Genomic DNA, 54430 nt, shown 5'->3' with positions numbered 1-54430 from the left:
GAGGTCTATCGCGATGACGCGGCCTACGAGGCGCACACCCGCACCGCGCATTTCCGCGACAGCCGACCGTTGGTCGAGCCGCTGATCCTCGAACAGGAAGTCTTCGAAAGCGACGCGCTGGCGCTCAATCCGCTGCGCTGAGAAGGCTCAGTCGCCGCGGGCGACGTCCAGCACGCGGATCAGGTCCGGGCGCGGGTAGTGCCAATGCACGTCGAGGTCCCACAGGCGCACCCCGTAGCGGCGCCCGGGCTCTGGCTTCTGGTAGGCCGGGCGTGGGTCCTGCGCCAGGCATTGCTCGATCAGCTCGGCTACCGGCTGCCGCAACCGCTGGCCGTGCTCATGGGCCTGGCGCCGCGCCTGCTCGCTCCACTCCACGGCGATGCCCGGCGGCGGCGCGTCGGCGATGCCGTTGCGAGCGTCGGCCACGGCGTCGGCGTAGGGTACGTAGGGCTTGATATCGAGTACCGGGGTGCCGTCGAGCAGGTCGATTCCGGAAAGCCACAGGCGCCCCGCTTCGAAGCCCTCCAGGCGCACCACCGACTGGCCGATGCCGTTCGGCCGATGGGTGGCGCGGGTGGCGAAGACTCCCAGCGAGCGGTTGCCGCCCAGGCGCGGCGGGCGCACCTTCAGTCGCGGCTTGTCTTCCAGGGCCTGGTGGAAGAGGAACAGCAGCCAGACATGGCTGACCTGCTCCAGGCCTTCCAGCGCTTCCACCTGGTCGAACGGCGGCAGCAGTTCCAGGGTCCCCCGCGCCGCCGGCGCGAGCAGCGGCTGGCGCGGGATGGCGAACTTCTCCATGAAGCAGGAGCGGATGTAGCCGATGGGAGAAACGCTGTGGGTCATGGCGGGACGAGGCGAGCGGTCGGGGGCGTCATGTTACCCGGATTGGCGGCGCTCAGAGATGAAAACCGCCGTCGATGGGGATCACGTTGCCGGTCATGTAGGCGCCGGCGGTGCCGGCCAGGCTGATCGCCAGCGCCGCCATCTCCTCCGGGCGACCCCAGCGGCCCATGGGAATCGACGCGCTGTCCGCCTCCAGTGCCTGCGGGTCATTGGCGATGTGACGGGTCATGCGGCTCGGGAAGCGTCCGGGAGCGATCACGTTGACATTGATGTGCTCGCCGACCAGTTCCTTCGCCAGCATCCGCGACAGTTGATGCAGCGCGGCCTTGCTCGGCCCGTAGGCATAGGCTTGTTCGCCCATGGCGCTGATGCCCGCCACCGAGCCGATGTTGATCACTCGCGCCGGATTTTCCGCGCTGGCCGAGCGGCGCAGCAGCGGCAGCAGTTGCTGGATGCAGGAAAACACCGAGGTGACATTGAGCTGCATGACCTTTTCCCAGCCGGACACCGGATAGCTTTCCAGCGCTGCGCCCCAACTGGTGCCGGCGTTGTTCACCAGGATATCCAGCCGCGCGCTGAGTTCGCCGAGCGCCTGCGCCAGGCGCCGGGCACCGGCTTCGCTGGAAAGGTCGGCAGGGATCGCCTGGCAATCGCCGTAGGCCGAGAGGTGTGTGGCGGTGTCGGCGCAGGCCTCTGCGTCACGTGCGCAGATGAAGACGCGGGCGCCGGCTTCGAGAAGACCCTGGGCGATCATCTGGCCGATGCCGCGGCTGCCGCCGGTGACCAGGGCGACGCGGCCGGCGAGGCTGAAATAGGGATGCATGGGAAACACTCCGGGCTGGGCAGGGGAGATCAGCCTACGATTCGCCTCGCTGCCGGCGCAGCATTATCCAGGTACGGAATGACGTGGCATCCGTGGCTCAGCGGCTACCGCGGCGATGCAACAGATACAGGTAGACGATCAGGTTGAGCAGCAGAACGATGGCGCCAAGGATCCACTGCACCGCCGGGGTCAGGCCGGCGGGATAGATCAGCGGCAACAGGTAGTGCTCGACGAAGCCGCCGCTGTAGCCGGCGTCCCCGGCGGCCCGGCGCAGACGATTCTCCAGCGGGGTCAGCGGACAGGGCAGGCCGAGAAACTCCACCGCGCAGCCCCAGGCTACCGCTGGCAGGTGCAGCCAGGCCAGGCGTGGCCAGCGCAACGGCAGCAGGCCGCCGAACAGGACGAACAGGATGAAGCCCAGGTGCAGCCAGACCAGGGCATCGGCGGCCAGGCGATAGCTCATTCGGCTCTCCCTCGTGGCGTTGGAGGGATAACGCCACCGCTACAGGGGCCGGCGGATAACCGCCTTGCGGTTACTCGCCCATGGTTTGGCCATCCATAAAGAAAAAGCCGGCGAATGCCGGCCATTTCAAGCGCTACGCGTGGGCTTCGGCGCTCAGGCCTGGGCCAGCTCCGCATCGTGTGCGATCAGGGCGACCAGCGCGTTCTGCTGACGGTGGGTCAGCTGGCGGAAACGCTGCAGCAGCTCGCGCTCGTGCAGGCTGAGTTCCGGGCTGTCCAGGCGAACACCGAGATTGTCTTGCAGCGCCCCTTCCTGGAGCAGGCTCTGCTCGAGTCGGGCGATGATCTCGGAGTTCATGCTGCGGTGATGGCTGCGAGCGACTTCTGCGATCTGCTCACGCATGCCCTCGGGCAGACGAACGACGAATTTGTCAGCGGTACGGCTGGAGTAGGTAGGAGTTGCCTGTTTCAGTGGGCGCATACATTGAACCTGTAGAGTCAGGGAAAAGCGGTGCCGAGGAAGCGTTCATTGTTCTCGGGCCTATGACCACGATTTCCGCTAGCCGTTCAGTCTGTTATTTCGGAAACAACAATTAGTTGACGTCAATTGTGCGTTGCGTGCCGGCGTTTTGCCAGTACCAGCTATCTGAAATGCGAGCGATTCAGCAAAAGCCTAGTTTTTTACTGGGGGTTGGATGATGGCCTTCTGACCACCGGTCGTTCAGGGATTGTCACTCGACTGTCATCGTCACTTCACCGGGCTGACACAGTCTCCTTCTATCTTGGTCTACACCAGATGGCGCCGCTGGCGTCTTCGTGCAACCGATTGGAGGGAGAACGATGAGCGCGGTGATCCGTGTCGACAGCCTGAACAAGACCTTTGCCCGCAAGCAGGCGCTTTTCAACCTGAGGCTGGAGATCCAGGCGGGCGAGATGGTGGCGTTGATCGGTGCATCCGGCTCCGGCAAATCCACGCTCCTGCGTCACGTCGCCGGGCTCGCCCGCTGCGACCGCGACAACGGCGGCAGCATCGACGTGCTGGGTCGCCGCCTGCAGGCGTCCGGCCGCCTGAGCGGCGAAGTGCGTCGCCTGCGCGCCGACATCGGCTACATCTTCCAGCAGTTCAACCTGGTCAACCGCCTCAGCGTGCTGGACAACGTCCTGCTCGGCTTCCTCGGTCGCATGCCGCGCTGGCGCGGTTCGCTGGGGCTGTTCAGCGCCGAGCAGAAGCGCCAGGCCCTGGAAGCGCTGGCGCGGGTCGGCCTGGCCGATTTCGCCGGGCAGCGCGCCTCGACCCTTTCCGGCGGCCAGCAGCAGCGCGTGGCCATCGCCCGCGCCCTGACCCAGAAGGCCGAGGTGATTCTCGCCGACGAACCGATCGCCTCGCTCGACCCGGAGTCGGCGCGCAAGGTGATGGACATCCTCGCCGACATCAACCGCCACGACGGCAAGACCGTGGTGGTGACCCTGCATCAGGTCGACTACGCGTTGCGCTATTGCCCGCGCGCGGTGGCCCTGAAGGGCGGCCGGATCCTCTTCGACGGCAGCAGCGAGCACCTTTCCGAAGGCTTCCTCAACGAACTCTACGGCGCCGAAGGGGACACCCCGCTGCTGTTTTCCGACCGTGCCCGGCGAGGGGCGGAGAGCCAGCCGGAACTGACCCTCGCGCGCGCCTGACGTCATTCGAACCGCATAAAAACCCGCCAAACCCTGCCCAGGAGTTCTCTCCATGTTGAAACGCTTCAGTCGTGTGCTCGCGGCTTCCGCCCTGCTCGCCGGCTCCCTTGCCGGGATGGCGCACGCCGACCAACCGGTGATCAATTTCGGGATCATCTCCACCGAGTCGTCGCAGAACCTCAAGAGCATCTGGGAACCCTTCCTCAAGGACATGAGCCAGCAGACCGGCTACCAGGTGAAGGCCTTCTTCGCCCCCGACTACGCCGGGATCATCCAGGGCATGCGTTTCGACAAGGTCGACATCGCCTGGTACGGCAACAAGGCCGCCATGGAAGCGGTGGATCGCGCCCACGGCGAGATCTTCGCCCAGACCGTCGCCGCCAGTGGCGCGCCGGGCTACTGGAGCCTGCTGATCGCCAACAAGGACAGCAAGATCGACAGCCTCGAGGACATGCTGGCGAACGCCAAGAGCCTGACCTTCGGCAACGGCGATCCGAACTCCACGTCCGGCTACCTGGTGCCCGGCTACTACGTGTTCGCCAAGAACAACGTCGACCCGGTCAAGGCCTTCAAGCGCACCCTCAATTCCAGCCATGAGGTCAACGCACTGGCGGTGGCCAACAAGCAGGTCGACGTCGCCACCTTCAATACCGAGGGCATGGAGCGCCTGGAATTGACCCAGCCGGAGAAGGCCAGGCAGCTCAAGGTGATCTGGAAGTCGCCGCTGATCCCGGGCGACCCGCTGGTGTGGCGCAACAACCTGAGCGACGAGCAGAAGAACAAGCTGCGCGACTTCTTCTTCAAGTACGGCGCCAACGCCGAGCAGAAGAAGGTCCTCGCCGACCTGCAATGGTCGAAGTTCCAGCCCTCCGACGACGACCAGTTGCTGCCGATCCGCCAGCTCGAGCTGTTCAAGCAGCGCACCGACGTGGCGAACAACGCCAACCTCGGCGCCGAGGAGAAGGCCGCCAAGCTGAAGGCCCTCGACGAGGAGCTGGCCAAGCTGGAGAAACGCATGGCCGAGCGCGAGCAGAAAACCGCCGCCAACGCCGGCTGATCCACCCCGGGCGCGGCCGGCGCCGCGCCCACCCGATTCGCCAATACCGCTGTCGAGATTCCCGATATGAGCACTCTGAGCACCACCGCCGCGGCGGCCGCCACCGGCAAGCCATCCTGGGGACGCCTGGTCGGCTGGGGCCTGTTCCTCGCCATCCTCGCCTGGTCCTGGAAGGGCGCGGAAATGAACCCGGCCGTGCTGTTCCGCGACGCCGGCAACATGGCGACCTTCGCCGCCGACTTCTTCCCGCCGGACTTCGGCAACTGGAAGCTCTACCTCAGCGAGATGCTGGTCACCGTGCAGATCGCCCTCTGGGGCACGGTGCTGGCCATCGTCTGCGCCATCCCGCTGTCGATCCTGGCCTCCGAGAACATCGTGCCCTGGTGGGTCTACCAGCCGGTGCGGCGGGTGATGGATGCCTGCCGTTCGATCAACGAGATGGTCTTCGCCATGCTCTTCGTGGTCGCCGTCGGCCTGGGCCCGTTCGCCGGCGTGCTGGCGCTGTTCATCAGCACCACCGGGGTGCTCGCCAAGCTCTTCGCCGAGGCGGTCGAGGCGATCGACCCCGGTCCGGTCGAAGGCGTCCGCGCCACCGGTGCCAGCGCCCTGCAGGAGGTCATCTTCGGGGTCATCCCGCAGGTCCTGCCGCTGTGGATCTCCTATTCGCTGTACCGCTTCGAGTCCAACGTGCGTTCCGCCACCGTGGTCGGGATGGTCGGCGCCGGCGGCATCGGCGTGATCCTCTGGGAGGCCATCCGCGGCTTCCAGTTCGGCCAGACCTGCGCCGTGCTGATCGTGATCATCGTGGTGGTGAGCCTGATCGACGTTCTGTCACAACGCCTGCGCAAGCTGTTCATCTGACGACGCGAGGAGGGCGCCTGGTGCGCCCTTTCCAAACCATGCACTTGTCTAGACAAAGCGAACCGCTGTACCGCGAACTGGCCGAACGGCTGCGCCAGGAACTGCTGGCCTACCGCCCCGGCGACTACCTGCCCGGCGAGATCCAGCTGGCCCAGCGCTTCGCGGTGAACCGCCATACCCTGCGCCGGGCGCTCGACGAACTGGTGCTCGAAGGCCGCGTGCTGCGGCGCCAGGGCAAGGGCACCCAGGTCCTGGAGGCGCCGACGATCTACCCGATGGGCGCCGCCAACGCCTACACCGAGTCGCTCTCGGCCCAGGGCCACCGGGTCGAGGCCCGGCTGCTGGAGGCGCGCCAGCGTCCGGCCGGCGCCGCCGAGGCCACCCACCTGGGGATCGGCGAGGGCGGGCGGGTGCTGGAACTGACCACCCTGCGTTACCTCGACGGCCAGCCAGTGAGCCTGATCCGCCATTGCTACGCCGTTTCCCGCAGCGAGCTGCTCGCCGACTACCAGGGCGGTTCGCTGCGTCGCTACCTGGCCGACAAAGGCCTGCCGCTGACCCGCACCTACAGCCTGATCGGTGCGCGCCTGCCCAATCGCGAGGAGGCGGCGCGCCTGCTGATGCCCCGCCATGCGCCGTTGCTCACCGTCCTCACCCTGTCCCGCGACCGTACCGGCCAACCGGTGGAACTGGCCCAGTCGATCAGCCGCGCCGATCGCTTCCAGTACCAGGTCGCCCCCTAGGAGAAGCCCATGACCGCCTTGCATTCCGATCCCACCATCGCCGCACGACAGCGCTGGATGGGCGTGCTCGCCCGCGCCCGTCGCGAGGAGCTGGACGCCCATGCGGACGCCCTGCGCGATGCCGACTATCACCTGCTGCGCGCCGCCGAGACCGGCATGACCCTGGTGCGCGGACGCATGGGCGGCACCGGCAGCCCGTTCAACCTCGGCGAGATGATCGTGACCCGCTGCGTGGTGCGGCTCGGTGACGGACGCACCGGCTACAGCTATGTCGCCGGGCGCGACAAGCGCCACGCCGAACTGGCCGCCCTGGCCGACGCGCACCTGCAGGGCGCCGACGCGGCGGCCTGGCAGGCGCGCCTGATCGAACCGCTGGCCCGCACCCAGGCCGAGCGCCGCGCCGCCCAGGAGGCGGAAATCGCCACTACCAAGGTGGAGTTCTTCACCCTGGTCCGAGGAGAAGATTGATGACCAGCGCTTCGCTTCCCAGCCCGGCGGATACCGCCGCGCTATTGCAACCGGCGTTCCAGGACCCGGTCCTGGATGCCCAGCGGAGTTTCCGCGCGGCGCTCAAGGCCCTCGCCGAACCGGGGCTGGTGCGCAACCTCGACCGCGCACCGGCGCTGGCCGCGTTGCAACCGGCCAGCTACGCGCTGTGCCTGAGCTTCCTCGACTCCGATACCCCGCTGTGGCTGGCGCCGGGTCTCGACAGCCCGACGTTGCGCGCCAACCTGGCCTTCCATTGCGGCTGCCCGATCGTCGCCGAGCGTGAGCAGGCGCTGTTCGCCTTGCTCGACGAAGGCGAGCTGGACGACCTGAGCGGCTTCGACAGCGGCAGCGACCGTTATCCGGACCAGTCCTGCACCCTGCTGATCCAGCTTGCCGGCCTCGATGGCGGCGCCTCGCTGGAGTGGCGCGGGCCGGGTATCGCCGAGGTGCGCCAGGTGGCGTTGCCGGTGAGCACCGGGTTCTGGGCGCAGCGTGCCGCACGCACCGAATTCCCCAGGGGCCTGGATGCCTTCTTCGCCGCTGGCGAGCGCATCCTCGGCCTGCCACGCAGTACCCGGGTCAGCGAACCCGTCGAGGAGGTGGCCTGATGTACGTAGCCGTCAAGGGTGGCGAGAAGGCCATCGACAACGCCCATCGCCTGCTGGCGCGCAAGCGCCGCGGCGATACCGCGCTGCCGGAGCTGTCGGTGGAGCAGATCCGCCAGCAGATGCCGCTGGCCGTGTCGCGGGTGATGACCGAGGGTTCGCTGTACGATGAGCAACTGGCGGCACTGGCGATCAAGCAGGCGGCCGGCGACCTGATGGAAGCGATCTTCCTTCTCCGCGCCTACCGCACCACGCTGCCGCGCTTCGCCGCCAGCCTGCCGCTGGACACCGCCGGGATGCGCCTGCAACGACGGATCTCGGCGACCTACAAGGACCTGCCGGGCGGGCAACTGCTCGGTCCGACCTTCGACTATACCCATCGCCTGCTCGACTTCAGCCTGCTCGCCGAGGGCGACTACCCCGGCCCCGAAGTGGAGCGGGGCGCGTCCCTGGAGCCTTGTCCGCGCGTGCTCGGCCTGCTCGACCGGGAAGGCCTGATGACGCCGGAGTACGAACTGCCCGGCGCGGTGCCGGATATCACCCGCGAGCCGCTCGACTTCCCCACCGGCCGCGCCCAGCGCCTGCAGGCCCTGGCCCGCGGCGACGAGGGCTTCCTTCTCGCCCTGGGCTATTCGACCCAGCGCGGCTACGGCCGCAACCATCCGTTCGCCGGGGAGATCCGCATCGGCGCCTGCGAGGTCTGGCTGGAGCCCGAGGAACTCGGCTTCGCGGTGCCGGTGGGCGAGATCGAGGTCACCGAGTGCGAGATGGTCAACCAGTTCGTCGGTTCCCGCGAGGAGCTGCCGCAATTCACCCGTGGCTACGGCCTGGCCTTCGGCTACGCCGAGCGCAAGGCGATGGGCATGGCCCTGGTCGACCGCGCCCTGCGCGCCGAGGAATACGGCGAGGAGGTGGTGTCGCCGGCGCAGCAGGAAGAGTTCGTCCTGATGCACTGCGACAACGTCGAGGCCGGTGGCTTCGTCTCGCACCTGAAGCTGCCGCACTACGTCGATTTCCAGTCCGAGCTGGAGCTGATTCGCAAGCTGCGTCGTCCCGGCGTCGCCGAATCCGCGCAACCCACTGTCCAGGAGAAGCGCGCATGAGCCTTTCCCCGCAAGCCAGCGCCGCGCCGGAGCAGGGCTACAACTTCGCCTACCTCGACGAGCAGACCAAGCGCATGATCCGCCGCGGCCTGCTCAAGGCGGTGGCGATCCCCGGCTACCAGGTGCCCTTCGGCGGCCGCGAGATGCCGCTGCCCTACGGCTGGGGCACCGGCGGCATGCAGGTGACCGCGGCCATCCTCGGTGCCGACGACGTGCTCAAGGTGATCGACCAGGGCGCCGACGACACCACCAACGCGGTATCCATCCGGCGTTTCTTCGCCCGCACCGCCGGGGTCGCCACCACCGAACGGACCCCGGAGGCGACGGTGATCCAGACCCGCCACCGGATACCGGAAACCGCCCTGAGCGGCGAGCAGATCATGGTCTACCAGGTGCCGATCCCCGAGCCGCTGCGCTTCATCGAGCCTTCCGAGGCGGAGACCCGGACCATGCATGCGCTCGACGACTACGGGGTGATGCACGTGAAGCTCTACGAGGACATCGCCACCTTCGGCCATATCGCCACCAGCTATGCCTACCCGGTTACGGTGGACGAGCGCTACGTGATGGATCCCTCGCCAATTCCCAAGTTCGACAACCCCAAGCTGGACATGAGCCCGGCGCTGATGCTGTTCGGCGCAGGTCGCGAGAAACGCCTGTACGCGGTGCCGCCGTTCACCCGGGTGGCGAGCCTGGACTTCGAGGACCACCCCTTCGAAGTCCAGCGCTGGGAAGAAAGCTGCGCCTTCTGCGGCAGCCACGAGTCCTACCTGGACGAACTGATCGTCGACGACCGTGGCGGCAAGCGCTTCGTCTGTTCCGACACCGATTACTGCACGCAGCGGCGTGCCTGCCAGGAAGAAGGGGAGGACGCGCAATGAACGCGGTCTGCGAATCCATCGATGCGAACCTCGACGCGCGCGACCGGCCGCTGCTCTCGGTGCGTGGCCTGACCCGCCTGTACGGGCCGGAAAAGGGCTGCCAGGAGGTCGACTTCGATCTCTACCCCGGCGAGGTGCTGGGCATCGTCGGTGAGTCCGGCTCGGGCAAGTCGACCCTGCTCTCGTTGCTCTCCGGGCGCTGTCCGCCGGACGCCGGCACGGTCGCCTACCGCGACGACGGCGACCGCTGGCTGGACCTCTACGCCGCCAGCGAAGCCGAGCGGCGCACCCTGCTGCGCACCGAGTGGGGCTTCGTCGAGCAGAACCCGCGCGACGGCCTGCGCATGGGCGTGTCCGCCGGCGCCAACATCGGCGAACGGTTGATGGCCCAGGGCGTGCGCCACTACGGTCGGCTGCGCCAGGCCGGGCTGGACTGGCTGGAACAGGTGGAGATCGATCCGCTGCGCATCGACGACCTGCCGCGAACCTTTTCCGGCGGCATGCAGCAGCGTCTGCAGATCGCCCGCAACCTGGTCTCGGCGCCACGCCTGGTGTTCATGGACGAACCCACCGGCGGCCTCGACGTGTCGGTGCAGGCGCGCCTGCTCGACCTGCTGCGCGGCCTGGTGCGCGAGCTGGACCTGGCGGTGGTGATCGTCACCCACGACCTGGCGGTGGCGCGCCTGCTCGCCGACCGCCTGATGGTCATGCGCCGTTCGCGGGTGGTGGAAGCCGGTCTCACCGACCAGATTCTCGACGACCCGCAGCATCCGTACACGCAATTGCTGGTGTCGTCGGTCCTGCAACCCTGAGCCGAAGCGTCGGCGCCGGTCCGCGCGACGGGCGCCCGGAGAAGTAGCGATGAACAACCTGATCGAGGTCCGCGACCTTAGCAAGACCTTCACCCTGCACCAGCAACAGGGCGTAGTGCTCAATGTGCTGCGCGGGCTCAACTTCAATGTCGCCGGCGGCGAATGCCTGGTGCTCCACGGACGCTCCGGCGCCGGCAAGAGCACCCTGCTGCGCACGCTCTACGGCAACTACCTGCCGGCCGGCGGCAGCATCCGCCTGCGCCACGCCGGCGACTGGCTGGAACTGGTCGGCGCCGAGCCTCGCGAGGTGCTCGCCGTGCGTCGCCAGACCCTCGGCTACGTCAGCCAGTTCCTGCGGGTGATCCCGCGGGTGGCGACCCTCGACGTGGTCATGGAGCCGGCCCTGGCCCGTGGCTGGAGCCGCGACAGCGCCGAACTGCGGGCGCGCAGCCTGCTGGCCCGGCTGAACATCCCGGAACGCCTCTGGCAACTGGCGCCGGGTACCTTTTCCGGCGGCGAGCAGCAACGCGTCAACATTGCCCGCGGCTTCATGGTCGAGTGGCCGATCCTGCTGCTCGACGAGCCGACCGCGTCCCTCGACGAAGCCAACCGCCAGGTAGTGCTGGAGCTGATCGGCGAAGCCAAGGCCGCTGGCGCCGCGTTGATCGGCATCTTCCACGACCGCGCCGCCCGCGAGGCGGTGGCCAGCCGCTACCTGGACATGAGCCAGGAGCTTTCCCGCCAGGAGCAAGCCCATGTCGTCTGAACGCGTTCTCAGCAATGCCCGGGTAGTCAGCGCCGAGCGGGTCTTCGTCGGCAGCGTGCTGCTGCGCGACGGCCTGATCGCCGCGGTCGACGAAGGCCGCAGCCACCTGGCCGGGGCCGAGGACCTGGGGGGCGACTACCTGCTGCCCGGTCTGGTCGAGCTGCACACCGACAACCTGGAGAAGCACATGACCCCGCGTCCCGGCGTCGACTGGCCATCGGCCTCGGCGGTGCTGGCGCACGACGCGCAGATCGTCGCCGCGGGAATCACCACGGTGTTCGACGCGCTGTCCATCGGCGACGTCAACCCCAAGGGCAAGCGCATGCAGCAGTTGCCGAAGATGCTCGAGGCCATCGGCGAGGCCGCCGCCAGCGGCGACGCGCGCGCCGACCATCGCCTGCACCTGCGTTGCGAGGTCAGCCATCCGCAGACGCTGGAGGTGTTCCGCGAACTGGTCGAGCATCCGCTGGTGCAACTGGTCTCGGTGATGGACCACGCCCCCGGCCAGCGCCAGTTCGCCAGGCTGGAGAAGTACCGCGAGTACTACCAGGGCAAGTACCACCTGAGCGATGCCGAGATGGACGCCTTCATCGTCGAGCAGGTAGCCAACTCCGAGCGCTACAGCGACGCCGCCCGTGCGGCCATCGTCGATGTCTGCCAGGGACGCGGCCTGTCGGTGGCCAGCCATGACGACGCGACCCTCGCGCATGTCCGCGAGTCGGCCGGCTACGGCATGGCCATCGCCGAGTTCCCGACCACCGTGGAGGCCGCCAGGGCCAGCCACGAGCACGGCCTGCAGGTGCTGATGGGCGCGCCCAACGTGGTCCGCGGCGGTTCCCACTCGGGCAACGTGGCGGCGGCGCAACTGGCGGGAATCGGCGTGCTGGATATCCTTTCCAGCGACTACTATCCGGCCAGCCTGCTGCATGCGGCCTTGCTGCTCGCCGGCGAGCACAGCGAGTATGATGCGATCCGCTACGACCTGCCGCGCGCGGTGGCGATGGTCAGCCGTACCCCGGCGCTGGCCGCCGGGCTGACCGATCGTGGCGAAATCCGCGTCGGCCTGCGCGCCGATCTGCTGCAGGCGCGGGCGCTCGGCAACAACCAGCCGGTGGTGCGTCAGGTCTGGCGCGGCGGGCAGAGAGTGTTCTGATGACAGGCAGACTGATTTATCTGATGGGGCCTTCCGGCTCGGGCAAGGACAGCCTGTTGCAGGCCGCGCGCGAGCCCCTGGCGCTGCGCGGCTGCCGTATCGTGCGGCGGGTGATCACGCGCTCCGCGGAAGCGGTGGGGGAGGACGCCCAGGCGGTGACTCCGGCGCAGTTCGACACCCTCGAGCGGGCCTCGGCGTTCGCCATGAGCTGGCGCGCCAACGGCCTTTGCTATGGCATTCCGGTGCAGATCGACGAGTGGCTGGCGCAGGGCTACGACGTGCTGGTGAACGGCTCGCGCGGCTACCTGGCGCAGGCCCGCCGGCGCTATCCGGATCTGCTCGCGGTCCTGCTCGGGGTGAAACCCGAGGTGCTGCGCCAGCGCCTGCTGGCGCGCGGCCGGGAAAGCCCCGAGGAAATCGAGGCGCGCCTGGCGCGTAACGCCGAGTTCGCCGCCGGCCTGGAGGGCCCGCTGTTCCAACTGGACAACTCCGGTGATCTCGACGACACGCTACGCACCCTCCTGGCCCGTCTCGGCAGCGACCGCGCATGCGCCTGACCCTGCTCGGCACCGGCGACGCCCGCCAGGTGCCGGTCTACGGTTGCGATTGCCCGGCCTGTCGCAACGCCCGCGCCGACGCCGGCCTGCGTCGCCGTCCCTGTAGCGCGCTGCTGGAGTGCGCCGGCCAGCGTTGGCTGATCGACAGCGGCCTGGTCGATCTCTGCGAGCGCTTCCCGCCCCATAGCCTCGATGGCATCCTCCAGACCCATTACCACGCCGACCACGCCCAGGGCCTGCTGCACCTGCGCTGGGGCCAGGGTCTGGTGATCCCGGTGCACGGCCCGGCCGACCCGGAGGGCCTCGCCGACCTCTACAAGCATCCGGGCATCCTCGATTTCAGCCAGCCCTTCGGCGCCTTCGAGCGGCGCCAGTGGGGCGCGCTGGCGGCGACCGCGTTGCCGCTGGTCCACTCGAAGCCAACCTTCGGCTACTTGCTGGAGGGGGCTTCCGAGGAGGGAACGATACGGCGCCTGGCCTACCTCACCGATACCGTCGGGCTGCCGGCGGACAGCGCCTCGCGATTGCTCGCGGCGCCGCTGGACCTGCTGGTGCTGGACTGCTCGATGCCGCCGCAGGAGCGGCCGCCGCGCAACCACAACGACCTCACGCGGGCATTGGAGTGCATCGACTCGCTGCGTCCCCGGCAGGCCGTGTTGACTCACGTCGGGCATACGCTGGACGCCTGGCTGCTGGACCACCCCGCTGCGTTGCCCGAAGGGGTGGAACTGGCGCGCGACGGCGTGTGCCTGCCGCTGTGAGTGACGCTGTAGCGCCCGGCAAAGCGCTGCGGGCGAAATCAGTCCAGGCTTGGATCGAAGCGGATTCGCCGACCTACCACCAGTGCAAACAGCAGCCATGCGCCGGAAATGCCCAGCAGACCCCAGGCGCACCAGGCGAGGAGGGTGGCCTCGGGCGGCAGGCTCAGCGCCAGGATCGCGCTGGCGATCACTACGAACAGAAGAATGACGGCGGATCGTGACATGGTTTCACTCCCGGAGCCCTCTCCGTCGGGCTCGCTGTTCCTTGTGCCGGCTCAGTGGCGCCGAGGTTCCGTGGCGCCCTTGTCGCTCAGCGGAAGCTTCGCTGGATATTCGTCTCCTCCGCGCTCTATCAGCCAGAGCAGCCCGTAGACGCCGACCGAAAGGGCCAGGGCGGTCAGCGGCAAAGCCAGGATCCACATGTTCTTTCTCCCTTTCCGCCCGCCAGCATCCCGGGGACCTGTGCGGCGGTGTAGCGTCGTTGGATGCCGGTCTCCCGGCGCTTGCTTCGTCAGAATGTCCAGGCCTGTTCGTCGGCCGCGGTCACCAGCGCCGTGCCGCGCTCGTCCTCGCCTACGGTGACGATGCGCGGGGATTCGTCGGGCGCCTGGATCACCAGTTGTTGCGCAGCGGGTGCCCACTGCGGCGTTGCGTTGCTGTCCAGCACTACCGGCCTTTCGCCGTTGCGTTCCTGCGTCCTGTCCTCGTCGCCCAGTGCGCTGTTCTGGAAGACTACGAGAGCCAGCAGGGAAAGAAGTCCGGTGCCGACCAGGTTGCGTGAGCTGCTCATGTTCACCTCCATTTCGTAGCTTTGCCAGGCAGATGGCCAAGGTTTGATCCTGAGGGTCTTGTAGCAGCGGTTGTGCCAACTTTTTTCTATAAAAAATCCTTTTAAATCAATGAATTATATATGTGCCTGAGACTCTCTCGCATGCACTTTGCACGGATGGGCATTTTACCGGTTGCAAAATGCATGATGATGTCAGCCCAGATGCAGCGCCAGGCTTACGCCGTGGCTGGTGAACCCTAGCGCGGCATAGAAGCGCTGCGCGGTTTCCCGGTCCTGGTGGCTGGAAAGCGCCAGTTTGTAGCAGCCCCAACTGCGCGCGCGCTCCACGGCCCGGCCGATCAGTTCGCGGCCTACGCCCTGGCCGCGGGCGTGGCGGTCGACCACCATGTCTTCGAGAATCGCCGAGCGGGCGAAATCGTGCGCCAGGTGTTCGATCAGATGCAGGGTGCAGGTGCCGAGCAGGCGCTCGCCGCGCTCGGCCACCAGGGTGACCCGGTCGCCGCGCGGTCGTTGCAGCTGGATGGCCAGCAACGCCGGGTCCGGGCGCGGATCGGCGCTACCGAGTTGCTGTAGCAGCAACGACAGGCGCGGCGCGTCGTGCTCGCTGGCGATCCGCACGTCGAAGCTGGCGAAGGGGGAGTCCGGTATCCGCGGCTGGCGCGGAGCGTCCGGCAGGTCCTGTGCGGCGGGAATGGCGACGGTCTGGTTCATGCTGCACCTCCAGGGTTGCGGAAAATTATGCGCAGCCGTGGTGGCAGTGGCATGACAAACGCTTTCTCTGCCGTTAACATGCCGCCCGGACGCGGCGCACCGCTCACCATGTCCGGCGTGTCCCGGTAGCTCAATTGGATAGAGCATCCCCCTCCTAAGGGGAAGGTTGGAGGTTCGACCCCTCTCCGGGACGCCAAATATATCGGGCACTTACCGCACATCGCTTCTCCCGGGCCAGTTCTTTGTCAGGGCATGGTGGGTGCAGTAAGCCTACAAAGAAAGCCTCGTCCTGAATCGCTCAGACGGGGCTTTTCCATGCCGGCCAGCTCAAATGTCTGTCGTCAGCGCCAGCAGGACAACCGGGTGGCCTGCGCCGCTCCCGGTAAGCTCGATCCTCGCTTTCCCTTCTCATCGCGACCTTCGCGCGCGTTCTTAATCCTCCGAATACCCTACCAAGCGCATCGCTGGATGCAGCTTCGAGATCTTTCACCTTCATCGAGAGCACGTCCTCATTGTGGTTTTCCGGGCAGTTCTAGCCTAGTGCCATTACGTCGAGGTTTGGGCTCGATGTGATGGTGTGCCTAAGGGCGGTGCCGGCAGATCGCATCCAGGCGAATGAGGTGCTGGAGATAGGCGGAATTTTCCGCCGATCAGGAGGGGCCAGAAACTTTCCGGACTCTGGCCGGAGGGGGAGTGCGGAATCATTGCAGATCCTGGCCAAGCCATGCCGGAAAATTTTCCGGTATATGGGGGGAAAGTCTCCGGCACATGCGACGGGCACGCTTTTGTACCGTATCGGGTGGGATCCCTCGGCGACTGGTCTGGCAAGGTAGGTTTTTCTCACTTTCCCCCATTAGTAGTGGTCGTGATCTGTGGTGCCTGACTGTCTCCTCAAAATTGTGGGCACGGTCGCGCGACCCTCTCCTGAAAATTCAGGAATTTCGTCCCCAGCTCAAAAGAACGTTTTGCGTCCTTTAGCCTGGGCGAGATACCGGGAGTTTTCCTGCATTGCAGGAGATCCGAACTGGCGATTTTCCGGTTTTGCCGGGGTGTCGTTTCATCGTCCTTGGGCATAGCGGGACGGTATCCTCATTGGCCGTCCTCCATTGGAGTTTTTGCCGCCGGCGGTGGCCGCAAGGCAGGCCGACTGCGCCACCTCGTCCGAGGTCGGTAGATTCCTGGCTTAATCACCTTGGCCGCGTGCTTGCTCCCGTCTGGCTCACGGACAGAAATTTGCGTAAACGCCGTCGGTTCTTAAGACTGGCTCACGGAATACAGTGAACATCTATACGAAACTCGACTGCCGGATATGATCGGCACTGGATTTGGGGCGAATAGTAAGCCGGGTAGATGATCGAGGGGCTTCATTGCGAACAGGGATGTGGCAGGAAATGGAGGTTCTTTGTAGGTGCTCATCAAATTCCGTTTGACCTTCTAACAGCGAAACGCGAGGGAGTGGGCTGGGTGAGTGAAGCACGTCCACGAATCACTCTGCCCCATGTTTTCCCGGTTTCGCGATGGCGGGCCGGTTTATTTTCCGGAGAAAGGATAATGAGGGTTAATATAGGTATAACAGCCCTGAAAATATCAATGCTTATGGCATTCCCATTACCCCCGCTATTGCTTGCTCAGGAAGCTAATGCTGAGGTCTTTTCATGGGGAGTCACATTTATCTATAGTTTGCACGAGAAGCCTTATAGCTCCCCGAGTGAAGGGTGTTCTGCGGCGCTGGCCTATTACCAGCATCAGGGGCAGAGCACTGGATACACTTATTCGCTCAATTACTTGCGACGTGTTTCTGATGAAGATTTTACCTGTTCTCTAAAGCGCTTTGACAAAGGCGAGCCTTTTGGTGAAGTTGGCGGCTCTATATTCAGAGCTGGTGATCTTTGCCCTTTAGGCGCTAAATATAATGCGGAAACAGGCAGTTGTGATTGTCGCCCCGGTTACGAAATGGATGACGCTGGCTGTAAGCTTCCAGATAAAAATGGCCCCGACAAAGGGGCTCCGCCGCCGGAGGGGTGCGCAGGAAACCCGGTCAACATCACCAATGGCAACAAATATCAGGTCGAGCATGACTTAATAACCCCGATTCCGCTTGCCCGACACTACAATGGCCTGGACGGATTATGGCGTCATTCGTTCTCTGCGCGCATAACACGCAAGGATGATAGCTACCTACTTTACCGCGAAGACGGAAAGGTTTCGGAGTTCACAGGAGCCGGGAGAGATCTAACTTCCCTCACGGATCTGGGAAAGCTTAGCCGACTAGCAGGAAGATTTTTCTATACCTCGGAGCTCAACGAAACTATAGAGTTTGACCCGTATGGAAAACTCGCCAGGCTCACGACCAAGGAGGGTCGAAAGTATCGTGTAGAGCGAGGCGCTAATCTTACGATTAGCGACGAGCATGGCAACAAACTCGTTCTCTCGGAGGGAGCCAACCATCAACTCCTTCGCGCTCAGACAGGGGGTATATCCATTGAGTATACATACGACAAGGAACAGCGACTCACTTCGGTAACACGAACAGATGGGCAATACAGCACGAAAACACAGTACCTCTATGACGACCCGAGGAACATAAAACTACTTACAGGCATCCTGGATAACAACAATCGCCGCTTCGCCACCTGGACCTACGACGACCAAGGCCGCGCCATCTCCAGCGAACACGCCAACGGCGCCGAAAAGGTCACCCTCGCCTACAACGATGACGGCTCCACCACCGTCACCAACGAATACGGCAAGCAGGCCACCTACCGCTTCCAGGTGATCCAGGGCATCAAGCGCATCGTCGCCATCGAAGGCGAGCCCTCTCCCAACTGCCCCAGCAGCAATTCCACCTTCACCTACGATGACCAGGGTCTACTCACCAGCAAACGCGACAACAACGGCAACCTGACCACCTACCAGTACAACGCCCGTGGCCTGGAGACCACGCGCACCGAGGCCGCCGGCACTGCGCAGGCGCGCACCATCACAACCGACTGGCACCCGACCCTGTTCCTCCCGGTGCAGGTCAGCGAGCCCGGCCGGATCACCCGCTACCAGTACGACGCCGAGGGACGCAAGACCGGCGAGACCGTCACCACCCGCTGACAAGGACGACCCCCATGCGCATCCCCCCATACTTCCCCCGCCTTGGCGCCCTCGGCCTGGCCTGCGCCCTGGCCCTGCCCGCGCAGGCGGCCGAGCGCGCCTGGAGCTACAGCTACAACGCCCTCGGCCTGATCGAGCGCGCCGACGGTCCGCGCACCGATGTGCAGGACGTCACCCTCTATGCCTACGACAGTCGCGGCAACCTGACCCAGGTGACCAACGCCCTCGGCCAGGTCACCCGCCTCGGCGACTATGACGAGCGCGGCAAGCCCGGCAGCATCACCGATGCCAACGGCGTCACCAGCAGCCTCGCCTACACCGGCGTCGACGGCTGGCTGGCCTCCGTCAGCACCGCCGGCAGCACCACCCGCTTCGACTACGACGCGGTCGGCCAGATCACCCGCGTCACCCGTGGCGACGGCAGTTGGCTGAGCTACGAATACGACGACGCACGGCGCCTGGTGGCGATCGGCAACAACCTCGGCGAACGCCTCGAATACGACGTCGACACCAAGGGCAATCGCACCGCCCAGCGCATCAAGGACGCCAGCGGCAGCCTGGTGCGCCAGCAGCAATGGGCCTACGACGAGCTTGGCCGGCTGCTCCGTGCGGTCGGCGCCGGCGGCCAGACACGCAGCTTCGCCTACGACCTCAACGACAATCCGGTCGGCGAAACCAACCCGCGCCAGTTCGCCCACAGCCAGGCCTTCGACGCCCTCGACCGGCTGGTCGGCCAGAGCGATCCCCTCGGCGGCAAGACCCAACTCGCCTACGACGCCCAGGACAACCTCACCGAGGTCAAGGACCCGCGCGGCGTCACCACCCGCTACGAATACGACGGCCTCGGCAACCTGACCCGACTGGTCAGCCCGGACAGCGGCACCACCACCTTCGAGCACGACGCCGCCGGCAACGTCATCCGCCGCACCGACGCTCGCGGTGCGGTCACCGAGTATCGCTACGACGCCCTCAATCGCCTGATCGAGCGCCACTCGCCGAGCGACCCGAGCCTCGACGTACAGTACCGCTACGACCTCACCGCCGACGGCAACAAGGGCATCGGCCGCCTGGGCGCCATCGAAGGTGCCCGCGACAGCCTGGTGTACCGCTACGACGAGCGCGGCAACCTGGTCGAGCAGGTACGCAGCATCCGCCTCGACCAGCAGACCCTGCTCGACCGCGTGACCTACCGCTACGACGCGGCCAACCAACTGCTGGAGATCGGCTACCCCTCCGGCCTCGCCATCGGCTACCCGCGCAACGCCGGCGGCCAGGTCGCCAGCGTGACCCTGGCAGTAGGCGACAAGGCGCCGAGCACCCTGGTCGGGCAGATCGCCTACCTGCCCTTCGGCCCGCTGCAGCGCCTGACCTGGGGCAACGGCATCGCCCTCAGCCGCGAGTATGACCAGGACTACCAACTGCTGCGGCAGAAGGTCGGCCCCTGGCAGAGCGACTACCAGCACGATGCCAATGGCAATATCCAGCAGCACCGCCACAGCCTCTGGGGCACCCTGGACTACCAGTACGACCCGCTGGACCGCCTGACCGAGGAACGCGGCGTCCAGGGCGGGCGCAGCTATGCCTACGACGCGGTCGGCAACCGCACCCAACGCAGCGACAACCCCGCCTCAGGCGGCACCGCCAGCAGCCAGGACTACCAGTACGCGCCCGACAGCAACCGATTGACCGCCATCGGCGCGCAAGCGGTGACCAGCGACGCCGCCGGCAACCTCACCCAGGACCGCGCCGCGCGCAAACTGGCCTACGACGCCCAGGGCCGCCTGCAAAGCGTCAGCCTCGACGGCCAGCAGGTCGCCGAATACCGCTACAACGCCCTCGGCCAACGCATCGTCAAGCTCACCCCCGAGAGCATCACCACCTACCTCTACGGTCCCGACGGCCAGTTGCTCGGCGAAGCCGAACACGACGGCAGCGGCCGGAAACTGCGAGCCCAGTACTACCTGTGGCTGGACAGCCTGCCGCTGGCCACCATCGACGCCGCCTACGACGCCCAGGGCAAGGTCGGCAACCCGACCCTGCTCTACCTCCATGGCGACCACCTCGACACCCCGCGCCTGGCCACCGATGCCAGCGGCCAGATCGCCTGGCAGTGGCAGTCCGACGCCTTCGGCCGCGGCGAAGCGCTGAGCCAGGGCAGCACCCAGGTCAACCTGCGCTTCCCCGGGCAGTACTACGATGCGGAGAGCGGGCTGCACTACAACTACTTCCGCGACTATGATCCGGAGACTGGGCGGTATGTGGAGAGTGATCCGATTGGACTAAGTGGGGGAGTGAACACATACGGATATGTACAGGGAGCCCCCCTCAACCGTATTGATCCTTTAGGTCTAGCAGCAATAGAGATTGATATTCCTAAATCAGCATACGATTGGATACCCGGAAATATTCGATTACCTGCGGGAAGACTGTTAGGGGGAGTATTGCTGGTGGCTAGTATTTCCGGAGCTACGCCACAAGCTGACAGCGATACAAAAGAGCAAAACTGCCCAAAAGACTGCCCGCCGTGCAAGACAATTAGCGGCAGGATCATTCCTGTTGGAACCTTGGGCTATAGACCATTAGACATTATTCCAGACGACGAAATGCAACACGGGGTTTATGGATCTCATCACAACATGTTTGTTGCCAATCAGAACCCCAACAATTGCCGATGCTTCTGGCAGAAGAAAAACTACGTATTAAAACCTGAGCAGCTACCGAAAAACGCAGTTCCAGTAGAGCCGTTTATAAACTGAGGTTACTCATGAGATATTCAAATGGAAAAAAAGTAGAGCTGGGAGACAAAATTGATCTTGGCGACGGAGATACAGCTATAATTGTCGGAATCATTGATGAGAATCTCTACTCAGAAGAATACCCCAAAAGTGATTGGGAATACTTAAAATCAGGACTATTGATGCTCACAAGAGACTCAACACTACTCCACTACCCAAAAATAGAAGACGAGATAAAACTAATAAGCAGAAAAGCCAAGTAAATTGAAGGTCTCCAACCATCTTTAAGACCAACTTAAACCTTGTCGCATTCCAGATGGTGTCTTTGATGCTAATTACGGCGAGCTTGCAAGCATGCTGGCAGGCTTAGTTAAGTCAAACCTCGATATCGAACTGGGGGAGCTGTGGCGCCGGTCCGGTCCCCTTTATGGTCCGTAGCTCAATTGGTTAGAGCATCCCCCTCCTAAGGGGAAGGTTGGAGGTTCGACCCCTCTCCGGGACGCCATTTCATGCTCTGCTCCAGCTTCCCTCGCCGCTTCGCCAGTCCGCTTGCCGTCACTTTCTCCGATAGCTTTTCTTGCCGCCCGGCGTCAGGCAGTACACCCCTCCGCGCGGGCCCGTGCAGAACGAGCCGCTGCCACAGGCACAGCCCTGCGTCGTGCCTTGCAGACGCTGTACGGCGGGTTGTCCGGTACGTCCGCCGGCGTTGCCGAAGTAGGCCGCGCAACTGCGCTTCGAGGCGCTGATGGAGCCGTCGTTGCAGAGGAAGATATCGCCGTCGCAACCGGCGATACCGCCTTTCTTTCCCGAGCAGGGGCTATTGGCGGCCAGCGCCGGAAGTGCGCAGACCGACAGGAGGAAGAGGGCGATCGAGGCGAAGAGTCCGAATTTCATTGGCGAAGCTTCCGTGCGAATGATGGCTGCATGCTATCTCAGGCGCGCGCCGTGCGCTTTCGCGAGCGCGCCGATTACATGGCCTTACCCGAGCCTTGACAGCTCCTTCCGACGGGGCTTATAAGTGGCGCCATCAGGTCGTGCGCATCAGCGTCGATGTCGCGGGACCGAACCTAACGCATACGCACAGAGCAAATGGGCTCTCCCGGGGTTACCCGGGAGGGCCTTTTTTCGTCCCGAAAAAATAACAACAAGAGGTGATACCCATGCGTCACGGCGATATTTCCAGCAGCAACGACACCGTCGGAGTGGCGGTGGTCAACTACAAGATGCCGCGCCTGCACACCGCGGCGGAGGTCCTGGACAACGCCCGGAAGATCGCCGACATGATCGTTGGCATGAAGCAGGGCCTGCCCGGCATGGACCTGGTGGTGTTCCCCGAGTACAGCCTGCAGGGCATCATGTACGATCCGGCGGAGATGATGGAAACCGCGGTGGCGATCCCCGGCGAGGAAACCGAGATATTCTCCCGCGCCTGCCGCAAGGCCAACGTCTGGGGCGTATTCTCCCTCACCGGCGAACGGCACGAGGAGCATCCGCGCAAGGCGCCGTACAACACCCTGGTGCTGATCGACAACAACGGCGAGATCGTCCAGAAGTACCGCAAGATCATTCCCTGGTGCCCCATCGAGGGCTGGTATCCCGGTGGCCAGACCTACGTCAGCGAAGGGCCGAAGGGCATGAAGATCAGCCTGATCATCTGCGACGACGGCAACTACCCGGAAATCTGGCGCGACTGCGCGATGAAGGGCGCCGAGCTGATCGTGCGCTGCCAGGGCTACATGTATCCGGCCAAGGACCAGCAGGTGATGATGGCCAAGGCCATGGCCTGGGCCAACAACTGCTATGTGGCGGTGGCCAACGCCGCCGGCTTCGACGGCGTGTATTCCTACTTCGGCCACTCGGCGATCATCGGCTTCGACGGTCGTACCCTCGGTGAGTGCGGCGAGGAGGAAATGGGTATCCAGTACGCCCAGCTGTCGCTTTCGCAGATCCGCGATGCGCGCGCCAACGATCAGTCGCAGAACCACCTGTTCAAGATCCTCCACCGCGGCTACAGCGGCTTGCAGGCGTCCGGCGATGGCGACCGGGGCCTGGCGGAGTGTCCGTTCGAGTTCTACCGCACCTGGGTCACCGACGCCGAGAAGGCGCGCGAGAATGTCGAGCGACTGACCCGCTCGACTACCGGTGTGGCGCAATGTCCGGTCGGCCGGCTGCCCTCCGAGGGACTGGAGAAGGAGGCCTGACGGCACCGGCGTGCCGTCGTGCGGCACGCCGTCTCCGCCATTTCCCCCTGTGGCAGAAGGAGTTTCATCCATGCCTTTTCTGAGCGACATGCTCGACCAGTCCCGCCGGCAGCAGGACGAGGAACAGGCCCTGGCGCGGGAGAATCTTGCCGAGGCAAGTCTGCTCCAGGCCCACCTGAGTCACCGCAGCGCCCTGCACAGCCGTTTCCGTTTCGACCCGGCGGCGGTGATGGACTGCCTGCGCGCCGAGGTGCTCGGCCAGGAACCGGCGCTACAGGCCGTCGAGGACATGCTCAAGGTGGTTCGCGCGGACATCGCCGACCCGCGCCGTCCGCTGTTCAGCGCGCTGTTCCTCGGCCCCACCGGGGTCGGCAAGACCGAGATCGTGCGCGCCCTGGCCAGGGCCCTGCACGGCGACGCCGAGGGGTTCTGCCGGGTGGACATGAACACCCTGTCCCAGGAGCACTATGCCGCCGCCCTCACCGGTGCGCCGCCGGGCTACGTCGGGGCGAAGGAGGGCACCACCCTGTTGGAGCAGGACAAGCTGGACGGCAGTCCCGGGCGCCCCGGCATCGTTCTCTTCGACGAACTGGAAAAGGCCAGCCCGGAAGTGGTCCATGCGTTGCTCAACGTACTCGACAACGGCCTGCTGCGGGTCGCTTCCGGCGAACGCACCTACCATTTCCGCAATACCCTGGTGTTCATGACCAGCAATCTCTGCGCCCATGAGATCCAGCGCTACGACGAGCGTCGCCAGCGCCTGCCCTGGCGCCTGCTGCCGGTCGGCGGCGAGCGCCGGCGGCGGGACATCGACGGGATGGTCCGGGCCCGGCTGCTGAAGACTTTCTCGCCGGAGTTCGTCAATCGTCTCGATAGCGTGGTCACCTTCAACTGGATCGAACGCGACGTCGTCGCGCGCCTGGTCGAGCTGGAGGTGCAGCGGCTCAACCGGCGCCTGGAGAAGCATCGCTGCCGCCTGGAGGCGACCCCGGAGGTGCTGGCGAAGATCGCCCGCGCCGGCTTCGACCGGCAGTTCGGCGCCCGTGCGTTGCGCCGCAGCGTCCGTCATCATCTCGAGGTACCGCTGGCCGAGCATCTGCTCGACCACCACCAGCCGGGCGACGGGAACTGCACGACCTACCTGGCGAGCCTGGAGCACGAGCGGGTTCGCTTCGTGCGGCGCTGAGCGACAGTCACAGGAGAGGAAACGGATGGGATCGCACCAGGAGCGGCCGCTGATCGGCCTGCTGTTCTCCGAAACCGGCGTCACCGCCGATATCGAGCGCTCGCAGCGCTATGGCGCATTGCTTGCGGTCGAGCAACTGAACCGCGAGGGCGGCGTCGGCGGTCGCCCGATCGAAACGCTGTCCCAGGACCCCGGCGGCGACCCGGACCGCTATCGGCTGTGCGCCGAGGACTTCATTCGCAACCGGGGGGTACGGTTCCTCGTGGGTTGCTACATGTCGCACACGCGCAAGGCGGTGATGCCGGTGGTCGAGCGCGCCGACGCGCTGCTCTGCTACCCGACCCCCTACGAGGGCTTCGAGTATTCGCCGAACATCGTCTACGGCGGTCCGGCGCCGAACCAGAACAGTGCGCCGCTGGCGGCGTACCTGATTCGCCACTACGGCGAGCGGGTGGTGTTCATCGGCTCGGACTACATCTATCCGCGGGAAAGCAACCATGTGATGCGCCACCTGTACCGCCAGCACGGCGGCACGGTGCTCGAGGAAATCTACATTCCGCTGTATCCCTCCGACGACGACGTGCAGCGCGCCGTCGAGCGCATCTACCAGGCGCGCGCCGACGTGGTCTTCTCCACCGTGGTGGGCACCGGCACCGCCGAGCTGTATCGCGCCATCGCCCGTCGCTACGGCGATGGCAGGCGGCCGCCGATCGCCAGCCTGACCACCAGCGAGGCGGAGGTGGCGAAGATGGAGAGCGACGTGGCAGAGGGGCAGGTGGTGGTCGCGCCTTACTTCTCCAGCATCGATACGCCCGCCAGCCGAGCCTTCGTCCAGGCCTGCCATGGTTTCTTCCCGGAGAACGCGACCATCACTGCCTGGGCCGAGGCGGCCTACTGGCAGACCTTGTTGCTCGGCCGCGCCGCGCAGGCCGCAGGCAGCTGGCGGGTGGAAGACGTGCAGCGGCACCTGTACGACATCGACATCGACGCGCCCCAGGGGCCGGTCCGGGTGGAGCGCCAGAACAACCACAGCCGCCTGTCTTCACGCATCGCGGAAATCGATGCGCGCGGCGTGTTCCAGGTCCGCTGGCAGTCGCCCGAACCGATTCGCCCCGATCCTTATGTCGTCGTGCATAACCTCGACGACTGGTCCGCCAGCATGGGCGGGGGAGCGCTCCCATGAGCGCCAACTCGCTGCTCGGCAGCCTGCGCGAGTTGCAGGTGCTGGTACTCAACCCGCCGGGAGAGGTCAGCGACGCCCTGGTCTTGCAACTGATCCGCATCGGTTGTTCGGTGCGCCAGTGCTGGCCGCCGCCGGAAGCTTTCGACGTGCCGGTGGACGTGGTCTTCACCAGCATTTTCCAGAATCGCCACCACGACGAGATCGCTGCGCTGCTCGCCGCCGGAACTCCGCGCACTACCCTGGTGGCGCTGGTGGAGTACGAAAGCCCCGCGGTGCTCTCGCAGATCATCGAGCTGGAGTGCCACGGCGTGATCACCCAGCCGCTCGACGCCCACCGGGTGCTGCCTGTGCTGGTATCGGCGCGGCGCATCAGCGAGGAAATGGCGAAGCTGAAGCAGAAGACCGAGCAGCTTCAGGAACGCATCGCCGGCCAGGCCCGGATCAACCAGGCCAAGGCGTTGCTGATGCAGCGCCATGGCTGGGACGAGCGCGAGGCGCACCAGTACCTGTCGCGGGAAGCGATGAAGCGGCGCGAGCCGATCCTGAAGATCGCTCAGGAGTTGCTGGGAAACGAGCCGTCCGCCTGAGCGATCCGGGCCGACCAGAACAATAACAAGAGGGGTATCGTCATGATGCTGGGACTGGTTCTGCTGTACGTTGGCGCGGTGCTGTTTCTCAATGCCGTCTGGTTGCTGGGCAAGATCAGCGGTCGGGAGGTGGCGGTGATCAACTTCCTGGTCGGCGTGCTGAGCGCCTGCGTCGCGTTCTACCTGATCTTTTCCGCAGCAGCCGGGCAGGGCTCGCTGAAGGCCGGAGCGCTAACCCTGCTATTCGCTTTTACCTATCTGTGGGTGGCCGCCAACCAGTTCCTCGAGGTGGACGGCAAGGGCCTCGGCTGGTTCTGCCTGTTCGTCAGCCTCACCGCCTGCACCGTGGCGATCGAGTCGTTCGCCGGCGCCAGTGGTCCGTTCGGCCTGTGGAACGCGGTCAACTGGACAGTCTGGGCGTTGCTCTGGTTCTGTTTCTTCCTGCTGCTGGGGCTGTCCCGCAGCATCCAGAAGCCGGTGGCCTACCTGACCCTGGCCAGCGCCATATTCACCGCCTGGTTGCCCGGCCTGCTGCTGCTCGGGCAGGTGCTCAAGGTATAGCAGGAAGTCGGAAAGGGATGGCGGCTTGCCGCCATCCCGTCCCTTCCGAACTCCTAGCCGAGCGGCCAGTTGATCACCACGACGGCGTCGTTGTAGTCGTTGTCGGTGCCGTCTTCAGAGCCGACCAGGGCGAAGTTCAGCTCGTTGGTCAGGATTACCTGTGCCGAGACCAGATCCGAGGGGCGGCCGTTGACGCTGACCTGGACCTGTACCTTGCCACTGCTGCCGGAGTTGAGCACCTGGGTGCCGATGACGGCGTTATTGGTGCTTTGCCCGCTGAAGGTCGCGGCCGTCTCGTTGTTGACCAGCACGTTCACCGTCTGGGTTCCGGACGAGTTGGCGAAGGCGGTGACGCCGAACCGGGTGTTGGCGGGAAGGGTGAACACTCCTTGTGTTGCCATGGTGTATCTCCACTGAATACCTGGCCTGCCTTTTCAGGCAGCCGTCTGGCGCGCGGTATGGCGTGTCGGGAGAAATCCGCAGTCCTTGGCGGCAGGCGATGCGCAGGCAGGAAGGACGCATCGTTCAGCCAATCTACGCCGTCGACCGGGCGCGACCACTGCTAGAGTTCGCAGGAGGGCTACAGGGGTGTCCTGGCACTGGCGATGCATGGCCCGGTGCCGGACTGCGGCAGCGGCCTGCCGTGCCGGCTCGTTCGATTGTTACGCTTTCTGTAACGATCTATTGCCGATGCCGGCAGGCCAGGGGCGATTGTCTCGAAATATACTGCGTCACCTGGTCGCCGCAGCGGCGACGGCTACCCACTGGCCGTCGTCCGGGTCGCCGGTTCCATCCCGGCCGCGCCAACCCCCGCATTCAGGCCCCGCTGCGGCGACTGCATTCCCGCTGGATTCGAGGCTCGTACCCTATGACTCCCGATCAACGATTTGCCCGTTGGGTTCAAGTCGCTATCGCGGTATTCGTGTTGCTGTTCGTCTACTTCCTGGTCGCCGACCTGTGGATGCCGCTCACCCCGCAGGCCCAGTTGACCCGGCCGGTGGTGCGCGTCGCGCCGCGTGTCAGCGGTCAGGTCGCCGAGGTGCTGGTGTCCAACAACGGCCACGTGCAGCCCGGCGAAGTATTGTTCCGCCTCGATCCCGAGCCTTTCCGACTGGCCGTGCGCCAGGCCGAACTGGCACTGGAGGAAGCCGAGCGCACCAACCGCGAGCTGGATGCCGCCATCGCCTCGGCCAAGGCCGACCTCCTGGCCGCGCGCAGCAGCGCCGGCGAGCTGGACAGCGAGGCGCGCCGCACCGCCCAACTGGTGCAGCGCCACCATGTGTCGCAGCAGATGCACGAGCAGGTCAGCGCCCAGGCCCAGGCCGCCCGTGCCCGGGTCGCCGCGGCCCAGGCGCGGATCGGCGAGCTGACCGCGCGACGCGGCACGGCCGGCGAGGACAACCTGCGCCTGCGCCAGGCGCGCAATGCCCTGGCCCAGGCTCGTCTGCAACTGCAATACAGCAGCGTCCGGGCCGACCGCGCCGGGACCCTGAGCAACCTGCAACTGACCCCGGGCACCTACGTTCCGGCCGGAACGCCGGTGGCGGCGCTGGTGGACGACCGTATCGACATCGTCGCCGACTTCCGCGAGAAATCGCTGCGCTACGTGCGCCCTGGCGACCGTGCGGCGGTGGTGTTCGACGCGCGTCCCGGCGAAGTGTTCGGCGCGCGGGTGGCGGCCATCGACGCCGGGGTCAAGGAGGGCCAGCTGGACGCCAACGGCGACCTCGCCGCGCCGGTCACCTCCGACCGCTGGGTCCGCGACGCCCAGCGCCAGCGCCTGCACGTGGTGCTCGACGAACTTCCCGAAGGCCTGCTGCCCACCGGTGCCAAGGCCACCGTGCAGCTCTATCCCGGCGACGGCCTGAGCCATCTGCTCGGTCGCGCGCAGATCGTCGCCATCAGCCTGCTGCACTACGTCTACTGACGCCATGCCGGCCAAGCTCGCGATGTCCGCCAACGACCTGCGTCAGTGCCTGCGCATCGCCGGCGGCGGCACCCTGGGGTTCTTCGTCTGCAAGCTGATGAACTGGGACTACGGCTCGTTCTTCGGCGTCTACCCGATGCTGCTGCTCGGCCTGACGCCGGTGATCAACCTGCACATCGTCCGCCAGTTCCTCGCCAACTCGGTGGTGATCAGCGTCGAGGTACTGGTGCTGTACGGGTTGTTCGGCGACCGGCCGCTGCTGATGACGCCTATCGTCTTCGGCCTCTTCGTCTACCGCTTCGCCCTGATGGCGCGCGGCCCGCTGTTCTTCTTCGGCGCACTGAGTTCGGTGTTCCTCTCGATGCTGCTGCACTTTGCCAGCTATCCGGACGTCGATCTGTTCGACATGCTCGCCAGCAACATGGTCGCCACCTGGCTGACGGTGGCCATCGCCGTGCTGATGTTCTACCTGTTCCCCGACGTCGAACCGCGGTCGCCGCGCCAGGCGCCGGCCAAGGACGCCCCCAGCCGGCGCCACGAGACGCTGCTCGGGGCCACGGTGGCGACCTTGTCCTTCGTGGTCTTCCAGACCTTCGACCTGAAGGACTCGCTGTCGGCGCAGATCGCCTCGATCCTGGTGTTGTTTCCCATGCACTGGAAGGGCGTGCACTTCGCCGGGCGCATCCGCGCCCTCGGTACGCTGCTCGGCTGTGCGCTGGCGGTGGGCTTGCAGGTGCTGCTCTACGATCACTACGACATCCTGCCCTTCGTCGCCCTGTTGCTGTGGATCTCGGCGATGTTCTGCGCGCGCATCCACATGCTGGAGAACGGCGTACCGGGGATCGGTTTCGGCGCGCTGACCACCCTGGCGATCGTCCTCGGCCAGTACCTGACGCCAACCCACGACATCATGTACAGCGTGCTCTACCGATTTACCTCGGTGTGCTTCGCGGTGCTGATCACGTTGATGACGGTGCTGGTGATCCACCTGTTCCTCAACCGCTTCGCCGCCACCCGGCACTACAGCCACTGAGGCCTCAGGCGCGCCGGCCCGGCCAGTTGACCAGCGCGACGCCGAGCATCACCAGCAGCATGCCGCCGATCGCCGCCGGCGCCAGGCGCTCGTCGAACAGCAGCCAGGAGGCCAGCGCGGTCGCTGGCGGCACCAGGTAGAACAGGCTCGCCACCTTCGACGCGGCGCCATGCCGGATCAGCGTGTAGAGCAGGCCGACGGCGCCGAACGAGAGTCCCAGCACCAGCCAGCCGAGGGTCAGCACGAACGGCGTGCTCCACTGCACCTCGCGGCTTTCGAAAAGCAGGGCGGCGAGGCCGAGCAGGGCGCCGCTGGCCAGGTACTGGACGACGCCGCCGGTGCGCAGGTCCATGCCGCCGCAGAAGCGCTTCTGGTACAGCGTGCCGCAGGTGATCGCCGCCAGTGCCACCAGCACCGCGGCCCAGGCCAGGCCGTCGGCGCCACCGTGGATGCGGCCGAGTACCACCAGGGCTACGCCAGCCAGGCCGAGCGCCAGTCCCAGCCATTGCCGGCGGCTGACCTGCTCGCCGAGCCAGATGCCGGCCAGGGCCGCGGTAGCCAGCGGTTGCAGGCCGACCAACAGGGAGGTCAGGCCGGCCGACATGCCGTGCTCGATGGCGAGGAACACCCCGCCCAGGTACAGGCCATGGACCAGCAGGCCGGCGACCGCGACATGCCCGGCCAGCCGTGCCGAGCCCGGCCAGGGCGCACCGCTGAGCAGGGCGAAGGCGGCCAGCAGGGCGGCCGCGAGGAGCAGGCGGATGGCCAGGAAGGTGAAGGGCTCGGCGTACGGCAGGCCGAACTTGGCGCCGAGGAATCCAGTGCTCCAGAGCAGCACGAAGAGCAGCGGCATGCCGCTGCCGAGCCAGGCGGGTGTGCGCATGCAAGGTCCTCGTTGGGAGGTGGCGGGACGGTCGTGGCGCCCCGCGCGTGTCGGTGTCAGTCCAGCAGCGAGCGGCCTCGCTCCAGGTAGGCGCGCATTTCCGTCTCGGGCACCATGCCGCCGCCGGTGGCCCAGACCAGGTGGGTGGCATTGGCCAGGCGCGCCGAGGTCAGCCCCATGCGTTCGCGATAGCCCTGCGGCTCACGGGTGACCCGGGCGATGCCCGGCGCGCCGGCCAGGGCCGAGGGTTCCAGGCGGATGCCCTGGCTGCGCTCGAGCAAGGCGAGCAGGCGGAACAACTCGTCGTCGTCCACCGTGTAGTAGCCGTCGAGCAGGCGCTGCATGGCGCGGCCGACGAAGCCCGACGGACGCCCCACCGCCAGGCCATCGGCGGCGGTGCGGTTGTCGATGCCGAAGTCCTGCACCGAAACCTGCTCGTGGCGGCCGGTATAGACGCCGAGGAACATGCAGGGCGAATGGGTCGGCTCGGCGAACAGGCAGTGCACCGCGTCGCCGAACGCCAGCTTGAGGCCGAAGGCCACCCCGCCGGGACCGCCGCCGACCCCGCAGGGCAGATGGACGAACAGCGGGTGCTCGCTGTCGACGCGGATGCCGGCGGCGTCCAACTGGCCGCGCAGTCGCTCGGCGGCGACGGCGTAGCCGAGGAACAGGTCGCGGGAGTTTTCGTCGTCGACGAAATGGGTGTAGGGATCGCCGGCCGCTTCGCGGCGGCCCTGTTCCACCGCGACACTGTAGTCGGAGGCGTACTCCACCACCGTCACGCCGTGGGCGCGCAGCTTGTCCTTCTTCCACTGGCGGGCGTCGGCGGACATGTGCACGCTGGCCTGGAAGCCCAGCGCGGCGCCGATGATGCCGATGGAAAGGCCCAGGTTGCCGGTGGAGCCCACCGCTATCCGGTGGCGGGCGAAGAATGCCCGGCAATCCGCCTCGGCCAGCCGCGAGTAGTCGTCGTCGAGGCCGACCAGGCCGTGCTCCAGGGCCAGGCGCTCGGCATGGGCGAGCACTTCATAGATGCCGCCGCGGGCCTTGATCGAGCCGGAGATCGGCAGGTGGCTATCGCGTTTCAGCCAGAGCCGGCCGGGCAGTTCGGCGGCGTAATGCTGGCGCAGGGCATCGTGGAAGGTGGCGACCTCGACCAGGTCGGACTCGATGATGCCGCCGCTGGCGGCGGTTTCCGGAAACAGCCGGGCGATCAGCGGGGCGAAGCGCTGCAGGCGGGCGCTGGCGTCGGCCACGTCGGCGGCGCCGAGGCCGACGTCGGCCAGGGCTTCGGCGCTCGGCGCGATGGCCGGGTTGAACCACTCGCTCGGACGCAGGGCGATGAGGTCGGCCAGGCGCGGGAATTCGGCGAGCCAGTCGGCCTTGGGTGTTCCGAGAATCAACGGCAGTACTCCTGTGGCGGGTAGGGCGGCGAAGGCACAGAGGATATACGCCTGGCCGGCGTTTTTCCTCGTACCCGGCAGGCAAGGCAGAACGCCTCTGCGGCGAAAGGCTTTGCACACGCGAGAATGTGCCGCATGCTTGATATCTTGAACAAGCGATGCGTATTTTGTACGCGGCCGCCGCCCGGTGCGGCATCCGCGATACCAACAAGGATAAGAAGTCATGACTATCGAAGGCCAAGGCTCACTCGCCGAACGGCTGGCTGGAGTTGAAGAAATCGAATGCGTCACCCCCGACCTCAACGGGGTGCCGCGCGGCAAGGTGATGACCGGCGAGGGCTTCCTCAGCGGCCGGCGCCTGCAGCTCGCCCGTGGCGTGCTGCTGCAATGCATCATGGGCGGCTACCCGCCGGCGCGCTTCTATGGCAGCGACGATGGCGACCTGGCGCTGGTCGCCGAGCCGACCCAGGTCCATCGCCTGCCCTGGAGCAACACTCCGCGCGCCTTCGCCATCTGCGATGCGCAGGAACTGGATGGCACGCCGTCCGGGCTGTCCACCCGCGGCCTGCTCAAGCAGGTGGTGGCGCGCTACGCCGCCCACGGCTGGCAACCGGTGGTGGCCACCGAACTGGAGTTCTTCGTCTTCGCCCCGAACACCGATCCCAACGAGCCGTTCCAGGCCCCGCTGGGGCCGGATGGCCGGCGCGAGCTGGGCTATTCGGCCTTCAGCGTGTCTTCCAACAACGGCCTGCGGCCGTTCTTCGAGGACGTCTACCGCTGCATGGATGCGCTGGGCCTGGTGCGCGACACCTTCATGCACGAGATGGGCACCAGCCAGTTCGAGATCAACTTCCTGCATGGCGACCCGGTCCTGCTGGCCGACCAGACCTTCCTGTTCAAGCACCTGCTCAAGGAGGTCGCGCTCAAGCACGGCCTGATCGTGGTGTGCATGGCCAAGCCGCTGGCGAAGACGCCGGGCAGCTCGATGCACATCCACCAGAGCATCGTCGAACTGGACGGCGGGCGAAACATCTTCAGCGAAGCCGATGGCGAGCCTTCCGCCGCGTTCCGCCACTTCATCGGCGGCCAGCAGGCCTGCCTGGCGGACTTCACGCCCTTCTTCGCGCCGCATGTGAACTCCTTCCAGCGCCTCTGCCATCCCTACGCTTCGCCGAACAACGCCTGCTGGTCCCACGACAACCGCGCCGCCGGCCTGCGCATCCCGGCCAGCGGAGCCTCCGCGCGGCGCGTCGAGAATCGCCTGCCGGGCGCCGACGCCAACCCTTACCTGGCCATCGCTGCCAGCCTGGCCGCCGGTCTCTACGGCCTGGAGCACGAACTGGAGCCGAGCCCGGCGATCCAGGGTGAGTTCGAGGTACCGGAGGAGTTGACCCTGCCTTGCACCATGTACGACGCCCTGCGGCGCCTGAAAGGCAGCGCGCTGGCGCGCGAACTGTTCGGCAGCGAGTTCGTCGAAGGCTACGTGGCGACCAAGAGCATGGAGCTGACCAGCTTCTTCGACGAGATCAGCCCCTGGGAACGTCGCGTCCTGGCAGCCCAGGCTTGATCCACCGTGGTACTTTCCTAGCCCTGTGTCACCCCCTGCCGCCTCGCGGCGGCAGGGTCGTGGTGTCGGGTGCCGGCTTCGGCATCCCGCGTCCTGTCCCGGGGCCTCCCCGGGACTCCAACGCTGTGCGAGCCGGGCAGTCCGCGAGCGGCGCCGGCTCCCTTGTACGGGACCGGAGGTCCGATGCGGCGGATTTTCTTCTCTTTTCGCGCTCTCTATTTCGCTACCCTGCTGATGCTCACCGGCTCCGGCCTGCTCAGCACCTACCTGGCGCTGCGCCTGGCGGCGGACAAGGTAGACGGCCTGTGGGTCGGCGCGCTGATGGCCGCCAACTACTTCGGCCTGGTGCTGGGCGGCAAGGTCGGTCACCGGCTGATCGCCCGGGTCGGCCACATCCGCGCCTACGTCGCCTGCGCCGGGGTGGTCACCGCCGCGGTCCTCGGCCATGGCCTGCTGCCCTGGCTGCCGGCCTGGATCGCCTTGCGCATGGTGATGGGCCTGGGCCTGATGTGCCAGTACATGGTGATCGAGAGCTGGCTCAACGAGCAGGCCGATGCCAGCCAGCGCGGCGCGGTGTTCGGCGGCTACATGGCGGCTTCCTACCTGGGCCTGGTGCTCGGCCAGATGATCCTGGTGGCGCATCCGCAACTGGGGCCGGAGTTGCTGATGCTGGTGGCCTTCTGCTTCGCCCTGTGCCTGGTGCCGCTGGCCCTGACCCACAAGATCCACCCCGCAGCGCTGCGCCCGGCGCCGCTCGAACCACGTTTCTTCATCCGCCGGGTGCCGCAGTCGCTGACCACCGTATTGGTCTCGGGGCTGGTGGTCGGCTCCTTCTATGGCCTGGCGCCGCTGTATGCCAACCAGTTGGGGTTGCCCAACGAGCAGGTCGGCCTGTACATGGGCGCCTGCATCTTCGCCGGGCTGCTGGTGCAGTGGCCGCTCGGCTGGCTGTCCGACCGTCGCGACCGCGCCTGGCTGATCCGCGCCTGCGCCATCCTGCTGTGCCTGTTCGCCTTGCCGCTGGCATTGTTGCAACAGATGCCGCTGGCGTTGCTGCTGGCCCTGGGAATCGCCGCGAGCATGTTGCAGTTCACCCTCTATCCGCTGGCAGTGGCCTTTTCCAACGACCATGTGGAGACCGAGCGACGGGTTTCGCTGACCGCCATGCTGCTGGTGACCTTCGGCGTCGGCGCCTGCATCGGGCCGCTGGCGGCCGGCGCGCTGATGCGGCTGTTTGGCGCTAACATGCTATATGCGTTCGTCAGCGCCTGCGCGCTGATCCTGGTCTGGCGGGTCCATCCGGAGAAGGTCAGCGGCCTGCACCGGGTCGACGACGCGCCGCTGCACCACGTGCCGACCCCGGACAACATGACCAGCTCCCCGCTGGTCGCGGCGCTCGATCCGCGGGTAGACGAACAGGCGGTGCAGGAGCAGATGGTCGATGGCGAGCCCGACGCGCCGCAGGCCGACGGTGCGACGCAGAACTGAACTCCGCTCGCCGCGGGAGCCGATAGGCAGGAGAGGTTGCGATGAGTCCGACGCTTTCCCTTCACCTGATGGTGCGCAACCTGCCGCCCGGGCAGCGGCGGCCGAAGATCGCCCAGGCCATCGGCGAGGAGAGCGCGGGACGCTTGCAGCGGGTATTGCTGGAACGCGCCCTGCGCCTGCCCGATCGCGGTTTCAGCGCCCGCATCCTCTGGTTCGACGACGATCTGGACAGCGATCTGCAGGCGCTGGCGGTGGCATTGGGCTGGAGCCTGATGAGCCAGCCGGCCGGCGACCCCGGCGAGCGCATGCGGCGTATCGCGGCGCTGGGGTTGGCGGAAAGCGAGGCGGTACTGCTGATTCGCCACGACTGCCCGGTGCTGGACGGCGACTACCTGGAAGCGGCCTGCACCGCCCTGGGCCGCCACCAGGCGGTGCTGGGGCCGGTGGAGCGGGGCGGCTACGCGCTGCTCGGCCTGACCCGGGTCGACCCGCTGTTGTTCGAGTCGATGCCCTGGGGCGGAGACCGCCTGCTGGCGCTGACCTGCGAGCGTCTCCGGCAACTGGGCTGGGAGCATCACCTGTTGCCGGTGCTCTGGGACGTCGACCGTCCCGAGGACCTGCCGCGCCTGGCGGCGCTGGGGCTGGTCCTGTGAAACTCAGAACAGTTCGTCTTTCTCGAAGCGCCGCGCTTCGCGCTGTAACTGGTAGACGAAGCGATCCACCTGACGCTGGGCGAGGCCGCTCATCTCGCTGAAGCGGACGCCGGCGAAGGTCGCGTCGAGCTTTTCGTCGAAGCGCACGTGACGCAGTTCGATCGCGCTACTGATCGCGCCCTGTGGCAGCTGGGCGCTGAAGTCTTCGTAGATCTCGCCGGGATGCAGGCGTTCGGCGACATTGCCGGCGAAGCGCAGCTTGGCGCCGGTGGCGGAGATATCCAGCAGTTGTCCGCTCAGCGGCGCGCGGAGTTTCTCCCCGGCGATTTCCGCGGCGATCGGCTGGCGCTGCTTGATGCTGGCGCGGTAGGCGTTGCGGCGCTGGTGGTAGAGCACTTCGGCGGGAAGGGCGGCCCAGTAGCAGGGAACGCCGTCGTGTTCGCCGAACTGCACCGGGCGCTCGCATTCCCAGGCGATACGCACGCCTTCGTGGAAGGCTTCGACGCGAAACGCCTCGCCATTCTGCAGGAAACGTTCGCCGGTGTTGGGGATGAGTTCGTCCAGCGCGACCATCCCGCGGTCGCGGTCGATGTCCACCAGGAAGCTCTGGAAGCGCTGGTTGCGATCGGCAAAGGTGATCAGCAGGGAGTCGCGGCTATCCTGCAGCAGGCGCAGGTTGGCCTGGATTTCCACGGGGGCCTTGAGCACCTTCGGGGGTTGCGGCCCCGCTTCTTCGACGAACGGGTTGGGCACCTTCAATGCTCTCCTGGGGCACGAATGCCTCAATGATAGCACTGTGCCTTGATACGTGTGCTGGTCGGGTTCAGGCCTGGCTGAGCGGACGTTGCCGGCTGCTCGAGGCGGTGCCGCCGCGGCTGTCGTACAGGCTCGGGGCGTCCTGGCCGCGGAGGATGTTCAGCAGGCTGCCGGTGGAAGCCTGGTTGGCGCGGATGATCCGCCCGTTGCGCAGATTGGCCTGCTGGCAACGCTCCAGCAGTTCGCCCAGTTCGTCGCCGCGCGCCAGCAGCTCGGCGCCATCCGCGCGCTCGCGGGCATAGCGGGCAAGGCCTTCGCGGTCGAGGGAAACGCCGGCTTCGCGGAGGATTTCCGCGCGGGCCCGGCCATTTCGCTCCAGTTGCTGCATCAGTGGCTGCTTGGCCCCGAGAAGCTGTTGCAGAACCGGCAGCTCGCGCCGTTCCAGGGCCTGGAATTCTTCGTCGACCAACTGCAGGAGTTGGCTGGCGTGGCCGATATCCTCGGCGAACAGATCGAGCAGGGTAGGGGAGTCAGGCATCTCGGGCTCGGGAGTTCATTCGGCGTCCAATGTCCTCCAGCGCGTCCTTCGAGGTCAGCGCTGGGATTCGAAGTCGAGCAGCTTGCTGGCAACACGCTCGCTGTCGACCTGATAGGTGCCATCGGCGATCGCTTGCTTGATCCGGGCAACCTTATCGTTGTCGACCACCGGCAGGGTCTGCAGCTGGTCCGTGACTTTCTGCATGTTCTGGGCGGTTTCGCTGATCTGCACCGACTCGCCGCTCTTCGGAGCGGAAGTCGCGGCCTGGCCTGCCTTGTCGGCGCCAGTGGCGTCGGGGCGACCTGCGGCGGTGCTGCCGGTACGGCCGGTGGTGGCTGGCGTGCTGCCGGGATTCAGCCGGTTGAAGTCGATGACCATGGTTGTAAACCTCGAAGGTATTGGACGCTTGCCTAGCTTTTCGGCGAAGGCTTGAAAAACTTTAGGACTTATTTTCGTGCGTCGTTTCCCAGTTTAGAGAAACCCGCCGGGGTAGCGCCAGCGCTACCGGCCACGGCTTTCCCTCTACATATTCACCTCGACCGTGCCGGGTTCTATCACGCGGGCCTTGATTATCCGCTGCGAGCGCAGGTTGCGCACGCGGATCTGCTGGCCCGGGGCGCCATCGGACAGCGCCTCGCCGGGCATCTTGACGTTGATGGTGGCGGTGCGTGCGAGGATCACCACCTGGTCGCCCTTGCGCACGGCCTCGGCCTGCTCTAGGAAGACCGGCGCCAGCACCTGGTCGTTGACCACCGGTCGGCGCAGCTTCTGCCCGACGACGCGGGCCGGATCGGTCAGGTAGCCCTGGGTCAGCAGGCCGACGTCGCGCTCGACCAGGGCGATGTCGGCATCCTCCAGCACGTGCGCGCGCTTGAGTGGCTGCACCGCGACCACTACCTGGCGGAACAGTTTCACCTGCGCCGGCATGAAGATGGTCCAGGGCGCACTGCCTTCGCAACTGATGCGCACGGTGACCCTGCCGATCGGTTGTGCCGGACTTTCCTGGCTGAGCGTCAAGTCCCTGTCGCATTCGGCCAGGCGCAAGCGCGGGTCGACGCGATTGACCTGAATCTGGTAGCGCCCGTCGAGTCCGCTATTCTGCAGATATTCTTCTACCTTGAATTCAAGAAACCCCTGGGTGGAGCCGATAAGTACCTCGGGAGCGGTAAAACCCTGGGCCTGGCTGTTGTTAGCCGCGCACAGGTAGCCGAGCCCGAGCAAAACGGGTAAAAACCGTAGAGAAGTATGGCTACATGCCATTATTCGTCGAAAAACTGTCGTTGCCTGTTTCATGCAACGGGTTAAGCAATGGTCGTGCCGGAGTCCGGCACGACCGTCTGAGGGGAGCGCCAATGGCCGGTGTTTTGGATTCAGTCAACCAGCGTACGCAGTTGGTCGGACAGAACCGTCTGGAGCTGCTTCTGTTCCGCCTGGACGGCAACCAGCTCTACGGCATCAACGTGTTCAAGGTGAAAGAGGTGTTGCAGTGCCCGCGCCTGACGGTGATGCCCAAGTCCAGCCCGGTGGTGCGCGGGGTGGCGAACATCCGCGGAGGCACCATTCCGATCCTCGACCTGGCGCTGGCCACCGGCCGCCGCGGGTTGCAGGACCTGACCAACAGCTTCGCGATCATCACCGAGTACAACACCAAGGTGCAGGGCTTCCTGGTGCGCTCGGTGGAGCGCATCGTCAACATGAACTGGGAAGAGATCCATCCGCCACCCAAGGGCGCCGGCCGCGAGCATTACCTGACCGCGGTGACCCGGGTGGACAAGCAGTTGGTGGAAATCATCGACGTGGAAAAAGTGCTCGCGGAGGTCGCACCGACGTCCGAGGAAGTGTCCCACGGAGTGGTGGACGCCGAGACCCAGAGCCGCGCGGTGACCAAGCGGGTGCTGGTGGTGGACGATTCGTCGGTGGCGCGCAAGCAGGTAATCCGTTGCCTGGAGGCGGTCGGCGTGGAAATGACCGCGCTCAACGACGGGCGCCAGGCCCTGGAGTACCTGCAGAACATGCTCTCCGAGGGACGGCGTCCGGAAGACGAGCTGCTGATGCTGATCTCCGACATCGAAATGCCGGAAATGGACGGTTATACCCTGACGGCGGAAATCCGTAGCGATCCCCGCCTGCAGAAACTGCACATTCTCTTGCATACTTCGTTGTCCGGGGTCTTCAACCAGGCGATGGTGAAGAAGGTCGGTGCGGACGACTTCCTCGCCAAGTTCCGTCCGGACGATCTGGCGGCGCGGGTGGTGGAGCGGATCAAGGCGGTGGACGCGGGCTGAGCGATCGGCCCTCGACAACAATGTGAATACGGGCGACCGGCTGCGTTCCGGTCGCCCAGGGCGAAGAGGCTTATGCGTGTCGGCAGCTAATGCGGATTTCGAGTTGTTCAGGGTCTTCCTCGAGAAGACCTGCGGCATTGTGCTGGGCAGCAACAAGCAGTACCTGGTCTCGAGCCGGCTGAACAAGCTGATGGAGCAGCAGGGCATCAAGAGCCTGGGAGAGCTGGTGCAGCGCATCCAGACCCAGCGCGGCGGCCTGCGCGAGATGGTGGTGGACGCGATGACCACCAACGAGACCCTGTGGTTTCGCGATACCTACCCGTTCGAGGTGCTCAAGCAGCGGGTTCTTCCCGAACTGATCAAGGCCAACGGCGGGCAGCGCCTGCGGATCTGGTCGGCGGCCTGTTCGTCAGGCCAGGAGCCATACTCGCTGTCGATGGCCATCGACGAGTTCGAGAAGACCAACCTGGGGCAGTTGAAGGCGGGCGTGCAGATCGTCGCCACCGACCTGTCGGGGTCGATGCTCACCGCCGCCAAGGCCGGCGAATACGACACCCTGGCGATGGGCCGCGGTCTGTCCCCGGAGCGTCTGCAACGCTATTTCGACGCCAAGGGACCGGGGCGCTGGGCGGTCAAGCCGGCGATCCGCAGCCGCGTCGAGTTCCGTGCCCTGAACCTGCTGGACAGCTACGCCAGCCTCGGCAAGTTCGACATGGTGTTCTGCCGCAACGTGCTGATCTATTTCTCCGCCGAGGTGAAGCGCGACATCCTGCTGCGCATCCATGGCACGCTCAAGCCTGGCGGCTACCTGTTCCTCGGCGCCTCCGAGGCGTTGAACAACCTGCCCGACCACTACCAGATGGTGCAGTGCAGCCCGGGCATCATCTACCGGGCCAAGTAGCGCAAGGAAGCGGACCCGCGCCAGGTTGCGCCGGGGGTGACCTGGCAGCCTGGCGCGGGTCCGCTTGGGACGGGCAGGTGGGACGAGACTTTCGCCCACTGCCCAGGCTCCGAGCGCCACGCGCGGCGGCGCCGTCGCAGCCCGCTCGGCACAGGACGGCTGGCTCGGAGCGGGGCAGTTTAGGACTGCGCGATCTAGTTGTATTGACAGATATTTCTGATAGTCAGGTGATCTGGCAAGTTGCCGCTTTGCCGGGGAACTGCTTACATGATTCAAGCCTTCCCTCGATCCGCCACGCCTACCAGGAGACTTCCATGGCCATCACTGCGCTGCCCTCGGCCGATGGGCAAGAGTTGACCATCCAGATCCAGGGGCGCTTCGACTTCGGGGCCCATCAGGATTTCCGCGACGCCTACGAGCGCGTCGCGATCACTCCGCGACGCTATGTCGTCGACCTGCGCAACGCCACCTACCTGGACAGCTCGGCCCTCGGCATGCTCCTGCTGCTGCGCGACCACGCCGGCGGCGAGAACGCGCAGATCAGCCTGGCGAACTGCAGCCCGGAAGTGCGCAAGATCCTCGCCATCTCCAACTTCGAGCAGTTGTTCAAGATCAGCTGAGATGAATCCCCCGGCGGCGCGGATCGAGAGCCTGACGATTCTCATCGCCGAGGACAACGCGGCCGACCGCCTGCTGCTGTCGACCATCGTCAGCCGCCAGGGGCATCGCGTGCTGACCGCCGGCAACGGCCTGGAGGCGGTGGCGCTGTTCGAGACCGAGCGGCCGCAACTGGTCCTGATGGACGTGATGATGCCGGTGATGGATGGCTTCGAGGCTGCCCGGCGGATCAAGCAGCAGGCCGGCGAGGAGTTGGTGCCGATCATCTTCCTCACCTCCCTCAGCGAAACCGAGGCGCTGGTGCAGAGCCTGGAGGCGGGCGGCGACGACTTCCTCTCCAAGCCGTACAACCGGGTGATCCTCGAAGCCAAGATCAACGCCATGGGACGCCTGCACCTGCTGCAACGAACGGTGCTGGAGCAGCGCGACCTGATCGTCCGGCACAACGAGCACCTGCTCAACGAACAGCGGGTGGCCAAGGCGGTGTTCGACAAGGTGGCCCATTCCGGCTGCCTGAACGCCAGCAACGTGCGCTACCTGCAATCGCCCCTCGCGCTGTTCAACGGCGACCTGCTGCTGGCCGCCTACAAGCCGTCCGGCGGCATGCACGTGCTGCTCGGCGACTTCACCGGCCACGGCCTGCCGGCGGCGATCGGCGCGATGCCGCTGGCCGAGGTGTTCTACGGGATGACCGCCAAGGGCTATCCGATGGCCGACATCCTCCGCGAGATGAACGCCAAGCTGAAGCGCATCCTGCCGGTCGGCGTGTTCTGCTGCGCCACCTTGCTCAACCTGAGCTTCCAGCGCGAACTGGTGGAGGTCTGGAACGGCGGCTTGCCGGACGGCTACCTGCTGCGCGCCGCCAGCGGCGAGCGGGTCGCCCTGGTGTCCCGCCACCTGCCGCTGGGAATCCTCGAACCGGCGGCGTTCAGCGACCGTTGCGAAACCTATCCGCTGGATATCGAAGATCGGATATTCCTGTTTTCCGACGGGGTCCTCGAGGCCAGCAACAAGGCTGGCGAGATGTTCGGCGAGGCGCGGCTGCTCCAGCTGTTCGAGCGCAATCGCCAGCCGTCCGCGCTGTTCGACGAGATCCAGCGCAGCCTGGCGCAGTTCCGCGGCGCGGTGCAGGACGACGTGAGCATGCTCGAAGTGCGGCTGCAGCCGGATAGCGGCCTGCAATGCCCGCCGCTGGCGTTTTCCGATAGTGGCGTGAGCAGTCCGCTGGACTGGTCGGTGAGCTTCGAATTCCGCGCCGAAACCCTCAAGCATTTCAACCCGCTGCCCCATGTGCTGCAACTGCTGCTCGAGGTCCACGACCTGCGCGCGCGCGGCGGCGCGCTGTATACGGTACTCGCCGAACTCTATTCGAACGCCCTGGAACATGGCGTCATCGGCCTCGATTCGACGATGAAGAGCGACGCGGCGGGATTCGCCCGCTATTACCAGGAGCGGGTCAGCCGCCTGCAGGCCTTGCGCGACGGCTACGTGCGGCTGCACCTGGACCTGGCGCCGCATGGCGCGGGGGGGCGTCTGCTGGTGCGGGTCGAGGACAGCGGCGAAGGTTTCGACGTGGAGCGCGCGCTGAATGCCGTGGAGCGCCAGGAACGCCTCTGCGGCAGGGGTTTGCGCCTGATCCGCGAATTGTCCGATCGTTGCCAGTGGTCGGCCGACGGAAAGGTGGTGTCCGTGGAGTTTTTCTGGTCGCCTCAGGCATAATCGCGCTTTCGTCGCGGTGCTCCTAATGGGTAGGGCATCGGAAGTCGACTTCAGGGAGCGATCGAATGTCCGCGCCGCATCTCGATGATCGTGTTCTGGCTTCGCTGCAGGAGGTCATGGAGGACGAATATCCGGTCCTGCTGGATACCTTCGTGCTCGACTCCGAGGAGCGCCTGCGCAGCCTGCATGCCGCCCTCCAGGCCGGCGATGCCCAGGCTTTGCGGCATACCGCACACAGCTTCAAGGGAGGCAGCAGCAACATGGGCGCGGTACTCCTCGCCGGCTACTGCAAGGAGCTGGAAGAAAGCGCCAGGCGCGGCGACCTGCAACGGGCGCCGGCGCTGATCGAACAGATGGAGCGCGAATTCGCCATCGTCCGCATCCTTTTCAAACAGGAACGTCAGCGCTATCGCTGAGGTTTTCGTCCTTTCCGGCGACAAGGTACCGGCCCGATCGAGCCTCCCTGGCGTATAATGCGCCGCTCGATTTGGAGTCCTTCATGCGCGAGCAAGCCCTACGCATCCTCAAAGACGTTTTCGGTTACGACGCCTTCCGTGGCAACCAGGCACGGATCATCGAGCGGGTGGCCGAGGGTGGCGATGCGCTGGTACTGATGCCCACCGGCGGTGGCAAGTCCCTGTGTTTCCAGGTCCCGGCGCTGCTGCGCGAAGGCCTGACGGTGGTGGTGTCGCCGCTGATCGCGCTGATGGAGGACCAGGTCGCCACCCTGGACGAACTCGGCGTGCCGGCGGTGGCGCTGAACTCCACCCTCAACCCCGAGCAGCAGCGGGACATCGCCGAGCGCCTGCAGCGTGGCGAGATCAAGCTGCTCTACCTGGCACCGGAGCGGTTGGTCCAGCCGCGCATGCTGGCCTTCCTTCAACGACTGCCGGTCGGCCTGTTCGCCATCGACGAAGCGCACTGCGTGTCGCAATGGGGCCATGACTTCCGTCCCGAATACCTGCAGCTCGGCCAGCTTGCCGAGCTGTTCCCGCAGGTGCCGCGGATCGCCCTGACCGCCACCGCGGACATGCGTACCCGCGAGGAGATGATCCAGCGCCTGCACCTGCAGAACGCCGAGCAGTTCCTCTCCAGCTTCGACCGGCCGAACATCTTCTACCGCATCGTGCCCAAGGAGCAGCCGCGCAAGCAGTTGCTCGGCTTCCTCTCCGAGCGGCGCGGCGATGCCGGCATCGTCTACTGCCTGTCGCGGAAGAAGGTCGAGGAGGTCGCGGAATTCCTCGGCAACCAGGGCTTCCCCGCGCTGCCGTATCACGCCGGACTGTCCAACGAACTGCGTGCCCACCACCAGAAGCGCTTCCTCAACGAGGAAGGCTTGATCATGGTGGCGACCATTGCCTTCGGCATGGGCATCGACAAGCCCAACGTGCGTTTCGTCGCCCACCTCGACCTGCCCAAGAGCCTCGAGGCCTATTACCAGGAAACCGGCCGCGCCGGCCGCGATGGCCTGCCGGCCGACGCCTGGATGGCCTACGGTCTGCAGGACGTCCTGCTGCTGCGGCAGATGATGCAGAGTTCCGAGGGCGACGAGCGGCACAAGCGCGTCGAGCGGCACAAGCTGGAAGCCATGCTGGCGCTCTGTGAGGAAACCCGTTGCCGGCGCCAGGCGCTGCTGGCCTATTTCGACGAGGAGATGCCGCAGCCCTGCGGGCATTGCGACAACTGCGTGGACGGCGTGGAAACCTGGGATGCCACCGAATCCGCGCGCCAGGCGCTGTCGGCGATCTACCGCAGCGGCCAGCGCTACGGCGTCGGCCATCTGGTGGATATCCTGCTCGGCCGCGAGACCGAGAAGATCCGCAGTCTCGGCCACCAGCACCTGGCGGTGTTCGGGATTGGCAAGGGGCGTGGCGAAGACGAATGGCGGACCCTGTTCCGCCAGTTGGTCGCGCGCGGCCTGGCCGACGTCGACCTGGACGGCTTCGGCGGCCTGCGCCTGACCGAGGCCTGTCGTCCGCTGCTGCGGGGCGAGGTGCGGCTGGAGCTGCGCCGCGACCTCAAACCACAGCGCGCCAAGGGCTCCTCCAGCGGCGGCGCCAGCGCCGCCAGCCAATTGGTGCGCAGCGAAGAGCGGGAAATGTGGGAGGCCCTGCGCGCGCTGCGGCGCAAGCTGGCCGAAGAGCATTCGGTGCCGCCCTATGTGATCTTCCCCGACGCGACCCTGCTGGAAATGCTCCGCAGCCAGCCGCGCTCGCTATCCGACATGGCCCAGGTCAGCGGGGTCGGCGCGCGCAAGCTGGAGCGCTACGGCCAGGCCTTCCTCGATGTCCTCACCGACTCGCCGGCGGCGCCCGCCGCGCCGCCGCAGGACCTGCGCCACGAATTGGCCAGCCTGGCCTGTGCGGGGATGACCCCGGCGCAGATAGCCCGCCAGCTCAATTGCAGCGAGAAGAACGTCTACGCGATGCTCGCCGAGGCCATCGCCGGTCAGCAGGTGAGCCTGGAGCAGGCGCTGGATCTGCCCGAGGAACTCCTCGGCGAAATCCAGGACGCCTTCCTCGAGGAAGACGGCGAACTGCCGCCGGTGGCGGCGCTGGAGGAGCGTTTCGGCAAGCGGGTGCCGAGTGGCGTGCTGCACTGCGTACGCGCCGCCCTGCAGGTGGAACTGGAGTCGTGATATGGCCATTTGCCGGTATTTTCTGACGCCAATCTTGTGACGTCCTTCGCAAGCGTCTACTGTGACGCCAAGCCCTCCAAGAGAAGAGGTGTGCGTGACACAGAAGGACCGGTTGGACGACTCCCGTTCCAACCTCTATGCCGACCAATTGAACCGCGGTTTCCGCGGTCTGCGTTTCCTTCCCGAACTGGAGCGTGACTACCGGCGCTACATGCTGGAGGACAGCTTCGCGCTGAAACGCATCGCCCTCAGCGTCGGCATGCTCGTCTGGCTGGCGTTCATCGGCATCGACCTGCTGATCCTCGCTGGTCCCCCGCTGTGGGGCGTACTGGCGGTGCGCCTTGGCGTGCTGGTCCTGCTACTGGTCTGCGGCTGCCTGATCATGCTGCGCCGGCACATCCAGCTGATGGTGCCGCTGAGCATCGCCTGCGTCCTCGCCCTTGGCGTCGGTGCGGCGGCAGTGGTCGGCCTGGCGCACCGGGCGGATCCCGGCTATCCCTACGAAGGCCTGCTGCTGGTCAGTTTCGCCGCCTATTTCCTCGCCGGCCTGCGGTTGTCGCAGGCATTGAGCTGTGCGTTGGTCGTGCTGCTCGCCTACCTGGGTTTCGAGTGGTGGGCGGGTACCCAGGAGCCGCTGGGCAACAACCTGCTGTTCCTGCTGTTCGGTAACCTGATCGGCGCGGTCGGCTGCTACCTGCTGGAGTTCAAGTCGCGCGAGCATTTCCTCATCAGCCGCCTGTTGCGGGTGATGGCCGACCACGACAGCCTGACCGGCCTGCACAACCGGCGCAGCTTCAACCAGCACCTCGACCGCCTCTGGCGCCAGGCCCAGCGCGAACAGAAGACCCTGGCGCTGCTGCTTTGCGACGTCGACCATTTCAAGGCCTATAACGACCGCTACGGACACCAGGCTGGCGATGCGGTCCTGCAGCGCATCGGCGCGGTGTTCGAGGCGAATGCCAGGCGTCCGCTGGACATGGCGGTGCGCCTGGGCGGCGAAGAGTTCGCCCTGTTGCTGTACGGCGCCAACGAGCACGAGGCGAGGCTGCGCGCGGAAGCGCTGCGCGCACAGGTCCAGGCGCTGCGCATGGAGCACGAGGCGTCGGACACGGCGCGCGAAGTGACCCTGTCGGTCGGCGTGTCCTGCCTGTGGCCGACCCCGGGCAACGACCTGAAGCGTCTCTACGATCTCTACGAGCATGCCGATCGCGCGCTTTACGAAGCCAAGGCGTTCGGCCGCAACCAGGTGGTGGCCTGAGTCCATGGCCGATTTTGTCCCTGTGGCTGGCGCCGCCGGTGACTGCGGGACGAGGCGGCGAATGCTAGGTTCGACAGGAAAAAATGCCAGGCACGGCCGCTCTTCGCAGAGCTGCCGGCCCCACCGCGAGACGACTTCCGGACGGACCCCATGCAGCGCTTGATCCAGGCCAACGGCCAACCGCACTACGGCATCTTCCCGAGTGCCCCGCAGCACATCAATTACCGCGATTTCGACTTCCGTTCGCCGATGGGCCGGCGCGTGGGGGCCCTGGGCAAATGGCGACGCTTCCATCAGTTCCAGTACTTTGGCCTGATCAGCCCGGAGCTGATCGGCGGCTGCGCCCTGGCCCAGCTGAGCTTGCTTGGCGTCGGCTTCGTCTACCTCTACCAGCCTTCCAGCGGACGCATGCTGGAGCGGCGCTTCAAGCTGCCGCTGGGGTTCGGAACCCGGTTTTCCCAGACCCCGGACGACGGCGTCTGCGAACTGCGCCAGGGGCGCAACCTGCTACGCCTGGAGAACCGTATGGCTCACCGGGAGAAACGCCTGCTGGTGGAACTCGACGATGGCACCCGCATCGACGCCTGCTTCAGCGAGGAGGCGCCGAGCTTCCAGCCGATGTGCCTGTGTACGCCGACCGCGGTGAACGGCTGGGTCTACGCGCAGAAGGTGGCCGGCGTGCGCTGTCGCGGCGACGTGCGCAGCGCCCTCGGCGACCACGACCTGCAGGCGCTGGACGCCTTCGCCCATCACGACTGGTCGGCGGGCTACATGCGCCCGGAAACCTTCTGGAACTGGGCTTGCCTGTCCGGCGAGGCGGACGGCTTGCGGGTCGGCCTGAACCTGTCGTGCGGGGTCAACGAGACCAGCTTCACCGAGAACTGCTACTGGCTGGACGGCGAACTGCTGAAGGTCGACAGCGTGCGCTTCGACTTCGACCGCGACCAGCCGCTGCGGCCCTGGACCATCCGTTCATACGATGGCCAGGTGGAGCTGCGCTTCGAGGCTCACGGCATGCATCAGGAGCGGCTGAACCTCGGTCTGCTGGCGAGCAACTTCAAGCAGATATTCGGTTGTTTCAGCGGTGTGCTGCGTCCGCGAGGTCGTGCCGAGGTGAGGATCGAGCGGCTCTGGGGCTTCGTCGAGGACCAGTACGCGAAGTGGTAGACAGGGCCTGGCCTGGGCATATCGTGCGACAATTTGTCATTGTACGGGGGGAAATTGGACGGGCATTATTAGCCGACTAATAATTAGTCAAATGAAATATCGGACCTCCTTTTTCCTATGGCTCAGACAGACAAGCACTATTTCGGCACCTTGCTAGCCCAGACTTCCCGTGCTTGGCGCGCTGAACTCGACCGCCGCCTCAGTCACCTCGGCCTGTCCCAGGCGCGCTGGTTGGTGTTGTTGCATCTGGCGCGCCATCGCGATTCGCCCACCCAGCGCGAGTTGGCCCAATCGGTCGGGGTCGAAGGCCCGACCCTGGCGCGGCTGCTCGACGGCCTCGAGTCCCAGGGCCTGGTACGGCGCCTGGCGGTGGCGGAGGACCGGCGGGCCAAGCACATCGTGCTGACTCCCAAGGCCGATGTGCTGATCGCCGATATCGAGGCCATCGCCGCCAGCGTTCGCAACGACGTACTGACCGGCATCGACGAGTCCGAGCAGGCGCTGTGCCAGCAGGTGCTCTTGCGAATCCTGGCGAACCTGGAAAAGCGCTGAGCACTGCGTCACGAAATTCCGCTAGAATCGCCATTTTTATGGCATCACCTCCTGGGCTTTCGTCCGAAAGCCCTCTACAGAGGTTTTCGTCGGTTTTCTGACGAAAAATCTTGACCGTTTCCACGGCATTCCTCTATTCATTGATGGCAAAAAGCCATGTCTTGCGCCATGTGGTGCGTTCAGCCCTGTACGGGGCGAAATTCGGGCTAACGTGAAATAGATGTAGCAGTCGACCGCTGGCCGGCTGTGTGCTCGAAGTGCGGAGAAAAGAACGGAATGCCCGGTAAAGCCTTGCGTGTCATGTTGTGTGCCTGGTCGTGCCTGTTGGCCGGGCAGGCGAGCGCCCTGGGAGTGGGAGACATCACCCTGCATTCGGCGCTCAACCAGCCGCTGGATGCGGATATCGAACTGCTCGACGTCGGCGATCTCGGCGCGGACGAGATCGAGGTCCGCCTGGCGGGCGCCGACGTCTTCGCCGCGGCCGGGGTGGAACGCTTGCAGTTCCTCAACGAGCTGCGTTTCAGTCCGGTGCTCCAGGGGCGCGGTGGCAATCGCATCCATGTGTCCTCGATCCGACCGGTGCAGGAGCCCTACCTGAATTTCCTGGTGGAGGTGGCCCGCCCCAACGGCCGCATCGTCCGCGAATTCACCGTACTGCTCGATCCGCTCGGTTATACGCCGCGCATGCTTCCGGCCGCGCGCAGCGGGATCGAGCCGCAGCGGCAATCCTCGACGCCGGTGCCTGCGCCGCGTAGTGCCGCGGTCGTCGTAGACCCGGCAATGCTGGAGCCGGGCGACGAATACCTGGCTCGCCCCAGCGACAACCTCTGGGCCATCAGCGGACGCCTGCGTGGTGCCGGCAACGCTGATCGCGCGCAACTCATGGAGGCCCTGTACCAGCTCAATCCGCAGGCCTTCGTCAATGCCGACCGGCACCGGCTCAAGGCCGGCGCGCGCCTGCGCCTGCCGGCCGGCTACCAGCCGGAGCGAGGCGCGCCCGGCGCCGTGAAGGAGGCGGCCGTGGAAGTCCTGCCGCCAGCCGATGCCGCCGTGGTGGAAAACGCTCCGGCGGCTCTCGTCGAGGCGCAGCGCCAGGCGGATGCCGAGGCCGAGGCGTTGGCCCGGCAACGGGAGGAACTGAGCCAGCGGATGGACGATCTGCAACGCCAGCTGCAGGCCTTGCAGGAACAACTGCAGCAGCGCGATCACCAGGTCGCCGAACTGCAACAGCAACTGGCCCGGCGCCAGGCGGTGCGGCCCGCGGAGCCGCCGCCCGCCGCGGCCGCGCCTTCGGTTGCGCAACCGGTTGAAACGCCGACGGACTCGCAGTACTGGCGCTGGATGATCGTCCTGCTGCTGGTCCTCGCTCTGCTCGGCGTGTTGCTGTTGCGTCGCCGCCGCGAAGAGGCTCCTGTCCCGGCGGTCGAACCGAAGCGCCGGGTCGCCCTGAACCTGCCGCTGCGGCGTGCGCCGCGCCCCCCGGCGGCCGCACCGGCGCCGGCAAAGGTCGAGGAACAGGCCAGGCCGCCGGTCGCCGCTCCCTCCAGCCCGCCGCCGTCTCCTCCGCCTGCTCCGGCCGCCGCTCCGCGCGCCGCCATGGCTGCGGCGAACAAGCTGGACGGCGCCGACATCTATATCGCCTACGGTCGCTACGGACAGGCCCGCGACCTGCTGCGTCAGGTACTCGCCGAGCAGCCGCAGCGCCTGAGCGCGCGGATGAAGCTGTTGCTGGTGCTGGCTGAGCTGGGCGATGCGGCCGGCTTCGACGCGCTGGCCGAGGAAACCCTGGCCAGTGGCGGCAACCCGGAGGCCATCGACGAGTTGCGCGGACGCTACCCGGCGCTGCTACAGATGCCGGCGACCGTGACGCCGGCGGCAACAACCAAGGACGACGACTGGAGCGACCTGCCGCTGGCCGAGCCGCCCGTTTTGCAGCAACCGGATGCGTCCTCGGGCGCCGACGGCTTCGGCGACCTCAACCTCGATCTCGATCTCGACTGGGGCGCCCTGGAGAATCCCCTGGACAACCCCGACCTGCCGCGCCGCGCCGCTGCCGGCAAGGTGGAACCGGCGGAGGAGCCCCTGGCGTTCGAGAGCAATCTCCATGAACTGCCGGATGTCGCCGAGTACGAACACCTCGAACTCGACCAGCCAGAGCCGGCCACGGTGCCGCCGGAGGAGGCCTCGGCCAGCCTGGACCGGGCCCGCGCCTGCATCGACAGCGGCGATCTCGACCAGGCCAGCCGCATCCTGCGCCTGGTGGTGGCGCACGGCGACCCGTGGCAGAAGGCCGAGGCGCGCGAGTTGCTGGCGCTGATCGCCTGAACTCCGCTCAGAAGTTCTGCCCGAGGTTCAGGTAGAACGCCTTGAAGTTCTCGTCGTTGATCCCGTAGCTGAAGGTCAGCGGCCCCAGCGGCGTATCGAAGCCGATCATCAGGCTGGCGGCGTTGATGTAGCCGCTGTCGTATTCGTTGTCGTTGTTCCAGATGCGTCCGCGCTCGATGCTGCCGCCCAGGTACAGCGGGAAGTCCAGCGGCAGGAAGGAACGTTCGGTGAGGCGCCGGTAATAGACGATCCGTCCCAGGCTGTAGTTCTGCCCGGACAGCGCGTCGCGGCGGAAGCCCGACAGCTCGCGGGCGCCGCCGAGGGTGAAGCTGGAGGTGACCACCTCGGCGTCGTCCAGGGTGCGCCCGTAGCCGCCGCCGAACACCCAGGTGTCGGCGCCGAAGCTGAGCGCCTTGTTCAGCCGCAGGTCCCACTGCCGGTAGCTGTCGTCCGAGCCGAGGGACTTGTCGTAGCGGCGCATGGTCAGGCCGATCTCCTCGCCCTCGTGGGGGAAATTGACGTCGTCGACGGTATCGAACGAGTACTTCAGTTCGTAGTAGCCCTCGGTGAAGTCGATGTCCGGCAGGCTCGGGTCGCCGATGCGCACGTCGGCCTTGCCGTAGGCCTGCACCGCGCCCAGGCGGATTTCGCCGTTGTTGGCGATCTGCCGGCCGACGTTGAGGCCGTAGCCGTAGCGCTCCAGGCGATAGCGCAGCAGCGGGTCGTTGTCCTCGGTGACGTCGACGTTCTGTGCCTCGTGGAACAGGAAGGGCGCGACGAAGTAGCGCGAGCCGACGTCGAGCGGCTGGTAGAACTCGCTGTAGAGTTCCTGGCGGTCGCCGAGCTGGACCCGGGACAGCCACTCGGCGCCGAGCCGGTTGAGGCCGTTCATGCGGTAGCTGCCGCCGAGGTTGAAGGTGCTTTCGCCGCGCATGTCGTCGGACAGGTTGAGGCCCAGGCGAAGGAAGTCGGTGCCGCCTTTCTTGCCGGTGGCGTGGATCACCAGGGTGTTGAGCTTCTTCTCCTTGACCACCCGGTACTGCACCTGGTCGAAGTAGTCGAGGCCGTAGAGGGTGCTCATGTCGTCCTGCAGGCGGCCGAGGTCGAGGCGCGTGCCGAGCGGCTGGCGGATGTAGTGGCGGATCACCTCGTCGCTGACCTTCGAGTTGTTCTCCACGCGGATCGCGTCGATCACCGGCTTGCGCTGGTTCGGCGTGCGCGCCACGTCGAGCGCTTCGCTGTTGAGGTCCTTCGGCTTGCGCAACTCGGCGAGGCGCGCGGCGAGCACCGTGGTGGCGCGGTAGCCGGCGTCGATCAGTTGCGGCACGCGGCCGAAGTCGGTGGTGCCGTAGCCGGACAGCGGCGGCTGGATCAGCACGTCGCCGGGCTTGAGCGTGGCCAGCTGGGCTTCGGAGTTCTTCCGGGTCATCAGGGTGATCGACTGGTTCATCACGTCGAGCACGGTGCTCAGGTCCTTGCGGTCGCGCAGCGGGTTGCCGATGTCGACCACGATCACCACGTCCACGCCCATGTCGCGCGCCACGTCCACCGGGATGTTGTCGACCATGCCACCATCCACCAGCAGCCTGCCGTCGATCTCCACCGGGGCGAACACGGCGGGGATCGACATGCTGGCGCGGATCGCCTGGGGCAGGTGGCCCTTGCGGAACACCACTTTCTCGCCGGTTGCGATATCGGTGGAGACGGCGCGGAAGGGGATCGCCAGCTTGTCGAAGTCGCGGTTGTCGCTGGTGTGCACCAGCAGGCTTTCCAGCACCATCGCCAGGTTCTGGCCCTGGATCACCCCCAGCGGCAGGCCGAGGGTGCCGTCGTCGCGGAAGCTGATCTTCTGCTTGACCAGGAAGTCGCGGTCGTCCTGCTTGCGCCGGAACGGCACGTCCTTGCGCGGCGGCGCGTCGGACAGCGCCTGCTGCCAGTCCATCTCCAGGGCGATGCGCTCCAGTTCGGCGGGGGTGTAGCCGGAGGCGTACAGGCCGCCGACCACCGCGCCCATGCTGGTGCCGGCGATGGCGTCGATCTGGATGCCCTGTTCGTCGAGGGCCTTGAGCACGCCGATATGGGCCAGGCCGCGGGCGGCACCGCCGGAGAGGACCAGACCGATCTTCGGCCGGGCCTCCGCGGCGAGGGCGGACAGGGGAAGCAGGAGCAGCAGTACGAGCAGCAGGCGGCGCATGAGAACGATCCGGAGCCGGGTGAAAAGGCGGCTATTATAGGCGCGACCGTTTCCCCTGAGCCGCCGACATGCCCACCGCCAAGCCCGAAATCGTCATCACCTATTGCACCCAGTGCCAGTGGCTGCTGCGTGCCGCCTGGCTGGCCCAGGAACTGCTCAGCACCTTCGCCGACGATCTCGGAAAAGTCTGCCTGGAGCCCGGAACCGGCGGCGTATTCCGCATCACCTGCGACGGCGTGCAGGTCTGGGAGCGCAAGGCCGACGGCGGCTTCCCCGAGGCCAAGGCGCTCAAGCAGCGGGTTCGCGACCGCATCGACCCGCAACGTGACCTCGGTCACAACGATCGTCCTTCCCGCTGAACCGCTGCCGTCCGCCCATGGCTTGTTGCAGGTCAACGGGCGGCACGGCGCATAGGCATAGCCTGGGGGCATTCATCCTGTCGAAGGGAGTGCCCATGAGCATCATCGTCACCGGCGCCGCCGGCTTCATCGGCAGCAATCTGCTGCAGGCGCTGAACCGGCGCGGCGAGACCGACATCATCGCGGTGGACGATCTCACCGACGGCGAGCAGTTCCGCAACCTGGCGGACGCCGATATCGCCGACTACCTGGACCAGAACGACTTCCTCGAGCGTTACGCCCGCGGCGACTTCGGCACGGTCCGCGCGCTGTTCCACCAGGGCGCCTGCGCCAGCACCCTGGAAAGCAATGGCCGCTACATGATGGAGAACAACTACCGCTACAGTTGCCGCCTGCTGGAAAGCAGCCTGGAACTCGGCGTGCCGTTCCTCTACGCCTCGTCGGCGGCGGTCTACGGCTCCGGCCGGACCTTCCGCGAGGCGCGCCAGTACGAGCGGCCGCTGAACGTCTACGGCTATTCCAAGTTCCTCTTCGACCAGCGTGTGCGGCGGGCGCTGCCGCAGGCGCGCAGCCAGGTGGTCGGCCTGCGTTACTTCAACGTCTACGGGCCGCGCGAGGAACACAAGGGGCGGATGGCCTCGGTGGCCTACCACTGCTACCAGCAATTGCGCCGCGACGGGCGGGTCGAACTGTTCGGCGAACACGGCGGCTTCCCGCCCGGCGGCCACCTGCGCGACTTCGTCGCGGTGGAGGACGTGGCGCGGGTAAACCTGCATTTCTTCGACCATCCGCAGCGTTCGGGAATCTTCAACCTCGGCAGCGGCCAGGCACGGACCTTCAACGAGGTCGCCCTGGCGGTGATCAATAGCGTCCGCGCCAACGCCGACCAGCCGCCCCTGTCGCTGCAACAGGCCGTGGAAAGCGGCCTGCTCGGCTACCGCGAGTTCCCCGAGTCGCTGCGGGCGCGCTACCAGAGCCATACCTGCGCCGACCTGGAGCTGCTGCGCGAGGCGGGCTACCGCGACGATTTCCAGAGCCTGGAAGAGGGCGTCGCCGGCTACTGCCGCTGGCTGGCGCGCAGCGCCTGAGGGATCCTGCTCAGCGGCCCAGTGCCCCGCCTACCGGGGCGCGGGCGAAGCGCAGCTCCGGCAGCAGGGTCAGCAGCGCCAGTACTCCGAGGGCCGCGCCGACCCAGAGCGCGCCCTGCAGGCCGAATCCGCCGGCGATGCCCAGGCCGCCGATCCAGGAACCGGCCATCACGCCGAGCATGATGCAGGCGGTGTGCACCGAGTTGACCAGCATGTTGTTATGGCCGACACGTGCGCCGCGGGTCACCAGCGCCGGGTTCATCGACACCCCGGTCAGGCCGATCACCACCAGCGCCGCCACCGCCACCGCCGGAACCTGTCCGAACAGGGCGAAGGCCACCATCGCGGCGATGGCCGCCAGCAGGCCGAAGGCCAGGACCGCGATGGTATGGCGGTCGGCCAGGCGGCCGACGATGTTGTTGCCCACCA

The 54430-nt window shown here is 66.2% G+C and carries 57 protein-coding genes and 2 tRNA genes (2 of these 59 only partly in view); 41 read left to right on the top strand and 18 right to left on the bottom strand.

Translation table 11 applies throughout. From position 1 onward, the window contains the following. On the top strand, positions 1 to 141 hold the end of the coding sequence (locus tag JHD77_RS00515; RefSeq protein WP_003098690.1) for a putative quinol monooxygenase. The gene continues 162 nt to the left of window position 1, outside the view; 141 of the gene's 303 nt are visible here — the last part of the coding sequence; its start codon lies beyond the left edge, outside the window; it ends in the stop codon at positions 139 to 141. 6 nt (positions 142 to 147) lie between these two features. Here the strand turns inward: JHD77_RS00515 and tsaA are convergent, their stop codons facing one another. The 4 genes from tsaA to amrZ form a co-directional block, all read right to left on the bottom strand. Further along, complete coding sequence (tsaA, locus tag JHD77_RS00510) at positions 148 to 843, bottom strand: tRNA (N6-threonylcarbamoyladenosine(37)-N6)-methyltransferase TrmO (protein WP_023097337.1); 696 nt, start codon at positions 841 to 843, stop codon at positions 148 to 150. Between the two features lie 52 nt (positions 844 to 895). Then, entirely contained in the window at positions 896 to 1666 is a 771-nt protein-coding gene (rhlG, locus tag JHD77_RS00505; RefSeq protein WP_003138231.1) for a 3-oxoacyl-ACP reductase RhlG, read from the bottom strand. A gap of 97 nt (positions 1667 to 1763) precedes the next feature. Then, positions 1764 to 2129, bottom strand: coding sequence for a DUF2784 domain-containing protein (locus JHD77_RS00500; protein ID WP_004365945.1), 366 nt, complete (start codon positions 2127 to 2129; stop codon positions 1764 to 1766). 153 nt (positions 2130 to 2282) lie between these two features. Then, a complete protein-coding gene (gene amrZ / locus JHD77_RS00495; RefSeq protein WP_003091802.1) occupies positions 2283 to 2609 on the bottom strand; it encodes a transcriptional regulator AmrZ in 327 nt (108 codons plus the stop codon). A gap of 359 nt (positions 2610 to 2968) precedes the next feature. Between amrZ and phnC the strand changes: the two genes are divergently transcribed. From phnC to phnP, 13 genes are all read left to right on the top strand, one after another. Beyond that, positions 2969 to 3805: a phosphonate ABC transporter ATP-binding protein gene (phnC, locus tag JHD77_RS00490; protein ID WP_003098696.1), complete on the top strand. Its 837-nt coding sequence runs from the start codon at positions 2969 to 2971 to the stop codon at positions 3803 to 3805. Between the two features lie 52 nt (positions 3806 to 3857). Next, on the top strand, positions 3858 to 4862 hold the full coding sequence (gene phnD / locus JHD77_RS00485; protein WP_003113119.1) for a phosphonate ABC transporter substrate-binding protein: 1005 nt from the start codon (positions 3858 to 3860) through the stop codon (positions 4860 to 4862). A gap of 66 nt (positions 4863 to 4928) precedes the next feature. Beyond that, positions 4929 to 5723 (top strand): phosphonate ABC transporter, permease protein PhnE, encoded by a 795-nt coding sequence (phnE, locus tag JHD77_RS00480; RefSeq protein ID WP_003091793.1) that lies wholly within the window; start codon positions 4929 to 4931, stop codon positions 5721 to 5723. 20 nt (positions 5724 to 5743) lie between these two features. Next, entirely contained in the window at positions 5744 to 6466 is a 723-nt protein-coding gene (phnF, locus tag JHD77_RS00475; RefSeq protein ID WP_003091792.1) for a phosphonate metabolism transcriptional regulator PhnF, read from the top strand. A gap of 9 nt (positions 6467 to 6475) precedes the next feature. Continuing rightward, a complete protein-coding gene (gene phnG, locus JHD77_RS00470) occupies positions 6476 to 6934 on the top strand; it encodes a phosphonate C-P lyase system protein PhnG (protein WP_003122223.1) in 459 nt (152 codons plus the stop codon). Beyond that, positions 6934 to 7563, top strand: a complete 630-nt coding sequence (gene phnH, locus JHD77_RS00465; RefSeq protein ID WP_003098698.1) for a phosphonate C-P lyase system protein PhnH — start codon at positions 6934 to 6936, stop codon at positions 7561 to 7563. Before phnG ends, phnH begins: the two co-directional genes overlap by 1 nt. After that, positions 7563 to 8663 carry a carbon-phosphorus lyase complex subunit PhnI gene (locus JHD77_RS00460; protein WP_003091786.1) on the top strand — a complete coding sequence of 367 codons (1101 nt, stop codon included), beginning with the start codon at positions 7563 to 7565 and terminating at the stop codon, positions 8661 to 8663. Before phnH ends, JHD77_RS00460 begins: the two co-directional genes overlap by 1 nt. Then, entirely contained in the window at positions 8660 to 9544 is an 885-nt protein-coding gene (locus JHD77_RS00455; protein ID WP_003098700.1) for an alpha-D-ribose 1-methylphosphonate 5-phosphate C-P-lyase PhnJ, read from the top strand. Before JHD77_RS00460 ends, JHD77_RS00455 begins: the two co-directional genes overlap by 4 nt. Beyond that, positions 9541 to 10356 (top strand): phosphonate C-P lyase system protein PhnK, encoded by an 816-nt coding sequence (gene phnK, locus JHD77_RS00450; protein ID WP_003098701.1) that lies wholly within the window; start codon positions 9541 to 9543, stop codon positions 10354 to 10356. The genes JHD77_RS00455 and phnK overlap by 4 nt, the downstream gene beginning before the upstream one ends. A 49-nt stretch (positions 10357 to 10405) precedes the next feature. Next, a complete protein-coding gene (gene phnL / locus JHD77_RS00445; RefSeq protein WP_003098702.1) occupies positions 10406 to 11122 on the top strand; it encodes a phosphonate C-P lyase system protein PhnL in 717 nt (238 codons plus the stop codon). Then, complete coding sequence (locus JHD77_RS00440) at positions 11112 to 12275, top strand: alpha-D-ribose 1-methylphosphonate 5-triphosphate diphosphatase (RefSeq protein ID WP_003091776.1); 1164 nt, start codon at positions 11112 to 11114, stop codon at positions 12273 to 12275. Before phnL ends, JHD77_RS00440 begins: the two co-directional genes overlap by 11 nt. Further along, positions 12275 to 12832 carry a phosphonate metabolism protein/1,5-bisphosphokinase (PRPP-forming) PhnN gene (phnN, locus tag JHD77_RS00435; protein ID WP_003098703.1) on the top strand — a complete coding sequence of 186 codons (558 nt, stop codon included), beginning with the start codon at positions 12275 to 12277 and terminating at the stop codon, positions 12830 to 12832. Before JHD77_RS00440 ends, phnN begins: the two co-directional genes overlap by 1 nt. Continuing rightward, positions 12823 to 13593 carry a phosphonate metabolism protein PhnP gene (gene phnP / locus JHD77_RS00430; protein ID WP_003098705.1) on the top strand — a complete coding sequence of 257 codons (771 nt, stop codon included), beginning with the start codon at positions 12823 to 12825 and terminating at the stop codon, positions 13591 to 13593. The genes phnN and phnP overlap by 10 nt, the downstream gene beginning before the upstream one ends. Before the next feature lie 38 nt (positions 13594 to 13631). Here the strand turns inward: phnP and JHD77_RS00425 are convergent, their stop codons facing one another. The 4 genes from JHD77_RS00425 to JHD77_RS00410 form a co-directional block, all read right to left on the bottom strand. Beyond that, positions 13632 to 13817: a PA3371 family protein gene (locus tag JHD77_RS00425; protein WP_003098706.1), complete on the bottom strand. Its 186-nt coding sequence runs from the start codon at positions 13815 to 13817 to the stop codon at positions 13632 to 13634. 51 nt (positions 13818 to 13868) lie between these two features. Continuing rightward, on the bottom strand, positions 13869 to 14015 hold the full coding sequence (locus JHD77_RS00420) for a hypothetical protein (RefSeq protein WP_003091766.1): 147 nt from the start codon (positions 14013 to 14015) through the stop codon (positions 13869 to 13871). Positions 14016 to 14104: 89 nt separating this feature from the next. Next, complete coding sequence (locus tag JHD77_RS00415) at positions 14105 to 14383, bottom strand: hypothetical protein (protein WP_003113127.1); 279 nt, start codon at positions 14381 to 14383, stop codon at positions 14105 to 14107. Between the two features lie 192 nt (positions 14384 to 14575). Continuing rightward, on the bottom strand, positions 14576 to 15094 hold the full coding sequence (locus JHD77_RS00410; RefSeq protein ID WP_003091762.1) for a GNAT family N-acetyltransferase: 519 nt from the start codon (positions 15092 to 15094) through the stop codon (positions 14576 to 14578). 119 nt (positions 15095 to 15213) lie between these two features. Here JHD77_RS00410 and JHD77_RS00405 point away from each other — a divergent pair. From JHD77_RS00405 to JHD77_RS00385, 5 genes are all read left to right on the top strand, one after another. Then, positions 15214 to 15290: transfer RNA gene (locus tag JHD77_RS00405), tRNA-Arg, on the top strand. Positions 15291 to 16558: 1268 nt separating this feature from the next. Beyond that, the gene (locus tag JHD77_RS00400) at positions 16559 to 18196 is read left to right on the top strand and encodes a DUF6531 domain-containing protein (RefSeq protein ID WP_369810785.1); all 1638 of its coding nucleotides are present in this window, start codon (positions 16559 to 16561) and stop codon (positions 18194 to 18196) included. Positions 18197 to 18210: 14 nt separating this feature from the next. Further along, positions 18211 to 20952, top strand: a complete 2742-nt coding sequence (locus JHD77_RS00395) for an RHS repeat domain-containing protein (RefSeq protein ID WP_031756899.1) — start codon at positions 18211 to 18213, stop codon at positions 20950 to 20952. A gap of 8 nt (positions 20953 to 20960) precedes the next feature. After that, on the top strand, positions 20961 to 21194 hold the full coding sequence (locus JHD77_RS00390; protein WP_010791872.1) for a hypothetical protein: 234 nt from the start codon (positions 20961 to 20963) through the stop codon (positions 21192 to 21194). Between the two features lie 167 nt (positions 21195 to 21361). After that, a tRNA-Arg gene (locus JHD77_RS00385) sits at positions 21362 to 21436 on the top strand. A 50-nt stretch (positions 21437 to 21486) separates the two neighbouring features. Here JHD77_RS00385 and JHD77_RS00380 read toward each other — a convergent pair. Continuing rightward, positions 21487 to 21825, bottom strand: a complete 339-nt coding sequence (locus tag JHD77_RS00380) for a hypothetical protein (protein WP_003109297.1) — start codon at positions 21823 to 21825, stop codon at positions 21487 to 21489. Between the two features lie 266 nt (positions 21826 to 22091). On the opposite strand from JHD77_RS00380, the gene JHD77_RS00375 reads away from it, so the two are divergent. From JHD77_RS00375 to JHD77_RS00355, 5 genes are all read left to right on the top strand, one after another. Beyond that, a complete protein-coding gene (locus JHD77_RS00375) occupies positions 22092 to 23132 on the top strand; it encodes an aliphatic amidase (protein WP_031756898.1) in 1041 nt (346 codons plus the stop codon). 70 nt (positions 23133 to 23202) lie between these two features. Then, positions 23203 to 24318: an AAA family ATPase gene (locus JHD77_RS00370; protein WP_003098718.1), complete on the top strand. Its 1116-nt coding sequence runs from the start codon at positions 23203 to 23205 to the stop codon at positions 24316 to 24318. A gap of 25 nt (positions 24319 to 24343) precedes the next feature. Then, positions 24344 to 25501 (top strand): aliphatic amidase expression-regulating protein AmiC, encoded by a 1158-nt coding sequence (gene amiC / locus JHD77_RS00365; protein ID WP_003117566.1) that lies wholly within the window; start codon positions 24344 to 24346, stop codon positions 25499 to 25501. Then, positions 25498 to 26088 (top strand): transcriptional antitermination factor AmiR, encoded by a 591-nt coding sequence (amiR, locus tag JHD77_RS00360; RefSeq protein WP_003098722.1) that lies wholly within the window; start codon positions 25498 to 25500, stop codon positions 26086 to 26088. Before amiC ends, amiR begins: the two co-directional genes overlap by 4 nt. A gap of 42 nt (positions 26089 to 26130) precedes the next feature. Continuing rightward, positions 26131 to 26649 (top strand): AmiS/UreI family transporter, encoded by a 519-nt coding sequence (locus JHD77_RS00355; protein ID WP_031756896.1) that lies wholly within the window; start codon positions 26131 to 26133, stop codon positions 26647 to 26649. A gap of 53 nt (positions 26650 to 26702) precedes the next feature. On the opposite strand, the gene lecB is transcribed toward JHD77_RS00355, so the two are convergent. Next, a complete protein-coding gene (gene lecB / locus JHD77_RS00350) occupies positions 26703 to 27050 on the bottom strand; it encodes a fucose-binding lectin LecB (RefSeq protein WP_003098728.1) in 348 nt (115 codons plus the stop codon). Between the two features lie 467 nt (positions 27051 to 27517). On the opposite strand from lecB, the gene JHD77_RS00345 reads away from it, so the two are divergent. After that, positions 27518 to 28576 (top strand): HlyD family secretion protein, encoded by a 1059-nt coding sequence (locus tag JHD77_RS00345; RefSeq protein ID WP_003119629.1) that lies wholly within the window; start codon positions 27518 to 27520, stop codon positions 28574 to 28576. A 22-nt stretch (positions 28577 to 28598) separates the two neighbouring features. Beyond that, on the top strand, positions 28599 to 29609 hold the full coding sequence (locus JHD77_RS00340; protein ID WP_073658417.1) for a DUF2955 domain-containing protein: 1011 nt from the start codon (positions 28599 to 28601) through the stop codon (positions 29607 to 29609). 4 nt (positions 29610 to 29613) lie between these two features. Here JHD77_RS00340 and JHD77_RS00335 read toward each other — a convergent pair whose 3' ends face one another. Continuing rightward, positions 29614 to 30492 carry a DMT family transporter gene (locus JHD77_RS00335; RefSeq protein ID WP_023102943.1) on the bottom strand — a complete coding sequence of 293 codons (879 nt, stop codon included), beginning with the start codon at positions 30490 to 30492 and terminating at the stop codon, positions 29614 to 29616. 56 nt (positions 30493 to 30548) lie between these two features. Further along, complete coding sequence (gene dsdA / locus JHD77_RS00330; protein WP_004351142.1) at positions 30549 to 31895, bottom strand: D-serine ammonia-lyase; 1347 nt, start codon at positions 31893 to 31895, stop codon at positions 30549 to 30551. Between the two features lie 325 nt (positions 31896 to 32220). Here dsdA and JHD77_RS00325 point away from each other — a divergent pair, with 325 nt between their 5' ends. The 3 genes from JHD77_RS00325 (at position 32221) to JHD77_RS00315 (ending at position 35603) form a co-directional block, all read left to right on the top strand. After that, positions 32221 to 33462 (top strand): glutamine synthetase family protein, encoded by a 1242-nt coding sequence (locus tag JHD77_RS00325; protein ID WP_003119633.1) that lies wholly within the window; start codon positions 32221 to 32223, stop codon positions 33460 to 33462. Between the two features lie 183 nt (positions 33463 to 33645). Next, a complete protein-coding gene (locus tag JHD77_RS00320; protein WP_003098737.1) occupies positions 33646 to 34950 on the top strand; it encodes an MFS transporter in 1305 nt (434 codons plus the stop codon). A gap of 41 nt (positions 34951 to 34991) precedes the next feature. Beyond that, positions 34992 to 35603 carry a TIGR04282 family arsenosugar biosynthesis glycosyltransferase gene (locus JHD77_RS00315; protein ID WP_003119634.1) on the top strand — a complete coding sequence of 204 codons (612 nt, stop codon included), beginning with the start codon at positions 34992 to 34994 and terminating at the stop codon, positions 35601 to 35603. 3 nt (positions 35604 to 35606) lie between these two features. Here JHD77_RS00315 and flgZ read toward each other — a convergent pair whose 3' ends face one another. From flgZ to flgA, 4 genes are all read right to left on the bottom strand, one after another. After that, entirely contained in the window at positions 35607 to 36398 is a 792-nt protein-coding gene (flgZ, locus tag JHD77_RS00310) for a flagellar brake protein FlgZ (protein WP_049950168.1), read from the bottom strand. Positions 36399 to 36426: 28 nt separating this feature from the next. Beyond that, positions 36427 to 36897, bottom strand: a complete 471-nt coding sequence (locus JHD77_RS00305) for a flagella synthesis protein FlgN (RefSeq protein ID WP_003091733.1) — start codon at positions 36895 to 36897, stop codon at positions 36427 to 36429. Between the two features lie 54 nt (positions 36898 to 36951). Beyond that, on the bottom strand, positions 36952 to 37275 hold the full coding sequence (gene flgM, locus JHD77_RS00300) for a flagellar biosynthesis anti-sigma factor FlgM (RefSeq protein ID WP_003098742.1): 324 nt from the start codon (positions 37273 to 37275) through the stop codon (positions 36952 to 36954). A gap of 144 nt (positions 37276 to 37419) precedes the next feature. After that, on the bottom strand, positions 37420 to 38118 hold the full coding sequence (gene flgA, locus JHD77_RS00295) for a flagellar basal body P-ring formation chaperone FlgA (protein ID WP_003098745.1): 699 nt from the start codon (positions 38116 to 38118) through the stop codon (positions 37420 to 37422). Positions 38119 to 38249: 131 nt separating this feature from the next. Between flgA and JHD77_RS00290 the strand changes: the two genes are divergently transcribed. The 10 genes from JHD77_RS00290 (at position 38250) to JHD77_RS00245 (ending at position 50360) form a co-directional block, all read left to right on the top strand. Further along, complete coding sequence (locus tag JHD77_RS00290) at positions 38250 to 39182, top strand: chemotaxis protein CheV (RefSeq protein WP_003098747.1); 933 nt, start codon at positions 38250 to 38252, stop codon at positions 39180 to 39182. 76 nt (positions 39183 to 39258) lie between these two features. Beyond that, positions 39259 to 40083, top strand: a complete 825-nt coding sequence (gene cheR, locus JHD77_RS00285; protein ID WP_003091728.1) for a protein-glutamate O-methyltransferase CheR — start codon at positions 39259 to 39261, stop codon at positions 40081 to 40083. Positions 40084 to 40397: 314 nt separating this feature from the next. Beyond that, entirely contained in the window at positions 40398 to 40703 is a 306-nt protein-coding gene (hsbA, locus tag JHD77_RS00280) for an anti-anti sigma factor HsbA (protein ID WP_003091727.1), read from the top strand. Between the two features lies 1 nt (position 40704). Further along, entirely contained in the window at positions 40705 to 42420 is a 1716-nt protein-coding gene (gene hsbR, locus JHD77_RS00275; RefSeq protein ID WP_003098751.1) for a two-component system response regulator HsbR, read from the top strand. A 65-nt stretch (positions 42421 to 42485) separates the two neighbouring features. Further along, complete coding sequence (gene htpB, locus JHD77_RS00270; RefSeq protein ID WP_003091725.1) at positions 42486 to 42836, top strand: two-component system sensor histidine kinase HtpB; 351 nt, start codon at positions 42486 to 42488, stop codon at positions 42834 to 42836. Positions 42837 to 42919: 83 nt separating this feature from the next. Continuing rightward, the gene (recQ, locus tag JHD77_RS00265; protein ID WP_003091724.1) at positions 42920 to 45058 is read left to right on the top strand and encodes a DNA helicase RecQ; all 2139 of its coding nucleotides are present in this window, start codon (positions 42920 to 42922) and stop codon (positions 45056 to 45058) included. An 88-nt stretch (positions 45059 to 45146) separates the two neighbouring features. After that, positions 45147 to 46316: a GGDEF domain-containing protein gene (locus JHD77_RS00260; protein ID WP_003119637.1), complete on the top strand. Its 1170-nt coding sequence runs from the start codon at positions 45147 to 45149 to the stop codon at positions 46314 to 46316. A gap of 150 nt (positions 46317 to 46466) precedes the next feature. Further along, a complete protein-coding gene (locus JHD77_RS00255) occupies positions 46467 to 47483 on the top strand; it encodes a DUF2804 domain-containing protein (RefSeq protein ID WP_003098754.1) in 1017 nt (338 codons plus the stop codon). A gap of 117 nt (positions 47484 to 47600) precedes the next feature. Next, positions 47601 to 48035, top strand: a complete 435-nt coding sequence (locus tag JHD77_RS00250; protein ID WP_003091721.1) for a MarR family transcriptional regulator — start codon at positions 47601 to 47603, stop codon at positions 48033 to 48035. Positions 48036 to 48311: 276 nt separating this feature from the next. Next, positions 48312 to 50360, top strand: a complete 2049-nt coding sequence (locus JHD77_RS00245; protein ID WP_031756890.1) for a FimV/HubP family polar landmark protein — start codon at positions 48312 to 48314, stop codon at positions 50358 to 50360. Positions 50361 to 50367: 7 nt separating this feature from the next. Here the strand turns inward: JHD77_RS00245 and plpD are convergent, their stop codons facing one another. After that, positions 50368 to 52554, bottom strand: coding sequence for a patatin-like phospholipase PlpD (plpD, locus tag JHD77_RS00240; protein ID WP_023517855.1), 2187 nt, complete (start codon positions 52552 to 52554; stop codon positions 50368 to 50370). 68 nt (positions 52555 to 52622) lie between these two features. Here plpD and JHD77_RS00235 point away from each other — a divergent pair, with 68 nt between their 5' ends. Together JHD77_RS00235 and rfaD are read left to right on the top strand one after the other, a co-directional pair. Further along, positions 52623 to 52913, top strand: a complete 291-nt coding sequence (locus JHD77_RS00235) for a SelT/SelW/SelH family protein (protein ID WP_003091717.1) — start codon at positions 52623 to 52625, stop codon at positions 52911 to 52913. 95 nt (positions 52914 to 53008) lie between these two features. Then, on the top strand, positions 53009 to 54001 hold the full coding sequence (gene rfaD / locus JHD77_RS00230; RefSeq protein ID WP_003113140.1) for an ADP-glyceromanno-heptose 6-epimerase: 993 nt from the start codon (positions 53009 to 53011) through the stop codon (positions 53999 to 54001). A gap of 10 nt (positions 54002 to 54011) precedes the next feature. Here the strand turns inward: rfaD and JHD77_RS00225 are convergent, their stop codons facing one another. Then, positions 54012 to 54430, bottom strand: the 3' end of a protein-coding gene (locus tag JHD77_RS00225) for an MFS transporter (RefSeq protein ID WP_003106206.1). It continues 748 nt past the right edge of the window; only the last 419 of its 1167 coding nucleotides appear in the window; its start codon lies beyond the right edge, outside the window; the stop codon is at positions 54012 to 54014.

This window comes from Pseudomonas sp. P20, from assembly GCF_016463925.1.
GTDB lineage: Bacteria > Pseudomonadota > Gammaproteobacteria > Pseudomonadales > Pseudomonadaceae > Pseudomonas > Pseudomonas aeruginosa.
This window is presented reverse-complemented; position numbering and strand designations above follow the sequence as displayed.

What these genes read in the sequence shown, in the direction of transcription:
- amrZ (WP_003091802.1), bottom strand. Translation starts at nt 2,609, where the DNA reads ATGCGCCCACTGAAACAGGCAACTCCTACCTACTCCAGCCGTACCGCT.
- plpD (WP_023517855.1), bottom strand. Translation starts at nt 52,554, where the DNA reads ATGCGCCGCCTGCTGCTCGTACTGCTGCTCCTGCTTCCCCTGTCCGCC.
- JHD77_RS00250 (WP_003091721.1), top strand. Translation starts at nt 47,601, where the DNA reads ATGGCTCAGACAGACAAGCACTATTTCGGCACCTTGCTAGCCCAGACT.
- phnC (WP_003098696.1), top strand. Translation starts at nt 2,969, where the DNA reads ATGAGCGCGGTGATCCGTGTCGACAGCCTGAACAAGACCTTTGCCCGC.
- phnL (WP_003098702.1), top strand. Translation starts at nt 10,406, where the DNA reads ATGAACAACCTGATCGAGGTCCGCGACCTTAGCAAGACCTTCACCCTG.
- JHD77_RS00500 (WP_004365945.1), bottom strand. Translation starts at nt 2,129, where the DNA reads ATGAGCTATCGCCTGGCCGCCGATGCCCTGGTCTGGCTGCACCTGGGC.
- JHD77_RS00370 (WP_003098718.1), top strand. Translation starts at nt 23,203, where the DNA reads ATGCCTTTTCTGAGCGACATGCTCGACCAGTCCCGCCGGCAGCAGGAC.
- hsbR (WP_003098751.1), top strand. Translation starts at nt 40,705, where the DNA reads ATGAATCCCCCGGCGGCGCGGATCGAGAGCCTGACGATTCTCATCGCC.
- JHD77_RS00460 (WP_003091786.1), top strand. Translation starts at nt 7,563, where the DNA reads ATGTACGTAGCCGTCAAGGGTGGCGAGAAGGCCATCGACAACGCCCAT.
- JHD77_RS00320 (WP_003098737.1), top strand. Translation starts at nt 33,646, where the DNA reads ATGCGGCGGATTTTCTTCTCTTTTCGCGCTCTCTATTTCGCTACCCTG.
- JHD77_RS00245 (WP_031756890.1), top strand. Translation starts at nt 48,312, where the DNA reads ATGCCCGGTAAAGCCTTGCGTGTCATGTTGTGTGCCTGGTCGTGCCTG.
- rfaD (WP_003113140.1), top strand. Translation starts at nt 53,009, where the DNA reads ATGAGCATCATCGTCACCGGCGCCGCCGGCTTCATCGGCAGCAATCTG.
- JHD77_RS00425 (WP_003098706.1), bottom strand. Translation starts at nt 13,817, where the DNA reads ATGTCACGATCCGCCGTCATTCTTCTGTTCGTAGTGATCGCCAGCGCG.
- JHD77_RS00415 (WP_003113127.1), bottom strand. Translation starts at nt 14,383, where the DNA reads ATGAGCAGCTCACGCAACCTGGTCGGCACCGGACTTCTTTCCCTGCTG.
- amiC (WP_003117566.1), top strand. Translation starts at nt 24,344, where the DNA reads ATGGGATCGCACCAGGAGCGGCCGCTGATCGGCCTGCTGTTCTCCGAA.
- amiR (WP_003098722.1), top strand. Translation starts at nt 25,498, where the DNA reads ATGAGCGCCAACTCGCTGCTCGGCAGCCTGCGCGAGTTGCAGGTGCTG.
- JHD77_RS00375 (WP_031756898.1), top strand. Translation starts at nt 22,092, where the DNA reads ATGCGTCACGGCGATATTTCCAGCAGCAACGACACCGTCGGAGTGGCG.
- phnG (WP_003122223.1), top strand. Translation starts at nt 6,476, where the DNA reads ATGACCGCCTTGCATTCCGATCCCACCATCGCCGCACGACAGCGCTGG.
- JHD77_RS00340 (WP_073658417.1), top strand. Translation starts at nt 28,599, where the DNA reads ATGTCCGCCAACGACCTGCGTCAGTGCCTGCGCATCGCCGGCGGCGGC.
- JHD77_RS00395 (WP_031756899.1), top strand. Translation starts at nt 18,211, where the DNA reads ATGCGCATCCCCCCATACTTCCCCCGCCTTGGCGCCCTCGGCCTGGCC.
- rhlG (WP_003138231.1), bottom strand. Translation starts at nt 1,666, where the DNA reads ATGCATCCCTATTTCAGCCTCGCCGGCCGCGTCGCCCTGGTCACCGGC.
- JHD77_RS00420 (WP_003091766.1), bottom strand. Translation starts at nt 14,015, where the DNA reads ATGTGGATCCTGGCTTTGCCGCTGACCGCCCTGGCCCTTTCGGTCGGC.
- htpB (WP_003091725.1), top strand. Translation starts at nt 42,486, where the DNA reads ATGTCCGCGCCGCATCTCGATGATCGTGTTCTGGCTTCGCTGCAGGAG.
- JHD77_RS00345 (WP_003119629.1), top strand. Translation starts at nt 27,518, where the DNA reads ATGACTCCCGATCAACGATTTGCCCGTTGGGTTCAAGTCGCTATCGCG.
- phnE (WP_003091793.1), top strand. Translation starts at nt 4,929, where the DNA reads ATGAGCACTCTGAGCACCACCGCCGCGGCGGCCGCCACCGGCAAGCCA.
- JHD77_RS00440 (WP_003091776.1), top strand. Translation starts at nt 11,112, where the DNA reads ATGTCGTCTGAACGCGTTCTCAGCAATGCCCGGGTAGTCAGCGCCGAG.
- phnD (WP_003113119.1), top strand. Translation starts at nt 3,858, where the DNA reads ATGTTGAAACGCTTCAGTCGTGTGCTCGCGGCTTCCGCCCTGCTCGCC.
- JHD77_RS00290 (WP_003098747.1), top strand. Translation starts at nt 38,250, where the DNA reads ATGGCCGGTGTTTTGGATTCAGTCAACCAGCGTACGCAGTTGGTCGGA.
- phnN (WP_003098703.1), top strand. Translation starts at nt 12,275, where the DNA reads ATGACAGGCAGACTGATTTATCTGATGGGGCCTTCCGGCTCGGGCAAG.
- JHD77_RS00355 (WP_031756896.1), top strand. Translation starts at nt 26,131, where the DNA reads ATGATGCTGGGACTGGTTCTGCTGTACGTTGGCGCGGTGCTGTTTCTC.
- JHD77_RS00335 (WP_023102943.1), bottom strand. Translation starts at nt 30,492, where the DNA reads ATGCGCACACCCGCCTGGCTCGGCAGCGGCATGCCGCTGCTCTTCGTG.
- phnH (WP_003098698.1), top strand. Translation starts at nt 6,934, where the DNA reads ATGACCAGCGCTTCGCTTCCCAGCCCGGCGGATACCGCCGCGCTATTG.
- hsbA (WP_003091727.1), top strand. Translation starts at nt 40,398, where the DNA reads ATGGCCATCACTGCGCTGCCCTCGGCCGATGGGCAAGAGTTGACCATC.
- JHD77_RS00380 (WP_003109297.1), bottom strand. Translation starts at nt 21,825, where the DNA reads ATGAAATTCGGACTCTTCGCCTCGATCGCCCTCTTCCTCCTGTCGGTC.
- JHD77_RS00390 (WP_010791872.1), top strand. Translation starts at nt 20,961, where the DNA reads ATGAGATATTCAAATGGAAAAAAAGTAGAGCTGGGAGACAAAATTGAT.
- recQ (WP_003091724.1), top strand. Translation starts at nt 42,920, where the DNA reads ATGCGCGAGCAAGCCCTACGCATCCTCAAAGACGTTTTCGGTTACGAC.
- JHD77_RS00315 (WP_003119634.1), top strand. Translation starts at nt 34,992, where the DNA reads ATGAGTCCGACGCTTTCCCTTCACCTGATGGTGCGCAACCTGCCGCCC.
- phnK (WP_003098701.1), top strand. Translation starts at nt 9,541, where the DNA reads ATGAACGCGGTCTGCGAATCCATCGATGCGAACCTCGACGCGCGCGAC.
- JHD77_RS00325 (WP_003119633.1), top strand. Translation starts at nt 32,221, where the DNA reads ATGACCGGCGAGGGCTTCCTCAGCGGCCGGCGCCTGCAGCTCGCCCGT.
- JHD77_RS00305 (WP_003091733.1), bottom strand. Translation starts at nt 36,897, where the DNA reads ATGCCTGACTCCCCTACCCTGCTCGATCTGTTCGCCGAGGATATCGGC.
- JHD77_RS00410 (WP_003091762.1), bottom strand. Translation starts at nt 15,094, where the DNA reads ATGAACCAGACCGTCGCCATTCCCGCCGCACAGGACCTGCCGGACGCT.
- JHD77_RS00255 (WP_003098754.1), top strand. Translation starts at nt 46,467, where the DNA reads ATGCAGCGCTTGATCCAGGCCAACGGCCAACCGCACTACGGCATCTTC.
- JHD77_RS00455 (WP_003098700.1), top strand. Translation starts at nt 8,660, where the DNA reads ATGAGCCTTTCCCCGCAAGCCAGCGCCGCGCCGGAGCAGGGCTACAAC.
- JHD77_RS00235 (WP_003091717.1), top strand. Translation starts at nt 52,623, where the DNA reads ATGCCCACCGCCAAGCCCGAAATCGTCATCACCTATTGCACCCAGTGC.
- tsaA (WP_023097337.1), bottom strand. Translation starts at nt 843, where the DNA reads ATGACCCACAGCGTTTCTCCCATCGGCTACATCCGCTCCTGCTTCATG.
- phnP (WP_003098705.1), top strand. Translation starts at nt 12,823, where the DNA reads ATGCGCCTGACCCTGCTCGGCACCGGCGACGCCCGCCAGGTGCCGGTC.
- lecB (WP_003098728.1), bottom strand. Translation starts at nt 27,050, where the DNA reads ATGGCAACACAAGGAGTGTTCACCCTTCCCGCCAACACCCGGTTCGGC.
- flgM (WP_003098742.1), bottom strand. Translation starts at nt 37,275, where the DNA reads ATGGTCATCGACTTCAACCGGCTGAATCCCGGCAGCACGCCAGCCACC.